The organism is Clostridium mobile (assembly GCF_018918285.1).
GTDB classification, from domain to species: Bacteria; Bacillota; Clostridia; order Clostridiales; family Clostridiaceae; genus Clostridium_AW; species Clostridium_AW mobile.
This window is the reverse complement of record NZ_JAHLQF010000001.1, coordinates 692056-749726: the sequence shown is the minus strand read 5'-3', so window position 1 is coordinate 749726 and position 57671 is coordinate 692056. Positions and strand designations below refer to the sequence as shown.

Sequence of the window (57671 nt, the reverse complement as noted above, 5' to 3'; positions counted from 1 at the left end):
ATGTAAAATAGTGGTGGTTACTGATAGCCATAGTTCACCTGTTGCAGTAAAAGGAAATTGCGTTTTAATTCTAAAAAATAGTTCATCTACTTATTCTTATGTGGCTGCTATGACTGCTTTAAATGCTCTTGTTACTGCAGTGGGAGCAAAGAATCAAGAGAAAACCTTAGCTAAAATGGATGAAAAAGAGAAGAATTGCTTTGAAAATGATATATATGTTTAAAATTTAATTTTATATAAATTTTAGATTATAAATTATAACAAAGGAGGATTTATTATGATATTTGGACTACCTAAAATTCTAGGACTATTACCATTAATTTTCTACATTATAGTTTCCTTTAAAGGAAAGGACATGCTATGGGTTGTACTTTTGAGCGTAGTATTAGGAGGGGTTTTAACTGGACAAACTCCTATAGACTTTGGTAATGCAATTGCTCAAGGATTAGGTTCTTTTTTAGGCTTAATAGGTTTTGTAATCCTTTTAGGTGCTGGACTAGGAGAACTATTAACTCAAACTGGAGTAGCGCAAAACTTAGTTCATTTTGTAATGACAAAAACTGGAGTTAAGAGTAAAAAGCAGGTTATTATTGCTAGTATGGTATCATCATTTTTAGTAGTTGCCTTACTTGGTTCCATGGCAGGAGGAAATGCCATACTGGCTCCTATTATCATTCCTATAGTTGCAAGCTTTGGGATTACACCAAATGCTCTAGGGGTTTTATTGCACGGTGCTGGTGCAGCTGGGCTATTTATTGGACCTTTTGCTCCACCTGTAGTTACTACAATGGGATTAGCAGGATTAAGTTATGGTAAATATATGTTATACGCAGGTATTCCACTAGCAATAATTGTTTTAGTAACAACTTATTTTGTATCCTTAAAAACACAGGCAAAATATGAAGGCATTGAAAGCTATGGTAAAGAAGATATTGTGGATGAAAGTAATTTTGTTCAAAATGAAAAGTCTAAAAAGGCTACAATTACTTTTTTAGTAGTTATGTTGATTTCTATGGTATATGGAATTATAAATAAAGCTGGCGCTTCCTATGTTATTGTAGTTATTACCTTAACATCCCTTATAGTTGGACATGTAGCAGGATTTAAGCCAGAGGATAGTTTAAAAGCTATTATTAAAGGTAGTTCAAAGATGTACTGGATATTTATACTATTTGTACTTTATGATCCATTCTTAAACTTTGTAACTAAGTCAGGGGCTTTTGATGCTATAGCAGAACTTATAAAGCCACTTATAAATGCAGGTGGACCAGGAATGTTTATGATAGTAAGTACTTTAATTGGAATATTTGGAGTTTCAGGTGCTGCTGTTGCTCAAGAAACAGTTATGCATGAGATGTTTTTACCAATACTACAACAATTCAATTTCCCAATGACTCTTTGGGCTATAGTATTATTAGTAGGTTCTCAAATAACATCCTTTGCATACCCAACTGGTGACATGGTAGGACAAATGGGACTTGCTAGATCTAAGGATTTAAAATCTTTAGTGAAAAATGGAATAATAATAACTATAATAAGTTTATTGTATGTAGCAGCCTTTGCTTTCTTCTATAAATTTTAGGATAATCTCATAGAGGAGGGGTTACTGTGAGTAGTTTTAATGAAATGACAGATAAAATTAAAAATGAAATAGAAAAATTTAAAGGTACTTGTGGAGTAATAATCAAAAATAAAAATACAGGAGAATACTTTGAATATAATGAAGAAGAAGTGTTTCCTTCAGCAAGTATTATAAAGCTTTCAATTTTATTGGAATTATTCAAAAGAGTTGAAAGAGGGGAAATTAATCTTAAGGATAGAGTGGCTATAAGAGATGAAGATAAAGTAGGGGGCTTTGGAATATTAAAAGATTTAGATTCAGAACTCAATGTAACCATAAAGGACTTAGCCACATTGATGATTATATTAAGTGATAATGTAGCCACAAACATGCTCATTGATATTTTAAATATGGATTCAATAAATAATACTGTGAAAGATTTAGGAATGAAGGATACAGTACTTGGAAGAAAAATGATGGATGGGGAAGCTAAAAAGAGGGGAATAGATAATTATACATCAGCTAAAGATACTTTAATAATATTAGAGTCTTATTTAAATTCCTCAAAGGTAGCAGAACTATCTTCTAATACTCAAGATATTATATTGGACATACTAATAAAACAACAATGTAATAATAAACTTCCTCTTTTAATGCCAAAGGGAATTATTTTTGGACATAAAACAGGGGACCTTCCAGGAGTTGAACATGATACGGGAATACTTTTTTCAAAAGAAGGGGACATTGTGATTGTAGTTTTAACTAAGGATTTGATAGATAACAGTGATGGAATAGAGTTTAATAATATTGTTGGAAAAATAGTTACAGAATATTATAGATAGTATATTATTGATGAAAATTAATTTATTATAAACTAATGCACTGTAGACAAATGTGCTATATATCTAAAATGGACAAGCATTATACACTCTCTTAGCTTGAGAGTGTATAATGCTTGTTTTTCCATATAGAACTTATATAAGCTTTGAAACAGATTTTACTTGGGATAATTCCTGCTCATTATCTACTAGTTCTAAACATTCGTTTCCGTCTTGCATGCTAAATTTATACACTTCTAAATTAGAAATGTTATTTTCAGGGGACATTACTACATAGTCTTTTTTATTTACTGAAAGAAATTCCTTTACATTGTATTTTACTAAATTACCATCTTCATCTCTAAAAGAATAGGATTTAACACTCATATATAACACTCCTTTAAATTTAAAAATTCTAAAGTTATGTTATGTAATTATGAAGAATTTTATTAATTTTATTTAATAATAATATATAAGAATATAAATGCTATGGTATAATTAGGAAATTAATGTTATTAAGATATTTAAGATATAAAGTTAGAGTGATTTATCCGATGACTACCATCCGTAATACTCCCATCGCACTCTGTGAAAGCGATTCACATAAAATCAAAGATTTTAGTTCTCTGCTTGCACTCTGTGAAAGCGATTCACGTAAAATCAAAGATTTTGGTTCTCTGCTTTTCTACAAGTGAGAGATATTAGAACTCTTGAGCTTCACCGATTTAGAGTTCTTATGCTGTGCATAACGGATGGTACGTTCCTGGATAAGTTCTTCTAAGCTTCAGTTGGAGTAAGTATTCATTTTAAGTAAACTCCACCTGAAGCTAAGAATCACTTGATACAATCTTAGATTAGAGAAGTGGAGGGTTAGAAAAATGAAGTATAGGATTTATATAGAAAAGTTTACATCTCACGATTTTGAAAAATATTATAGTTTGGTTAGTGACGAAGGAGTAATGGCTATGATTACAGAAAGAGCAATTCCCATAGAAGAAGCAAAAATATACTATGATTTGTTGCTAAAAAATAATGAACAACATAAATCTTTTGGTAACTTTAAGGTTTTTCATTATGAAACAGGGGATTTTATAGGATTGGCGAAACTTGCAATTGAAGATAATAATTTAGAAGAAGCTGAGTTAGGCTATATGTTGCTACCTGAATATTGCGGAAAAGGATATGGAAGTGAAATTGCAAAACTTATGCTTGAAAAAGCAATCAATGAGAAGTCCTTAAAAAAGATAGTTGCAATTATAGATCCAAATAATAAGGCTTCAAGAAAAATACTATTAAACAATGAATTTGTTTCAGAAAAGGTTTGTGAAATCGATGGTCTACCTGGTGAAATATTAAGTAAGAAATTATAAAACTTATAAAAAAAATTAACTATTGATATGAGAGGATCTTTATTATAGCATTATTAGGAAGGATTTCATAAAAATAAATATATAATAACTTTACAAATTTAATAAAGATAAATTTAACATCAGTACAGGGAGTGAAATACATGCTAAAGAAATTAACAAATAGAATATATTATATGCCAAATGAGGAAAGAACAGATAGACCATTGCTAGGTTTAGTTATAGGGGATAAATATTCAATGGTTATAGATTCGGGGAACTCAGAAAAACATGCTAAGGAGTTTTTAAAAGAAGTTAATAAAATGGATATTCCACCTCTTAAATATCTTTTTATAACTCATTGGCATTGGGACCATGTATTTGGAATAGCTTTTATGAATTTAATTACTATATGTCATGAAAAAACAAAAGAAAAAATAGTAGAAATGAAGACTTTAGATTGGAGAGATGAGGCGCTAAATAAAAGGGTGGAAGATGGTGAAGAGATAGAGTTTTGTAGTAGTATGATAAAACTTGAATTGCCAACACCACTTAGAGATGAATTGATAATAGGTGATGTGGATATAACCTTTAAAGATGAAATTACAATAGACCTAGGAGGGATAAGCTGTGTCATTGAAAACATTAAAGGAGATCATTCAGAAGATTCCTCTATAGCCTATATTCCAGAAGAAAAAGTTATGTTTTTAGGTGATGCCATATATGAAGATTTATATAGCGGTGAATGGAGTTATTCTACGGAAAAACTTTTCCCTATGATCCATAAAATAAAAGATAAAAAAACAGAATATTATCTGCCTTCTCACGGACCAGTGGAGAGTAAAGAGGAGACCTTGAAATTATTTGATGAACTTATTACTATTGGAGAATTTACCGGAGATGAAATACTGTTTAATAAAGTCATAGAAAAATATATAGAGAATTTTAAAAAAGAACCAGACGAGGAAACAGCTTATTATATCAATAGTTTTGTCAATGGTAATAAGAAAAGGAATAATATATAGAGTATAAGATATAAAACATGAAATATAACATACAGTATATTACATACAGTATATTACATACAGCGTATAACATATAAATATAATAAAAACACTTCCTAAAGTTACTTAGTAAGTGTTTTTTAATATGTTTTAAACCTATTTAATCTTATTTGATTTAATTTAATTCTATTTAATTCATCTTGCAGATATTTATTTTAATATTTCATTTTTTAATCTAAGACCTGTTGGGGTGGTAGCTAATCCGCCTTCTGCTGTTTCTCTAAGTTCAGGAGGAAGTTGCTTACCTATTTTATACATAGCTGAAACAGTTTCATCAAAAGGAATTACACTTTTAACTCCAGCCATAGCCATATCTGCAAAAGCCAATGCACTAACCACACCAGCTACATTCCTTTTGGCGCAAGGAACTTCTACAAGTCCAGCTACAGGGTCGCATACTAAACCTAGTATATTTTTAATTACTATAGCAGCAGCATTTAAGGATTGTTCCACATCTCCACCCATGAGTTCAACTACAGCTGCAGCAGCCATAGCAGCCCCTGAACCACATTCTGCTTGGCATCCACCTTCAGCTCCAGCTAAGGTAGCATTTTTTGCAATAATTACACCTATGGCAGAAGCTGTAAATAATGCTCTAACCATTTCATCTTCAGATTTATTTAACCTTTCGCCGGCAGAGATTACAGCTGCAGGTAATATTCCACAAGAACCTGCTGTAGGACAAGCAACTATTCTTCCCATAGCGGCATTTACCTCTGAAGAGGATAATGCTCTTGCCATTGCCTTTACAAGAAAGTCTCCAGTGAGGGTATTACCGCTTTCTGCGTATTTATTTAATTTATATGCATCTCCGCCAATCAATCCGCTGACAGATTTAACTGCATTCTCTAAGGCATGAGTTGCAGAGTCATACATCACTTTTAAAGTTTTTTTCATTCTTTCAAATATTATTTCTTCACTTTCACCGCTATTTTCCGCTTCGCTTTCTAGGGCGTATTTCCATATAGGTATATTTTTTTCTTTACATATATCAATTAATTCCAAACCACTGCTAACAAACATACTAAAGCTCTCCTTCCTTAATAGGATTGATTATCTTAATATTTATTATTTCAGGGATAGATTTTATTTTTTTTATAATTGGTTGAGAAAGTATTTCATCTGTTTCAAGAGCCATTGTAGCTTCTAAGCCTTTACTATTTCTATATAGTTTTATGGTTCCTATATTAATATTTTCTTCATATAATAAAGTGGTTATTTTAGAAACAATCCCCGGTATATCTTTGTGCTTGGTCACTAGGGTAGGATAATCCCCCCTAAATTCAACCTGTTGTCCATCTAAATCAAAGATAATGATATTCCCGCCACCAATCGAGGAACCTATTATTGAGGATATGGTTCCATCTTCTTTTGTAATTAAAAATTTAACTGTATTTGGGTGAACATCATCTAAATCTATTTCGTGAAAATTAATTTCTATTCCTTTATCTTTAGCTATTTTAAAGGAGTCTTTCAAATTTTCGTCCCAAGGCTCCATACCTAAAATACCTGCCACTAGAGCTTTATCCGTTCCATGACCTTTATAAGTTTTAGCAAAAGAACCATGCAAATAAAAATCCACTTTTTTAACTTTACCCCCAGATATAGCCGCTGCAACCTTTGCTAGTCTTGCAGCTCCAGCAGTATGTGAACTAGATGGACCTATCATAATTGGCCCTATAATATCAAATACGCTATAATTTTTCATTAACTATCCCCCTCAATATAGTGTGAATATACACAAAATTCTTATTTTTATCTTTATTATATTATAAACTTGAAAAAATTACTATGTCAAATAACCTTAGCTAAGGTTTGTGGATCTTAAGTTTTTGTATTCTTTTGTCTTTAAATTCTTCTACTTTAAAGACAATATTGTTGTATTCTATCACACTTTCTTCTTCATCTTCTTTTGGTATGGAACCTAAAAGGTTTATTACAAACCCTCCAATGGTGTCTGTATGATCATCGGGAAGGTTTATATGAAGCATTTCATTAATCTCATCAATTGATAGCATTCCGTCTACTATATAGGTATTGGTATCTATCTTTTTTATGTATTCACTGATTTCATCATATTCATCGAATATATTTCCTACAATTTCCTCAAGTAAATCTTCCATTGTAACTATTCCAGAAAAACCACCATATTCATCAATTAAAATCGCTATATAATTTTTGCTCAGTTGTAATTCTTTAAATAGGGTATCTATGGTTTTTGTTTCTGGCACAAAATAAGCAGGTCTTATTAACTCTTTAAATTTTTCTTCGGTCAAAGAATCATGTCTAATAAAACGATAAAGATCTTTACCGTATAGCACTCCTACTATATTGTCTATATCTTCTTCGTACACTGGTATTCTAGAGTATTTTTCTTCTAGTATTTCATCGATTAACTCATTTAAGGGAGTATTTATATCTATGGCAAAGACATGGTTTCTAGGTGTCATAATTTCTTTTGCTAAGGTATCATCAAAATCGAAAATGCTATCTATCATTTCCCTTTCCGTTTGATTTATAACACCTGTTTCTTCGCCTACTTCAATCATCATTTTTATTTCTTCTTCAGAAATATCCTCCTCTATTTTATCTGTGTTTATACCAAATAATCTCATTAATAAATTAGTAGACCAAGTTAGTATTTTAACAAATGGTATAGTAATTTTAGAAAATAAGAGTATCGGTTTTATCACAAATAGGGCTATCCTTTCAGCGTGTTGAAGGGCTAGTCGTTTTGGCAGTAGTTCCCCAAACACTAAAGTTACATAGGACAAAATTATTGTAACAATTATTAAAGACAACTGGTTGCTCCAAGGAACATTCATATCTCGCAATAATTTAGCAAGGGGTTGAGATAGACTAGTAGCAGCAGAAGCACTAGCTAGAAATCCAGCTAAGGTTATGCCTACTTGTATTGTGGCTAAAAATTTACTAGTTTCCTCTAATAATCCTAATAAGAGTTTGGCTTTTTCGTTGTCTTCTTCTTCCGCCATATGTGACAATTTTGCTTTGTTAATAGAGACTATAGCCATTTCAGAAGCAGCAAAAAAAGCATTTATAACTATAAGAACTAGAATAAATAAAATTTCCATAAGTTAACTTAAACCCCTTCCGCAAGAAAGTACTAATAGTATTATACCAAATATATGTTGTCTTTATTATATAGAATTTATTAAGCTTATGTTGTAAAATAAAATTAGTGAAAAAGTTAACAAATAAATTTTAAATAATGAAGAGTTAAGAGTGATTAATTTTAACTTTTCACTGGAAAAAAGAAAGGGGATATTATGTTAGTTATAAATGTGTGTGTAGGAAGTGCTTGTCATCTAAAGGGAGCATATAAAGTTGTAGATGCATTAGAAAAACTTATTGATAGATACCGAGTAAAAGAAAAGGTTGTACTTAAAGGGGATTTTTGTCAAGGATTTTGCACTGAAGCAGTTTCAGTGAAGATTGAAAATAAAGTTTTTTCTGTAAGTGAAGAAAATGTAGAGAAATTTTTTAATACAGAAATACTTGGGAGGTTACAATTATGAGCCATATGAATTTTTCAAGAGCAAACTGTAAGAATTGTTATAAATGTCTTCGTTCTTGTCCGGTAAAGGCAATTAAATTTGAAAATGAACAAGCTGAAATAGTAGAAAAAAGATGTATAAACTGCGGGCATTGTTTAGTTATATGTCCACAAAATGCTAGGAAAGTAACAAGCAATCTTGAAGAGGCAAAAATGGCAATTCGTTCAGGAAAAAAGGTTATAGGTAGTGTAGCACCATCCTTTCCAGGATATTTTATCGGAAAATCTGAAGGCTTTATACATGCATTGAAAAAATTGGGATTTTATCAAGTAGAGGAAACAGCTATAGGTGCAGAAATGACCACCAAACTTTATAGGGAATATATTAAAAACAATAAAAGAGAAAACTATATTACTACTTGTTGTCCTTCGGTTAACTATTTAATTGAAAAATATTTTCCTAAATTAATTCCATATGCTTTACCATTTGTATCACCAATGATAGCTCACGGCAAAATAATTAAGGAAAATTACGGTAAAGATTGTTTTACAGTATTTATTGGACCTTGTGATACAAAAGTAGTAGAAAAAGAAGAGTATAAGGAAGATAAGCCCATTGATGCAGTTATAACCTTCGAAGAAATAAATCAATGGTTTGAAGAAGAAGGAATTGATATAAATATGCTGGAAGAAGAGCATGGAGAAAACCCTTATATGAATTGGGGAAGAAGCTATCCAATACATGGAGGTATAGCAAAGTCTATAGAGGATGTTAAAGAGATTGAGGATTATGAGACAATAGGAGTTAGCGGAATTGAGGAATGTATTGAATTATTTAAAAGCATAGAAAGAGGAGAACTTAATAATATTCTTATAGAGGCAAGTGCTTGCAAAGGAAGCTGCACTGGTGGACCTTCTAGAATTGTAAAGAATGAGTATTTTAAAAGGTTAAAAGGGGTTAAGGACTACATTAAAAAGAGAAAAGAAATAAAAAATAATATCATTAATCTAAATTTAGAATTCGAAGGAGTAAATTTTGATAAACCACTAAAGGATAAAACTGTTTATAATGAGGATATAGGGGAAGAAGCAATTGAAAATATAATGAAGAGCATGGGAAAATATAATTTAGAAGATGAGCTAAACTGCGGAGTTTGCGGCTATGATACCTGTAGAGAAAAGGCTAAAGCTATATATAATAATATGGCAGAAACTACTATGTGCCTTCATTATATGAGAAATAAAGCAGAAAGCATAAGCAACTTAATATTTGAAAACACAGTAACTTGTATTGTGTTATTGGATGGAGAGTTAAGGATTAAAGAAATAAACCCTGCTGGTGAAAGAATCTTTAGTGTAAAGAGAGAAAATATTAAAGACAAGCCTATATCTGTTCTAATGGGGGATGAAGATTTTAGATTTGTTAGAGAAACAGGAAAAAGCATAATAGGTAAGCGAATTGCCGTACCTCAATACAATGTTGTATTTATTAAAAACATTGTATATCTCCCAGAACAAGATGTTATCATGGCATCCATGATGAATATAATGGAGGAAGAAAAAAATAGAAAAGAACTTATAAAAGTAAAGGAAAACACTTTAAACGCAGCACAAGAAGTTATAGAAAAACAAATGAGAGTAGCACAAGAAATAGCAAGTTTACTAGGTGAAACCACCGCAGAAACTAAAATAATACTTACAAAGCTTAAAAAGGTTGTTGAAGGTGAAGAGGGTGAAATAAGATGAGTTTATTTATAGATTCAGCCTATGAGAGCTTAATAAAACATGGAGAGGAACTTTGCGGAGACAGGGTAGAAGTAGTTAGACTTGCTGATAGTACTATTATTGTTTTGGCAGATGGCTTAGGAAGCGGAGTTAAAGCTAATATACTGGCCACATTAACTACTAAGATTTCAGCCACAATGTTAAAGGAAGGCGCAGACATTTATGAAACATTAGATACTATTATCAACACTTTGCCAGTATGTAAAGTTAGAAAAATAGCCTATTGCACTTTCACTTTAATTAAAATATATGATGATGGAAGAGTATATGTAGCTGAATATGATAACCCTCCTATCTTTATCATTAGAGATGGGGTAGAACTAAAGGTATGTAAAAAAGAACTAAAAATAAACGGAAGAAGTGTATATGAAAGTAAGTTTTATGTACAACCGGGAGATGTATTAACAGTAGTAAGTGATGGAATTGTACATGCAGGGCTAGGAAATATAATGAATTTAGGATGGAAATGGGAAAACGTAATGGATTATTTAAAGAGAAGTACAATAAATAGAAATGATGCAAAGAGTATATCACAGGATTTATCAGAAGTATGTTTTGATCTTTATGGAGGGAGACCAGGAGATGATGCCACTGTAGTAACCATAAAAGTGAAGTCACCACAATATATAGATTTATTTACAGGCCCACCTAAAGATAAGAAAAAGGATAAATATATAATAAGAGACTTTATGAAGGGACGAGGTAAGAAAATTATTTGCGGAGGAACCGCTGCTAACATTGCTCAAAGAGAATTAAGAAGAAATTTAAAAGTAAATCTAGATTATATATGTGAAGAAATTCCACCCACAGCTTCTATGGAAGGTATATATTTGATTACTGAGGGAGTAATTACTTTAAATAAGGTTGTTGAAATTATTAAGGATAATAAATATAATAATCAGTCTGAAGATGGGGCCACAAGGCTTGCTAAAATTTTAATGGATGAATGCACTCATCTTACAATATGGGCAGGAAAAGCTATAAACCCAGCACATCAAAATCCTGAGCTTCCCATGGACTTAAGCATTAAATTAAAACTTGTAAGGGAGCTAGCGGAGCTTTTAGAGAGGTCCGGTAAAAAGGTGAATGTTAGAGAAGTTTAGTTATACAAATTTAATTTTAAACAAGAGTAATTGCGTAGCACGAAATAGGAACTGAGATACATAGTGACGTCGCTTCGAGAAAAGGCGCTCCTACCACTATATACCTCAGTTCCCTTATGTTTTACGGATGGATTTTCAAATTGTAAGTTTCTACGATGATAATCTAGTTTCACAAACAGAGAGCTAAACATATAGTGAAGACGCTCCAGAAAAAGTTGCTGATTAACTACATGCTTAGCTCTTTTGTGGCTTACAAATATATTCTCAGAATTATAAGTTTCTACAAAAATAATTAAATTATCCAAAAGGGAAGCTAAGTACATAATGACGTCGCTTCAAGAAAGGCGCTCCTCCCATTATATACTTAGATCTATTATATTTTACAAACATATTTAATAGATGATGGATTTTTAGATAATAGATAAGTAGGTAATAAATTTAATAGAAGTTCTTTTAAGGGAGTTTCTCATATTGTCCGAAACTCTCATGATTTTAAGGAACTTTATTGTGACCTTTGAATAAAACGCCATGCTATGTATGAATAGTATGGCGTTATTTGTTTATCATGTTACTTCAGTTTAGTATATAAGGGAAAACATAGCCAAGCATTCTATTATAGTTAAATTGACTTTTTATAGACGTAAGTCTTATATGATGCTCAAAGGGGGTGTAAGTTATGAAAATAAAAACAATGGCGGAAGATTTAAAATGCATTTTAGACTTAAATAGGAATATTGTTGGAGTAAAATTCATTTTTACTAAAGAGGAATTTGATTCAATAAATGTTTCACAGGTAAAGGGTAAACTTTCATATTGCAATATGGTAAAATTCGCAACAAGGGGCAGAAGTTTTAAGGCGAATCTTGATAATTTTTTATGCATCGGTTCTGCAAAGGCTTTAGGTTTAAAAGAAGTCGATGAAAGCGCTATAGCTGGTAGAGTATATTATTCATTTGACATGTATGACAGTTTATGCACAGCAAGAAATGTACAGAAGGATGTTACTTTTTTAAACCATAAAATCTATGGAGTGGTCGTTATGCCACTTGAAGAATATCAATTTGACCCTGATGTAGTTCTATTTATTTTAAATCCATACCAGGGCATGAGGATTATTCAGGGGTATACCTACCACTATAGAGCAATTAAAAACATTAAAATAACAGGTAATTCAGGAATATGCTCTGAATGTACGGCAGTACCTTATGATACCAACGACATTAACATATCACTTCTTTGTTCAAATACAAGATTTTCTGCAAAATGGTGTGATGATGAGCTTGGAATCGGTATGCCATTTAATATGTTTGACCGTATTTTTGACGGAATTGTTAAAACAATTGACCCATGCGAACCTGACGAAAGAAAGCTTAAGATAATTGACAGAAGTAAAAGGTTAAGTAAGAATTTTGATATTAATTTAGGAAAAAGTTATTTTAAAAGTTCATTAAAATAATGTTTCCTCCTTTAATTATATTAATCTATCAATATTGATATCTAACAGAGCGAAATTTTTTGACAGAAGCTATAGAGGATGTTGAAGTAAAGGGTTGAACAATAACATGAGATATAATCAATTATTTTATCATTTATAAGTTTTTACAAAGATAATTTAGTTTTACAAACAGAGAGCTAAGCACATAGTGAAGCCGCTTCGGAAAAAGTCGCTTTTTCAATACATGCTTAGCTCTATTGTGGTTTACAAATATATTCTCAGAATTATAAGTTTCTACAAAAATAATTAAATTATCCAAATATATTTAATAGATTTTTAGATAATAGATTTTGTAAAAATAATTAGAGTATCCTAAAATAGGAGCAGGGATGTATAGTAACGTTGCTTTGAAAAAGAGAGAAAAATATGCTACTGTTATGATAGATTAAGCCACTAGGTTAATAATAATCAAGTATTTTTATCTTTATCAGATAAAATTGATTTTACCAGCTAAGATAGAATCATTAGACTACTTTATATTAGGAATCAATGTTCATATAACTTAACAGAATTATAAATTTAATTGGGAGATAAGAATATGAAGCTATGGACAATACAAAATAAAGTTGCATATGAAAAGTTTAAAGATATAGGAGTCCTTCGTGCGGATAAAAATTTTATTCATGATGATATGGTTTTTTATTATAGTTGGATGTCAGATCAGATGAAAAAAAGGATAGAGTTACCTGTTTCAAAAGATATAGAATATCCTATATGGGCTTGGTATCAATGGAAGGATGATAAGCATAAGAGACCAGATTTACGGGTTTCAGGATATTTAGAAAAGGGAACAAAGGGTGTACTTTTAGAATTAGAAGTAGAAGAAGAAAATGTTTTGCTATCAGATTTTTTTGATTTTAATAGTATTCTAAATCATGGTTATATAGCCAATAGCGAAGAAGAGTTTGATAAATTTTATAATGAACTTGAAAGCTATGGATACAATCATCAGGATTTACAATCTACCAATATAAAATCTGATATATTAGACCAATTTAGATTAAAACTATTTCAAAGTTGGGATAAGATATTTGATTTAGAACGTGATGTTGACGAGAGCTGGGGATTAAAAAAAGAGGATAAACCTATACAAGCTACAATATGGGAATTAAAATGGGAACAGGTTGTTTCAGTAAAAAATTTTATATCTAAGTAATGTAGAGTGAAAAATATAAAGAGGAAACATAGTATATTGAACTATTTATTTTAATCAATTAGAATAAAGATATAATATAGAATTAGGATGGTGAACTAATGAAGCCTACACACTATGAGGATTTAATAATGAAAAGGGCAATGGATCTTTTTGCGGAGGAAGGATTAAAGTTCTTTGGAATAAATAAAAAAGTTAAAGAACTTGATCCAACGGAATTAGTAGTTTTGGAAACTAAGAATATGTTCATGGATTATACATTTTTTATGGAAGATGATTCTTTTATACATTTTGAGTTTCAAACAACTAATAAAGGGAAAGCTGATTTAAGAAGATTTAGAGCCTATGAAGCATTATTGAGTCATCAGACAGGTAAAGATGTTACAACTTATGTTGTTTATTCAGGTAATATAAAAAATCCGGGAGATATTTTAAAAACAGGAATAAATGAATATAAAGTAAATTCAATATCTATGGCTGATAAAGACGGAGATAAGATATATAATGATATTGTAGAGAAAATAAAATTAGGTAAAGAAATTACAAAGCAAGATGTAATATCCTTAACATTTTCACCTATAATGGGAGGAAATATAAGTACAGTAGATAAAATACTTAATGCTATAAAAATAGTAAAAGATATAAATAAAGATTATAAGTATGACGTAGAATCAATACTATATGCTTTTGCAAATAAGTTTTTAAATGGAAAAGATTTAGAAAAAGTAAAGGAGGAATTGAGAATGACTGAACTTGGTAAAAGTTTAATACAAGAGGGAATAGAAAAGGGTAGAAAAGAAGGTAGAGAAGAAGGTAGAGAAGAAGGAAAAGCAGAACTTTTAATTAAAATGTTAGTAAAAAAATTTAAAAAAGTACCCAATGAATATAAAGAAAAAATAAAAACACTTCCAGAAGAGACATTAGAAATAATTGCTATAGATATATTTGAAATAAATTCCATTGAAGAATTAGAACAGTATTTCTAGTATGAATTTTTATAAGAATAATTTAGTTTCACAAATATAGAGCTAAGTATGCAGTGAACCCACTTTGAAAAAAGTTGCTATTTCACTACATGCTTAGCTCTATTGTGTTTTACATATATATTTTCAAAATTATAAGTTTCTACAAAAATAATTAAATATACCGAAATAGGAGTGAGGATACATAGTAAGGTTGTTTTTAGGCGGCATTATAACACCTATGAATTCAAGACAAGAACAGTATTTAGAACGGCCATTATACAATTTTAAGCATATAAAAATAAAGAGATTACTATTTAAAAACCTCTTCATTTTTATATACTTTTGCAACTTCTACAAATTCTCGAATTGCTTTTGAGTAGTAACGTTTTTTAATAAAACCAAAGCTAATCATATATTTTGCACGTTCATCTAATTGAAATAAATGTAATGAAGAAATTTGTTTGTTATCAAGGGTCTTGTCAACTAATATTTTAGGGCAAAAGCAGGCTCCAATTCCTTTACAGCACATTTCCAATAATGTCTCAATATTTTTCGATTCTACACTTACTTTTAAATTAAAATTCACCTCTGATAAAAATATACTACTGATTTTTCCTGCAATATCCTCTTTGCTACTTAGTAGAAACGGGCACTCTTTCAATAGAGACAAATTTGGTTTTTGATGCAATATATTTATAATTTCATTCTTTCTTTTCCCATATACATTTTGAAGCAATTCATCGGAAATAAGAAGAATAATTTCTTCTTCATAATAATTGGTAAATTCAATATCAGGATGATTTTGTGAATGATATGCAATCATTAAATCTATTGACCCATCAAGAAGAAGAGATGGCAAATCATCATTCTCACCTTCAATGATCTGTATTCTAATATCAGGATACTCTTTTTTATATTCTGCAACAATATTGGGCATCAAGGCGCGTCCTCTTGTATGTGCAATACCTATTCGTAACAGACCTTTTTTTTCATCACAAATGTCTGAAAATTCCCCTTCTATGGAATTATAAAGAGTATTAAATTCATTGGCATAACGTAGGAATATGTCTCCTGCAAAAGTTGGCTTTAATGGAGTACTGCGAATAAAAAGTTTACAGCCAAGTTCTTTTTCAAGTGAAGCAATATGTGCACTGAGCGTTTGCTGAGTAATATATAGACCTTGAGCTGCTTTTGTAAAGTTCCGTTCTTTATAAACAGCCAGAAAATACTTTATACTTAAGGAATTCAACATTACACCTCTTTTCCTGTTATAATATATACGAATTACAGTGTTTTTACTGTATTATAAATCAAAAACAACAGTTAGACAAGTTTTTTCCAATATTGTATCATTATGAATAGAAAGAATTGTTTTAATAAATGGGGGGAAGTTGTATGTTGGAGTCAGCCGTACTTGGCACGTTTATTATCGGGCTCTTAGTTTCCATAGTATTTAATTTATCACTTCTGTATGCTCTACTATTTGGGTTTATTCTCTTTTTCTCATATGGTTTAGCAAAGAATAATACAGTAAAACATATGATACAGATATCTTTTAAAGGTATAAAAACAGTTAAAAATATATTGATTATATTTTTTATGATTGGCATGCTTACAGCAGTATGGCGCGCATCAGGGACAATATCCTTTATTATTTATTATTCTACAAAATTGATTGTTCCAGAAGTCTTTATTCTCGTAACATTTTTACTTTGCTGCATATTATCTGTACTTACGGGAACTTCATTTGGAACGGCTGCTACCATGGGTGTAATTTGTATGACAATGGCAAATGCCATAGGTGCAAACCCAATATTGGTGGGGGGAGCTGTATTATCTGGAAGCTATTTTGGCGATAGATGTTCTCCAATGTCCACAAGTGCATTACTAATAAGCGAATTAACAGGAACAAATATTTATAAAAACATTCAAATTATGATTAAAACTTCAATTATACCGTTTATATTAACATGTGCAGTTTATTTGATTGCTGGTTTTTTATTGGAGAGTAAAGGTGCTCCACTTGAAATTAGATGCCTGTTTGCAGATAATTTCAACTTGCATTGGCTCACTATTTTACCTGCTATAATAATCATTGTACTATCTATATTTAAGGTAAACGTAAAAATCACCATGGCTTTAAGTATTATACTCAGTAGTATTATTTGTATTTCAATTCAAAAAGTTGAGTTTACCTCACTCTTTAAAGTGTTTATTACAGGGTATCAATCATCTAATGCAGAACTTGGCATCATGCTAAATGGTGGCGGTATTCAATCTATGCTCAAAGTTTCTGCCATTGTATGTTTATCATCTTCTTATGCCAGTATTTTTGAAGAGACAGGCTTATTAGAGGGAATAAAAAAACATATTAATAGTCTTTCAAATATAGTAACTCCATTTGGTAGTGTTGCTATAACTTCATTTTTCACAAGCATGATAAGCTGTAATCAGAGTTTGACTATTATACTAACTCATCAGTTATGCAATAAGATTATATCTGACGATTACCAAATGGCAAATTCATTAGAAAATACAGCCGTTGTTATTGCGCCACTTATACCTTGGTCTATTGCAGGAGCTGTCCCATTAGCTACAATATCAGCACCAACAAGTTCTATTTTAGCAGCTTGTTATTTATATATATTGCCAGTATATAATTTCTTTATCTCATACAAAAAAATTCATCGAAATGACAGAAAACTAAACGCATAGATTCTATTTCAAATCCACAAAGATAATTAGTTCCATAAACAAAGAGCTAAGCATGCAGTGAAGCCGCTACAAAAAAAGTCTCTATTTCACTACATCCTTAGCTTTATTGGTTTGAATGGTGGAAATAACTAAACCAAATAAAGATGTTATTGGAATTGAAAGATTATTTTTAGATAGCGTTATCGAGACTATTGATATAAAAATAAGAATAATATAGGGGAAGGCAACTTACCTTTATCTGATAAATATATGTAAATTATGGTAGTGATTTAAAGATATTAATTATATAATAAAAGAACAGTTAATACTTTATGGTAAAATATTGATTATTAAGTATTTTATGGAGGGATATTATGAAAGTTTTGATACCAACAATGGGGACAAGAGGTGATGTGCAACCATATATTGCACTGGCCACAAGATTAAATGCTTCAGGTTACGAAGTTACAATTGCTACTCACCCTTGTTGGAAAGACCTGATCGAAAACTATAATATAAATTTTGTCCCTATAGGACCAGATGTAGATATAGAGTATGAAACAGCTAAGATAAGAGGAAATTCTAAGAACTGGATGTTAGGTTTTATTAGAACTATGAAATTTGTATTTAAAATAATTGAAGAGTCTACCTTTGAAATAAAGAAACTTTGCTTAAATGCTGATTTAGTTGTAGCATCTCACAGCAACATTGGTGCAACAGAAGCTGAAGCAAGCGGAATCCCATTTATCAGCGTCACATTACAGCCAGATATTATACCAAAGAAACTGGGGAATAAAAGTAAGGTGAAGGCTTTTTTAAACAGTATTGTAGGTACATTTGTTAATCCATTTATGGTACGTCCTTATAATAAACTTCGGAAAGTTCATGGCTTAAAGAAAATAAGTTCCTTTGATGAACTTTTATCACCAATATTAAATATAGTACCAATAAGCCCTTTAGTATATCCTTCTAATGAATTTTGGGAGGGAAAAAATAAGATTGTTGGCTATTGGTTTCTGGATGAAGTTAAAGAATTCTGCCCTTCCGAGGAATTAAGTAATTTTCTTAAAAGTGGTCCAGCCCCTATAATTATCTCTCTTGGTGCTATGGGCTTTGAAAGTGAAGAAGAAAAGGCAAAATTAGATATTTTAGTGAATTCAGTTAATGAAGTTAAGATGAGAGCTATTATTCAAGGATTCAATAAAACTTTAGAGAGCTATAAGTTAGAGGAAAATATACTAGCAGTTGGGAGTATACCTCATACATGGTTATTTAAATATGGATACTGCATCATTCATCACGGAGGCATGAGTACAACAGCAACTGCTATTTTATCAGGGGTTCCAGCAATAGTTATCCCTCATATAACAGACCAATTTTACTGGGCAAAGAGGGTATATGAGCTAAACTTAGGTCCTAAACCAATACCCAGTAAAGACTTAAGTAAGGATATATTAGTTAATGCAATAAATAGTGTTAAGAATAATTATGAACAATTTAGTAATTCATCTATACAATTAGCAAATAAGCTCCAAACTGAAAATGGTTTGGATAAGACTGTCGAACTAATAAGTAATATATTAGGCATACAAGACATTTAGTTCACATTTTTCTTATCTTTCATAATTAACAGGTTCCCAGTGAATTGTTGAAAATAATATTTGCGGAAAGTTTTGAGTAAATTACAGTGTACAATACAAATCAACTTTTAAAGAGCTGGGTGCGAGAAATCGGGAGTAATTATCCCGATTTCTTCTTACTGTGAGTTAAAAAAGCGTGCAGTAGTTATATGAAATTAGGAGATACCTTCTGGATTAAAGTTTATATTTAATTCTTTAATTTTTCTATATAGCGTACTTAGCCCGATACCTAAATATTCAGCAGCTTTTTTCTTACCTTTAGTTGAATATCCATATATAGAAAGTGCATTAATAATTTGTTGCCTTTCAGATTCATTGATTGCTATTTTTAAAGAACTATCTAAAATTGGTACAGGTTCTTCATGTGAAACGTCTTTTGATTCATTATTTACATGTGATTGAGAAGATAATATCAATTCGGGTAAATTAAACGGTGAAATAAAGTGACCTGTTTCTATGTTAACAGCATATTCTATAGCATTTTCTAATTCTCTTACATTACCTGGCCAATGATAATTTATTAATTTTATGATAGTATCCTGTTCAAAATCACTAATATCCTTTGATAATAAATTAGCATATTTTTTTAAAAAATATCTGGATAGAGGTATAATATCTTCTTCTCTTTGTCTTAATGGAGGTAAGTTTATAGGAATAACATTAATTCTATAATATAAGTCCTGTCTAAATAGATTTTTCTTAATAAGTTCTGGTAAATTTCTGTGTGTAGCTGCAATAATTCTTACATCTATAGGTATAGATGAAGTACCTCCAACTCTTTCAATAACTTTCTCCTGAAGTACTCTAAGAATTTTGGGCTGTAAGCTTAAAGGCATATCACCTATTTCATCTAAAAAAAGTGTACCTTTATGTGCTAATTCGAATTTTCCAGGTTTACCATTTTTATTTGCTCCTGTAAAAGAGCCACCTTCATATCCAAATAGTTCACTCTCTAACAAAGTATCAGGTATTGCGCTGCAATTAATGGTTACAAAAGGCATATGGCTTCTTTTGCTTGATGAGTGAATTGCCCTTGCAAATAATTCTTTGCCAGTACCACTTTCGCCCAATAGAAGTACAGTTGAATCAGATGGAGATATTGTTTTAGCTAAGTCTTTTACTTTTTGAATTGAATAACTGTCGCCTTTTATATAATCAAAGGTGTACCTTGTATTAGCTAATGTAAAAGATTCAAATTTTTTTCTTGTTGTATTCAATTCCTGAAAAAAACATACAATGCCTTGAGTTATATGGTTATATTTAATTGGTTGTATGGTTAATATTACTGGAATTTTACGATCAATAGTTTTAAAAATGGAATGAACTGAATCTAAGGGCACTCCAGTTTCTAATGCTTTTGTAATAGAATCGCAGGTTACTTTGTCCTCATAGTTTTTGTTTAATATTGAGTCTGCTCTTATTCCTAAAATAATTTCAGCATGTCGATTAAAATGTGTTACTACTCTATTGGAGTTAATTGAGATTATACCATCAGTATAAGCTTCGGTTATTGCACTAAGATTTTGGGCTAGCAATAAGATTTGTTTAATCATTATTTCGTTTTTTATCTTTGCAGCTAATAAGTCAGACATTTTTTCCATGTAATTTAAATATTTTTCATAGTTATTTAAGACTTTATTTGCATGTTCAGCTGTAAGAGCAAGTAAGCCTATTGCAGCTACTGTCTCTCCATCAACTGTTACAGGGATAAGCATTGTGGCCTTTTCTTGGCAGATGTCTTTTTTAATACAATTTTTACAGGTTTCTGAATTACCAGGGTTTGATATAAAGCACTTTTTGCCACTGCTTAAAACTTTTTGAAATGTATAACTTTCAGGTAATATAGTGTTAACATCCTTATAATATGCTCCGGTACCAGCAATTCTTGTCATATCGGTATCTACAATTGTAATATCGATATCTAAAACTGAGCTAATAGCTTCTGCAACCTGTTGGGCAAAACTTTGGATTTCTTCATTTTTTAAAATAGGCAATATACTCACCTCTTATATAATGTTTTATTAAAAGATTATACAAAATTTCATAAATTCCTCTAAAAACATTCTTGATAATAAGAAATATATTCCCGAACACGAGAAATATTTCCCGAAAGTGAGAAAAATATTTAAAACTAAGAAAGGAAAGCTGATAAGCAATAGATGTAATTTGTTAATTTTTTTGTCTATAAATTACAGATTTACTTTATGTATTTATAGCTAATGTTATTGTAATAAGTGAATTGCGTTTAAAAGCCGCCTATAGAATATACATGAATGGGAATTTCTAATTTTAAATATTTAATGTCAATTGGCATAAAAGTTGCTGATAAAAATATATGTAATTGTAATTAGATAAAAATATTAGAGTAAGGAGGTAGTTAGTTAAATGAGAACGTCATTTGTTGCAAACAATATTTCTCCATCTATGACTTTAGCAATTGGAGAAAAGGCAAAAAAGCTTACCAAAGAAGGAGTTGATATTGTTTCATTTGCTCAGGGGGAGCCGGATTTTAATACTCCAGAAACAATAAGGCAAGCTGCTATAAAAGCTATTGAAGAAAATTTTACAAGATACACTCCTGTGTCAGGTATTAAAGAACTTAAAGATGCAATTTGTTTAAAACTGAAAAATGAAAATGGAATAGAATATAGTCCTGAAGAGATTGTGGTATCCACTGGTGGGAAACAGATAATTTACAATGTATTACTAGCTTTATGTTGTCCTGGAGATGAAGTGATCATTCCTACACCTTACTGGGTAAGCTACACAGAACAGGTTAAGATGGTTGGAGCTATTCCTGTTTTGGTAGAGACATCTGAAGCGAATAATTTTGAACTTGAACCACAGGCTATAGCAGAGAAGATAACTTCAAAGACTAAAGTTATTATATTAAACACCCCAAACAATCCTACAGGTGCAATTTATGGAAGAGATGTTTTAGAGGGAATTGCTGAATTAGCAGTGAAAAACCAAATATTTATTATTGCAGATGAAATTTATGAAAAGTTGATTTATGATAGCGAAAAGCATGTAAGCATAGCAAGTCTTGGTCCGGAAATTAGAGAACTTACAATAACTATCAACGGTTGGTCAAAAGCTTATGCAATGACTGGGTGGAGACTTGGTTTTGGAGCAGGACCAGTTGATATTATGAAGGCAATTAACAACCTTCAGGGACATATAACAGGAAATGCTAATTCTATTACACAGAAGGCTGGATTATATGCATTACTATATAACAAAGATTATAATTCAATGGTTACTGAATATGATAAGAGACGTAAATATATTTTAGATAGGCTTAATTCACTTAATGATATTAACTGTAATATGCCTAAAGGTGCATTTTATGTTTTCCCAAATGTTAAGGGATTGTATGGAAAGAAGGTAGGGAATAAGATAATAAACAATGCAATGGATGTAGCTAATTTTTTGCTCGATGAAGCTCATGTTGCGGTAGTTCCTGGAGAAGCCTTTGCTGCTGAAGGATATATTAGACTATCATATGCTACTTCTATTGAAGATATTGAAAAGGGATTAAATCTAATAGAAAAAGCGTTAGAAAAACTTGATAATTTTTAATGAAAATTGCTTTGTAGAGAATTAAACTAGGTAAAACTAAAATTACAATATGTTAGATAGTTTTCAAGTATAAGGGAGGAATATAATATGAGATTATCAACAATAAAATTATATGGCTTGGAAGTATCGGGTATTATAACTTCCAAGGGTGTTGTACCTGTAGGTTCAGTAAATGAAAAATTCAACAAGAATTGGAATACTGATACCCTTGAAATTATTAAATCTGGCCAACTTGAAGAGATAAACAATTGGTATCGTGCTGGTGGTAAAGAAGAATTAGAGAAGTTGAAGGAAGAGGTTATTCCTTTTGAGAAAGCTAAATTTGCTCCATTATATCGTCAGCCAAGAAAAATTTTCGGTATAGGACTTAATTATGTAGAACATGCATCTGATTTAGCTGAGAAAGCCCCTAATACAGAACCTGCTAGCTTTTTTAAACCTGATACAACTATTATTGGACATGAAGATAAAATAAAAATACCTCTTCAATCTGAAAAAACCACTGGAGAAGCAGAATTGGCAGTGATTTTTGGTAAGGAATGTGAAAACGTTGAGAGAGAAGATTGGACTAGCGTTATTGCAGGTTTTACAACAATAATTGATATGACAGCAGAAGATATTTTAAGAAAAAATCCTAGATATTTGACACGTTCTAAAAGCTTTGAAACCTTCTTTAGTTTTGGACCACAATTGATTACTCCTGATGAGGTTGAAGACGTTTTAAAACTAAAAGTAGCTACTGTATTAAATGGAAAAATGATAGCACAAAATACTGTAAGCAATATGACTTTCCCACCAGATTATTTAGTTTCATTTCACTCAAAAGTTATGAAAATGCTCCCAGGTGATATTATTTCAACTGGTACACCTAGAGCTGTTCACATTAATCATGGTGATGTTATTGAGTGTTGGATTGATGGATTTGAGAAATTAGTTAATCCAGTTATTGATAAAAAATTATAAAAACAATGGAGGGGAATGATAATGGACTTAGGATTAAAGAACAAAACAGCAATTGTAATGGCTTCAAGTGCTGGATTAGGTAAAGCCATAGCAATGGAATTTGCTAGAGAGCAAGCTAACGTAATGCTTTTTAGTCCTTTTGAAGATAAGTTAAAAGTTGCTCAAGCAGATATCAAAGCAGCTACTGGAATTGAGCCATCTTATACAGTGGGTGATATTACTAAATATGACGACATTAAAAGATTAACAAAAAATACAATAGACAAATATGGTTCAATATATGCACTTGTAAATAACACAGGAGGTCCTCCAGCAGGAACATTTGATAGTTTTGATGATGAAGCTTGGCAAAATGCTTATGAGTTAACTCTTTTATCATATATCAGAACCATCAGGGAAGTATTGCCATATATGAGGGCTAACAAATGCGGTAGAATTTTAAACTCTACTTCTTCATCTGTGAAAGCGGTATTGGATAATTTGATTTTGTCAAATACATTCCGTATGGGAGTAGTTGGATTATCAAAGACTTTATCGCAGGAACTTGGAAAAGATAACATACTTGTAAATGTAATTGGACCAGGAAGAATAGGTACAGATAGAATTGCTCATTTAGACAAGATTAGATCTGAAAATGCAGGTATTACAATAGAACAACTTCAAGAAAATACAAGTAAAGATATTCCTCTAGGAAGATATGGTACTACTGATGAATATGGAAGACTGGCTGCTTTCCTATGCTCTGAAGCTAACACATATCTAACAGGACAAACTGTATTGTTGGATGGTGGTATGGTTAAAGCATTTTAAAAATTTAATAGTTTCATTCAAGACAGAAGAAGCGGTGGTATATAATATCATCAGCGTCTGTTTTGAATGAAAAACAATCTTAATTTAAAATAGATAATAGATTTGACGTGAACCCCCTTTTAAGGGGGTTTTCGTTATAGGGGAAAGATAACATATATTTATTTGGTAAATATATGAAAACTATGGTAGTGATTTAGAGATATTAATTATATAATAAAAGAACAGTTAATACATTATAGTAAAAAAATACGAAGTAAAGATTATCCTTATCATGGGAATTGGGGGTAAATCTAATAAGTTACTATTATGTTTGAAAGGGGTGGTGAGAAATGAAATTATTCATACATGATTTAGAAATTAGTGATTTTCAAAAATTACTTCCTAATTCATTAGATGAAGCTATGATTATTTCAGACGACGGAACCATACAGCATTGCATAGGATGCTTTGGATGTTGGGTAAAGACACCTGCAACTTGTGTAATACAGGACCAATATAGGGATATGGGAGAATATGCATCAAAATGTAAGGAGCTTATTATTATAAGCAAATGTTGTTATGGAGGATTTAGCCCATTTGTGAAAAATGTGTTAGATAGAAGTATTTCCTATATACATCCTTATTTTACAATAAGAAATGGAGAAATGCATCACCGGAGGCGATACGAAAATCATATAGACATGCAGGTATGGTTTTACGGTGAAAATATAACAGAAAAAGAAAAACAAACTGCTGAAAAGTTGGTAAAGGCAAATTCTATTAATTTCGATTGCAATGTTCGTAGAGTTGCATTTATTCATAGTATTGAGGAAATGGAGGGCCAGGTATTATGAAAATAGCTTTTATCAACGGAAGTCCTAAAATTAAAGATAGTGCTTCTGGATGTATCTTGCAAGAATTAAAAGCTTTTTTAGATCAGGATAGTAATATAATTTCAGAATATTGCTTTAGAAAACCGCAATTGAGTACAAAAGAAATGGAGAAACTGACGGAATACAATGCTTTGGTATTTGCATTTCCTCTGTATGTAGACGGGATCCCATCTCATTTGCTAAATTGCCTAATTCAATTAGAAATGATTTTTGCAAACATGAAGGAAAAAGATGTTATAGTCTATTCTTTGGTGAATTGTGGATTTCATGAAGGTCATCAGAATAAATTGGCAATTGAAATGATGGAGAATTGGTGTGCAAAATCAGGGCTTAAGCGGGGACAAGGTATTGGAATTGGGGCAGGCGGAATGCTCCCATCGTTGAAAAGTGTTGCAATTGGTCATGGGCCTAAGAAGAACTTAGAGAAAGCATTGAAACAACTTGCAAATAATATATTAAAAGGTGCTTCAGAAGAAAGTATATTTATTACAGCAAATTTCCCAAGAGTTTTGTATAAACTTGTCGTCGAAATGGGATGGAGACAGTCTATTAAAGCAAATGGGTTAAAGAGAAAAGATTTGTTTATGAGCAAGTAAGTGCGCCAAATGAGCCTTTTTTATTTGCTGTAACCATAAATTAGTGTCACAATTATAAATTTTTACAAGGATAATTAGGTACTCAAAAGAGGAACTGAGCTATATAGTGACGTCGCTTCGAAAAAAGGCGCTCCTCCCACTACATAGCTCAGTTCCTTTATGTTTTACAAATGTATTTTCAAATTATAAGTTTTTACAAACTCTTTTTTCTTCTATAAATATAAATCAAGAATATTATACTTGATAAAATCCCAATCAAGCTTACAAATTGAGCCATTCTAATAGGGCCAAACATTAAGCTATCTGTCCTTAACCCCTCTATAAAGAATCTGCCTAGAGAATAAAGTCCTATATATGCAAACAGAACTGTGCCTGGTTGTTTACTTCTTTTCAATAAAATTATTAGAGTAACACAGACTAATACATTCCAAATTGATTCATATAGGAAGGTAGGATGATAGTAAGTTCCCTCTATATACATACCTCTTTGAATGAATTCAGGAAATTTACTTATAAATTCTAATGTAACTTCTCCCCCGTGAGCTTCTCTATTAAAAAAGTTCCCCCATCTTCCAATGGCCTGGGCTAATATAATTCCAGGAACAGATACGTCTGCATATTCAAGAAAGTTCTGTTTCTTTTTTCTTAGATAAAAGAATGCAGTAGTGAGTCCGAAGATTAAACCCCCATGTATAGCTAATCCTCCCCCTCGAGTGTTAAAAATACTCCAAAGATTATCTGCATAATCTTCAAAACTAAATATGACATAGTATAACCTTGCCCCTATAATTGCCATAGGGAAGGATATAAAAAATGTATCAAATAAAATATCAAAATTTAAATTTTTCATCTTACATGTATAGTTACTTAACAATAATGCTGATAGCACACCAAGTGAAATTAAAACACCATACCACATAATAGGCAGTCCAAATATAGTAAATGCTATTGGATTCAAAAGAATCATCTCCTTTGTATAAATAAATTCGTAAATTATAGTAATGGGACCAATTATATTATATTACTATAATAGTTGATTATGAAGTATAATAAAAGAGTAAATTTTATATTCAATATATTTCAGAAATTTTAAAAGTTTTTTAAAAATGTGTTTATTTTATTGTGTAGTTTCTGTTATAATGGTTTTAGGTTCTCTGTTATACTATAATTAGTTAAAATTATAACAATATCGAAGGAGGTCTTTTTTAGTGTGCTGCAAGAATGAAGTTTGGAACGCAAAAATAAATGAGTTGAATAGTTTTATCGATGGTTTAAGAAATAAGGAAGATGCTTTAATAGCTGTATTACACAGAGCTCAAAAGATTTTTGGATATCTTCCAAGAGAGGTTCAAAATTTTATCGCTGAAAAGTTAAATGTACCTGTTTCTAAGGTTTATGGGGTTGTTACATTCTATTCTTATTTCAACACAGAACCAAAGGGTAAGTATGTAATTAGTGTATGTATGGGCACAGCTTGTTTCGTTAGGGGAGCAGGAGATGTTTTACATGAATTTGAAAATAAACTTGAATTAAAAACTGGAGAAACTACAGCAGACGGAATGTTTACTTTAGATGCTTTAAGATGTGTAGGTGCATGTGGACTAGCTCCTGTAGTAACAATAAATGATAAAGTATATGGGCATGTAACTAAAGATCAAGTAGGAAAATTATTAGAAGATTATAAGGAATAAGGGGGAGTAACCATTGGCTAAAATTAAATCCTTTGAAGAACTTAGAGCTCTTAATAAAGAATTAAAAAAACTTGTTACATTAAGAGAAGTATCTCATGAAGCTGAATTGGCAGCAGAAAATAAAAGATGTAAACGTCAATTGTTAGTTTGCGGTGGTACCGGATGTAAGTCTGCCGAAAGTTATGAAATTGTAAATAAGTTAAAGGCAAAAGTAGAGGAAGTTGGATTAAAAGATGAAGTAGAAGTGCTTATTACTGGTTGCTTTGGCTTCTGTGAACAAGGTCCAATCATCAATGTTTGCCCTGACAATGCTTTCTACGTAAGAGTAAAAACAGATGATGTAGATGAAATAGTAGAAAGTCATTTATTAAAGGGAAAAATAGTTGAAAGACTTTTATATATAGAACCGACTCTTCAAATGAGAGTTAAGAGACAAGATGAAATGGGTTTTTATAAAAAACAAGAAAGAATAGCATTGAGAAACTGCGGTTTGATAAACCCAGAGGATCTTAAAGAAGCTATAGCTGAAGATGCATATATGGCTTTAGGAAAATGTCTATCTGGATTAACTTCTGAGGAAGTTATTAATTTAATTAGTGAATCAGGACTTAGAGGTAGAGGAGGCGGTGGATTCCCTACAGGAAGAAAGTGGGCATTTGCTAAACAATATGAAAGTGATAAAAAATATATAATTTGTAATGCTGACGAAGGAGATCCAGGTGCTTTCATGGATCGTTCAATACTTGAAGGAGATCCACATAGTGTTTTAGAAGCTATGGCAATTGCAGGATATGCAATTGGTGCGGATGAAGGAAATATCTATATTAGAGCTGAATACCCTTTAGCTATAGATAGACTTTATAAGGCTATAGAAGAAGCGCATGAATATGGATTACTTGGTGAAGATATATTAGGAACAGGCTTTAATTTTGATATCCATATTAAATACGGTGCTGGAGCGTTTGTATGTGGTGAAGAAACTGCTCTAATCCAATCAATAGAAGGAGAGCGTGGAGAGCCTACAAATAAACCACCATTCCCAGCTGAATGTGGATTATGGAATAAACCAACCTCTGTAAACAACGTTGAAACTTTAGCTATGGTTCCTGCTATTATAAACAAAGGTGCTGATTGGTTTAAGTCTATAGGAACAGAGACTTCAAGAGGAACAAAGGTATTTGCTCTTGCGGGAAAGGTTAATAATGTTGGTCTTGTGGAAGTTCCTATGGGTACGACTTTAAGAGAAATAATCTATGATATTGGCGGTGGAATAAAGAATGGCCGTAAATTTAAAGCTGTTCAAACTGGTGGACCATCAGGGGGATGTATTCCAACTCAATATCTAGATACTAAAATAGATTATGAATCATTAAATTCTATAGGATCAATGATGGGTTCTGGTGGTATGATTGTTATGGATGAAGACAACTGTATGGTTGACATAGCAAAATTCTATCTTGAATTCACTGTAGATGAATCCTGCGGTAAATGTACTCCATGTAGAATTGGTAACAAGCGTTTACTAGAAATTTTAACAAGAATAACAGAAGGTAATGGTACAGAAGAGGACTTAGTTAAGCTTGAGGAATTAGGTGAGTTAATAAAAGAAACTTCCCTATGTGGTCTTGGTCAAACTGCACCAAATCCTATTCTAAGCACTATGAAATATTTTAAGGATGAATATATTGCTCATGTTAGAGAGAAGCGCTGTCCAGCAGGTGTATGTAATGGATTATTACGTTATGAGATTTTAGACAAATGTATAGGTTGTACAAAGTGTGCTAGAGTATGTCCTGTTTCCTGTATTACTGGAAAGGTAAAAGAAAAACATTTCATCCTACAAGATAAATGTATAAAATGTGGAAGCTGTTATACTGCTTGTCCTGTAGGAGCTATAATAAAGAAATAATATATATAGAAAGAGGTGTACACTTTGAGTTTAGTAACTCTTACAATAAATAACAAAACAATTCAAGTAGAGGAAGGTTCAACTATATTAGATGCTGCTAAAAAGTTAAACATAAATATACCTACTCTTTGTCACTTAAAACTTCATGATAGAAAAACTGAAAACAAACCAGGTTCATGTAGAGTTTGTGTTGTAGAAGTTGAGGGAAGAAAAAATCTTGCTCCAGCGTGTTGTACTCCTGTAACTGATCACATGGAGGTTAAGACAAACTCTATAAAGGCAATTAAGGCCCGTAGAATGATGGTGGAACTGTTATTATCAGATCATCCACAAGAATGCTTACTATGTGAGAAAAATACAGAGTGTGATCTTCAAAGACTTACTGCTGACCTAGGTATAAAGTCTATAAAATATAGCGGGGAAATGTCAAAATTCCCTAAAGATAGTTCATCCTATTCTATTATTAGAGATTTAGACAAATGTATCCTTTGTAGAAGATGTGTAACTATGTGTAATGATGTTCAAACTGTTGGAGTATTATCTGCTGTAGGAAGGGGATTTGAAACAGTAATAGCTCCTGCCTTCGCTGACCCAATGTTAGAAACTAGTTGTACTTTCTGCGGACAATGTGTTGCAGTATGTCCAACTGGAGCATTAACTGAAGTTAATAATGTTTCTAAAGTTTGGGATGCTTTAAATGATGATGACAAAATAGTTATTGTTCAAACAGCTCCAGCTATAAGGGCAGCTCTTGGAGAAGAGTTTGGGCTAGAACCTGGAACTGTTGTTACAGGTAAAATGGTTGCAGCTCTTCGTGCATTAGGATTTCAAAGGATTTTTGATACAGACTTTGCAGCAGACTTAACAATAATTGAAGAAGCAAGTGAGTTATTACACAGAATTGAACATGGTGGAAAATTACCTATACTTACAAGTTGTTGTCCAGGATGGATTAAGTTCTTTGAGCATCAGTTCAATGACCTTTTAGATATACCATCAACCTGTAAGTCACCACAACAGATGTTTGGTGCCGTAGCTAAAACTTATTTAGCTGAAAAAATGGGAGTAGATCCTAAAAATCTTGTTGTTGTTTCAATAATGCCTTGCCTTGCTAAGAAATATGAAGCGGCAAGACCTGAAATGAGCAATAATGGAGTTCCAGATGTTGATATAGTAATAAGTACAAGAGAATTAGCTAAAATGATAAAAGAAGCAGGAATTGACTTTACATCATTAGAGGATGAGGGATTTGACAATCCATTAGGAGAATCAACAGGTGCTGGAATTATCTTTGGTACCACAGGTGGAGTTTTGGAAGCTGCATTACGTACTACTTATGAATGGATGACAAATGAAGAATTAAAAGACGTTAACTTTAATCAGGTACGTGGACTAAAGGGAATAAAAGAAGCAAGCATAAAAATAAATGATATGGACATAAATGTTGCTGTAGCAAGTGGTCTTGGAAATGCTCGTAAATTATTAGAAGATATAAGAGCTGGAAAAGCTTCTTATCATATGATAGAAATTATGGCATGTCCAGGTGGATGTATAGATGGTGGCGGTCAACCATATCTACACGAAAATAACGGTATAATTGAAAAAAGAATGGAAGCTTTATATGAGGAAGATTCTAATAAAGTTTTAAGAAAATCCCATGAAAATCCATTTATAAAACAATTATATGATGAATACCTTGGAAAGCCTTATGGTGAAAAAGCCCATGAATTACTTCATACAACTTATGTGAAGAGATAATAAAAAACCCCGAGAAATCGGGGTTTTTATATATCAAGTATCTCTTTTAGGCATCTTACATTTTTTCTGCTTATAGGAATCTCAGATTTTTCATCGTCATCCATGACTAATTTATAAGTACCATTAAACCAAGAATATAATTCTTTTACATTATTTAAATTAACCAAATAGCTTCTATGAGCTCTAAAAAGCTTTGTTTTTTTCTGCAACCTATTCATGGTATAGTTAGTTAAATAGGTAGTATTTTTGCTTTTAATATATACTTTTTCATTTTCAGCATAACAAAAATAAATATCATCAATATTTAACAAAACTATTTTCCCGGATTTTTCACAAGGGAGTTTTTCGGTTATTTGAGTTTTTTTTATTTCAATTCTTTTCATAACTTCATTTACTACATTAGGTATTTGTTCATTTATACTTTTATTGATAAAGGACTTATGTAATCTATTTACTGTAGATATTATTCTCTTGTCATCATAAGGTTTTAAAATATAATCCAATGCAGCTACTTCAAAAGCATTTAAAGCATATTCTTCATAGGCAGTGACAAAGATTATTTCTATGTTTTTATTAAAATTTTTAATTTCTTTTGCCAAGTCCATACCATTTTTAAGGGGGATATTTATATCTAAAAACACCACATCAGGATTTTTAGACTTTATTAATTGGAGTCCTTTTTCACCATCATGACCCATTCCTATTACATGAATAAAATCAAAATTTCCTAATATATGTTTCAGTTCGTCAGCCGCAGGTATTTCATCTTCAATTATTATACAATTCATGCTCAATTTAATCGTACCTCCTTAGGAATTACAAAGCTTACCTCTGTTCCTTCGCTTATAGCACTTTTAATATTAAGACAATAATTTTCTCCATATAAGAGTTTAAGCCTTTCATTTACATTATATAATCCTATTCTGGAATTATTAAAAATATTTTTTAAAATACTTTCTTCAATACCTATACCATCATCTTTTATTAAAAATCGTAGCTTGTCCTCTTTACATACTACTCTAACATCTATATTACCACCAGAAGGCTTAGGCAGAATTCCATGTTTTATAGAATTTTCTATAAGGGGCTGAAGTATAAAAACTGGTATTTTATATTCTAAAAGATTAGCAGGTATATCTATATTAACTTTTAGTCTATCTCCAAAACGCGCGTTTTCTATAGAAAGATAGGAATTTAAAAATTCAATCTCTTCTTTTAGTGTTAGAAATTCCTCATCTCGATTTAAAGTACTTCTAAAATAATTTGATAGATCCAGTATCAATTCTCTAGCCTTATTAGGATTAGTTCTACAAAAGGAAGATATAGTATTTAGTGCATTAAATAAGAAATGGGGATGAATTTGAGCTCTTAGAGCTTTGTATTCAGCTCGATAGGCTTCTTCAACAGCTTTATTTAAATTATAAATATTTAATTGTGTAGATAATAGCCTTCCTAATTGCTTTGTAAACTGTATAAAATACTCATCAGCATATTTTGATGATTTTAAATATAAACCTATTATGGCTTCTAGTTTATTTTGATAAAAAATTGGTATAAAAAATAGAGTTTTTTCCATATCATCTTCTTTTAAGACAATAAGCTTATAATCAGGATATTTATAATAGTTTTCTAATGAACTATCTAGGTTATCCAAATTTAATTCTTCTCCATGATAACTTAATATTTCGGAAGAATTTGCTACGAAAACTCCTTCATAATTGCTACTATCATAAATTATTTTACATACTTTTTCTGATGTTTCTTTATTAACTCCCTTCTTTAAATAATTTAAGGTTTTTTCAGCGATAAGAAGGGCTTTTTCTGCTTGATAGGCACCTATTCTATTGTATTGTTCTACAGCATTGTTGGTTATATTAATAAAAATTACTACACCAATAGAGTTAATCAATATCATTGGTAAGGCAATTACTTTTTCTAATTCTAATGCTTCTTTAAAGGGCCTAGATAAAATTAAGATTATAATCATTTGTAAAACTTCAGCTATAACTCCGACTATAAAACCTAGCTTAGGATCTAACTCTTTCTTCTTAGATAGCCTATGAGCTATGCCACCACACAAACCTTCTACTACAGTAGCTACACCACAGGCAAGAGCGGTAAAACCACCAATATAATATCTTTGAAGCCCCGCAATAGTTCCAACAATCATTCCAACCAAAGGGCCTCCTATGTATCCAGCAGTAATGGCACCTATAGGTCTAGTATTTGCTAATGCATAGGGATATTTTGAAGCAAAATTTAGGCTTGGAGTATTTATTTTTGGATTAACATCTATACCTGTGTAAGTTCCTAAAATTGATAATATACTAAAAAAAATAATAATTATAATTTTATTTAATTTGGAATCTTTTATTAAAAGTTTTTTACTTAAAGCAATTTGATTAAATATATAAGAAGATAGAGCAATTAAAGACATATTTTGTAACAGTTGAATATATAACATATGATACACCTCTTAAATTCAATTCACTTAACATTATTACATAGAATTGAATTAATATAAATAACCTTTAATGGGATAAATAGGTTATTCACCCTTAAGATATAGCTATTCACAGAAAATTCGTATAATATAGAAAGATGTTTTAGTATAATTTTCCATAAGTAATGTATTGAAAAGCTTTACTTAATAAAATTTGGGGAGGATGGTTTTATGGTATCATTTATAATTTCTGTTATTGCTCTTATTTTAGGTTATTTTATTTATGGAAAAATTGTTGAAAAAATCTTTGGGGCAGATGAAAATATAAAAACTCCAGCAGTAAGATTAGAGGATGGAGTTGACTTTGTGCCGCTACCAGCATGGAAGATATTTTTAATCCAATTTTTAAACATAGCAGGACTCGGTCCTATTTTTGGAGCCATACTTGGAGCTATGTTTGGTCCAGCAGCATTTCTATGGATAGTATTTGGATCTATATTTGCTGGAGGAGTTCATGATTATTTCTCTGGAATGTTATCTATAAGACATGATGGTGCTAGTATACCAGAAATTGTTGGAAAATACTTAGGAAATGGATTTAGACAGTTTATGAGAGTTTTCTCAGTTGTTCTATTAATATTAGTTGGTGTGGTTTTTGTAACTGGACCAGCAGGATTACTTGCAGGTTTAACACCTGAAAAATTAAATGTTACCTTTTGGCTTTATGTTATCTTTGCATATTATATATTAGCTACTTTACTTCCTATAGATAAATTAATAGGTAAAATATATCCACTATTTGGTATATGCCTATTAATAATGGCCCTAGGTGTTGGAGGAATGCTTATTATAAAAGGATATCCTATACCAGAAATAACACCAACTAACCTAAGAAACATGCATGTTAATGGGGCTACCACACCACTGTTCCCTGTACTTTTCGTTACCATAGCTTGTGGTGCAATATCAGGATTTCACTCAACTCAGTCACCATTAATGGCTAGATGTGTAACTAGTGAAAAGCAAGGTAGATCAATATTTTATGGTTCTATGATTGCGGAAGGCATAGTGGCTTTAATATGGGCAGCAGCAGCTATGAGTTTCTTTGCAGGACCAGGGGGAACAGACGGGGTAGCAAAGTTAAATGAAGCCATGGTTGCAAACAAAAGTAATACAGCTTGGGTAGTGAGCATCGTATGCAATTCTTTATTAGGAAAAGTAGGGGGAGCATTGGCGATACTAGGTGTAGTAGCTTGTCCTGTAACCTCAGGAGATACTGCCTTTAGAAGTGCAAGGCTTACTATAGCAGATTCTATAAATTATAAGCAAGACAAGATAAAAAATAGATTAATTATAAGTATACCGTTATTTGTAATTGGATTTATATTAACTAAAGTTGACTTCACTATAATCTGGAGATACTTTGCATGGTCAAATCAATCATTGGCCACAGTTGTTTTATGGGCTTCCGCAGTGTATCTTAATCACATTAAAAAACCTCATTTTCTGGCATCAATTCCAGCAGCTTTCATGACCGTAGTAAGTATATCTTATATTATAGTTGCACCAGAAGGATTTGGTATCACTTCTTCTATAGGTAGTATACCTATAGGGAATATAGCTGGAGTGATTGCAACAATAATAATATATGGATTATTCTTAATGAAAATAAGTAATAATAAATCAATTAATGAAACTAAAAAAGCATAATGTTAATAAACCTTTCCCCAAAAGTAGACTAGTTCTGCTTTTGGGATTTTTTTATCCGATGACTACCATCCGTAATACGCTAATCTTCTACGTATGCTACGTCTCTGGATAAGTTCTTCCCCTAAAGGATAAGAATTTCTAAGAAGCAAAGCTTCTAAGAACTCTCTTAATAAGCTTCAGTTGGAGTAAGTATTCCTTTTAAGCAAACTCCATCTGAAGCTAAGAATCACTTGATGTGCGCCAGCAATTAGTTTAAAACAAGGATGTTCATCGTCAGGTGGAATTTTTGGTGAATAATAAATTTCCCAAATGAGAACCCTAGGATTAAAATGCTAAATCTTTAGGGGGAGATATTATGCCAGGAGCATGGACACATGTATTAGGAGCTAGTAAAGTCTCTAGTGATATAGAAGATGTAAAATATAAAAATATAATTAAACAAAATAATAAGATGTATCAGTACGGAGCTCAAGGTCCAGATATATTTTTATATTACTGCATATTTATACCTAGCAAACACAATAGAGTTAAGAAACTAGGACAGAGAATGCATACAGATAAAACTAGAGAGTTTATAATGTACTTTGTAGATAAAGCAAAAGAAACTAAAACAAAAGAAGATTTTGAGTGTTTATTATCTTATACATTAGGATTTGTGACCCATTATGCCTTGGATACTACTATGCACCCATTTATATATTACTTCGGGGGAATATATCACCCAGATACTGTAGGTACAAGAAAGTATGATTTCTATCACAGAGAATTAGAGAATATAATTGGCATGCTAGAATTAGAGGATATCAGAGGTAAAAATAAAAGCAAAGGAACCATACATAATGAAATAGATATAGGGAAAAAAGTTCCAAGAGTTCTTGAGGAAACTTACTCTTCTGCCTTATATGAAGTGTATAGTTTGAAAATAAAAGACTACTTATTACAATATTGCTACAAGGATATGAAAAGTAGCTTTAAATTTGTAATGGACACAAATTTAGGAAAAAATATATTACTATCATTATTAGAGATAGTTATTAACAAGAAAAATAAGGCTAAAATACTTCTAAATCCTGAGAAGATTATACATGAATATGATTACTTAAATAAAAACCATGTTCAGTGGAATCACCCTTGTAATCTAAAAGAAAAAACTAAAAAAAGTGCCGAAGATCTTTATGAAGAGGGGGTTAAAAAGGGAAGTGACATGGTAGAAGCTATTATAAATTATTTAGAAGATAAAATAGATAAGAGTGAACTAGAGAAACTTATACCTAACTTATCTTATGAATCGGGCAAACCTCTAGAAGAATATAAAAAAATGATATATTTTGATTGTATTTTTGAGAAGGATAAGAGTGAAATACATCCAAAGGATAAAAATAATAGTTAAGGATAAATTAAAATTTTTATCCTTAACTTAGAGTTGAAATTACTAAATTTATTTAAAATAAACCTATTGAAGTTCACAATATTTAATAATTAAATCTAAAGTTGCTAAAATTCCTTCCATATGAGTTCTTTCATAACCATGGGAAGCGAAAACTCCTGTACCAATAAGTCCAGTTTTAATATCCCATCCAGCTCTAAGAGCAGCAGAGGCGTCTGAACCATAATGAGGGTATATATCCACCTTGTATGGGATGTCATTATCATTGCATAGCTTCACTAGTTTTTTACGAATATCTAAGTCATAAGGACCGGAGGAGTCCTTTGCACAAATACATACTGCATATTCAGAGGAGTTTTGATCGAGTCCTGGAGCTCCCATATCTACAGCTATGAACTCTTTAGTGTTGGCAGGAATAGCAGCAGAGGCACCATGGCCAACCTCTTCATAGTTTGTTATAAAAAAGCTTGTTGTATATGGAAGTTCTATTTTATTTTCAACCAAGTATTTTATAGTATATAATAATATGGCAGCACTGGCTTTATCGTCTAAATGTCTGCTTTTTACAAAACCATTAGGTGTAAATACAGTTCTTGTATCGAAAAATATAAAGTCTCCTACTTCTATACCTAATTTTTTAGTATCTTCTTTAGAAAACACCTTTTCATCTAATATAACTTCCATGTTTTCTGGAATTCTTTTAAGCTCACGAGCATCACCACTTATATGAACAGAAGGTTTAATGCTTTGAATTGTTCCAGTATATTGTTTTTCCTCTAATGTTTCTACTATACAATTTTCTCCCTCCACGGAATTCATCATGTATCCACCAACGGTACTGAAGGATAGAGAGCCATTAGATTTTATACTCTTTACCATAGCACCTAAAGTATCTATATGAGCAGAAAAAACTTTTCCATATTCATTGTTTTTTCCTTGAATAGTAATTAAAAGACAACCTTTGTTAGTTAGACTATAAGGCACTCCAATAATGTCTAGCTCTTTTTTTATGTAATCTATTACTTTCTCAGTACATCCACTAGGGCTTGGTGTGGTTAAAATATTATTTAAATAATATTTTATCGTCTCTTCGTTATATTTCATATATGAAACACCCCTTTATAAGTATTAAATTCATTTTACCATAATTTTATATATAGTTAAAATTTAAGAAGTAACAATGAAATGTTTTACATAAAACTGCAAAGTTAATTTAAATTAATATAAAATTTAATTTTACATTAAAAATATGGACAAACTTGTAAAAAATTCATATAATAGAAACTGTTGACGAAAGAGACATGCAAAGAGGAGGATTTTTAAATGAAAAAATCGAGCTTTATGAAGGCCTATAAAAAAAGATGGGCTTATAGAATTATGGCACTAGCACTTTGTGCAGTAGCTGCTTTAGTATCCATGGGCATTAGTATATATACATATTATGACAACACAAACAATCCAACGGTGGTCAAAAATAAAGAGGAGTATGATGAAGCTCTTAATAATGATAGTTATATACAAATTTCAGCAGATGAGCTTTATGATCTAGACGTTGTAATAACAGAAACAACAAGTAAATTGGGAGTGAAAGTATCAGAGGATGTAAAATCAAGATTTGTAGCTATGAAGTTAGATACTTATGTATTAACAATAGCCATTCCAAATAAGCAATATGAAAAGTTTGTAGAACAAGAGAATGGGCCTTTTATATTAAAAGGAACATTAATTGAATTTGAAGATATGGAATTAGAAACTATACAAGAAGCTATTATAGATAATAACTCTCTTTCAGATGGGCTTCCATTAGCGCCATATTTTCAATATTTACAATATGAAAGTCCAATGAATTCAGCTTCATTCTTTTTCATGATTGCGGCTTGTTTCATAGTTTATATTTTAATTATGTATATGGTTTATATGAGGAAAAATACTGTAGCATTAAAGAGTCTTAAGAATTTTTCTGATGGAAATCTTGAAGTTGCCTGTCAGAAGATTGATAATGAACTTAATTCAGACAATGCATATAAAAATGGCCCTATTACTATAACTGAAAACTATATAGTTGTGGAAACTCAGCAAATTACATTCGCACTTCCTCTTAAAGAGTTAATGTGGGTGTATAAACAAACTATAAAGAAAAAAGTATACGGTATTATTCCAGCTGGTAGGACAAATGGATTAGTATGTGTCTTTTCAGATAAACATGAGTATAAGGTTGATTTATTTAAAGGTGAGAAAATAATCGATGAAGTCATTGAATATATTTCTAATAACTGCAAAGCATCCTTCGTGGGGCATTCAGAAGAACTTGAAAATTTGTTAAAAAAAGATTCTGATGAATTCATATTTAAGTGGAGAGTTAATAAGGAAAGTTCTAAAAATATGGATATATAAAACTATCATAAAAGATCAAGTGATTCTTAGCTTCAGATGGAGTTTGCTTAAAAGGAATACTTACTCCAACTGAAGCTAAAAGTTATTTAATAACACTTTTCACTTAAAATGATACTTTTTCATTTAAATAGATGTAAAGCCACCATCGATAAATAATGTTTGGCCAGTAGTATAGCTGGAGGCGTCAGAGGCAAAATAAATAACAGCACCGTCTAATTCACCAGCATTACCAGGTCTTCCAGCAGGACAAATTTCATTGTAGATTTTTAAACTACTTTCTTCAAAAAGCTCTGGGGAAGTCATTTCTGTTTCAAAAAGACTAGGTCCAATTCCATTTACAGTTATTCCGTATCGAGCTAATGAAGCTGCCATACCCTTAGTTAAGCTTATTACAGCACCTTTTGAAGCATTATAAGCATGAAGAGGTTCATATTTGCCACCAATAACACCACAAACGGAAGTGGTATTTATAATTTTTCCATAATTTCTTTTCTTCATATGTTTTACAACGTGTTTTGACATCAAAAATACACCTTTCAAATTTGTATCTATAACTCTATTCCACTCAGCTTCCTCAATTAAATCAATAGAACCTACGGAATCCACTCCGGCATTATTCATTAATATATCTATTTTTCCAAAGGTATTTAAAATAGTATTTACAGCAGTAATTACTTGCTTTTCTATTGTAACGTCACATTTTACAGGAAGGGCTTCTCTGCCAAGGGCTTCTATTTCCTTAGCTACTTTTGTTAACTTATCATATCTCCTCGCAAGTATAGCTACATTGGCTCCTTGCCTGGCAAATGCTTTAGCAATTTGAACACCTATGCCACTTGAAGCACCAGTGACAATTGCAACTTTACCTGTTAAATCAAATAGATTACTCATGAAATTCTCTCCTTTAAATATTAGGTATGCATATATATTATATAGCATATTATGGAAAAGAGCTTTTGGTTAATATGGAAAAAAGAAGTATTATATGATATTATTGATAATGAGTTTCAATATCGTTTATTTAAAATGAAAATATCTATATTTGTTATATGTAGTATATATGAATATCAAAGGAGGGGAAATTTATGAAGATTTTAGTTTATGGGGCAGGTGTTCTTGGCAGTTATTTGGCATATGAATTTAGCAAAGTTGGACATGATGTTTATATTTTAGCTAGAAGGAAACGCTACGATGCCCTTAAGAATGAAGGATTGATAATAGAACATCATATTCAAAAGCAAATTACAGTAACCAATGTTAATGTGGTAAATAGCTTTGATAAAATGGATGAGTATGATGCTGTTTTTGTGGTAATGCAAAGAATACAGATAGATGATGTACTGCCTATTTTAGCTAAGAATGAAAAGTGTAAGCTATATGTATTGGTTGGAAATAACGGTGAAGCGGAAAAGACCTATTCTAAATTTATTAACATGTCTCATGGGGAAAAAACATTACTTTTTGGATTCCAAGGAAGTGGAGGTAGGCGTGAAAATAATAGGGTTATAAGTGTACACAAAGGTAAGGTAGATTTTGCTATTGGAAATATTATAAAAGACACAGAATATAAAAAGATTATAGACAAAATTTTTGACGGCACAAAGATAAAGTTGTGGTACTGTGACAATATTGATTCATGGTTAAAATACCATTTGGCTGTAATTATGCCCATTGCTTATGCTGTACATTGGGCAAAAGGAGATATGAAAAAAATATCTAAATCCAAAGATATTTTATATTTAACTTTACAGGCCATGCAAGAAGGAATTGAGGTATTAATCAATCTTGGTTATCCACCAGAACCTAAATCTATTTTAAAGATACTGAAATGGCCAAATTGGGTATGGTATTTACCATTTAAAATAGTGACAGGAACGAAAATAGGAAGTCTTGCGGCAGGGGATCATGCCATGGCTGCTATTAATGAAATGAATTTATTGTTCTTGGAATTTCTAGAAATTAAAAGAAAATCTAATATAAAAACACCTTCACTAGATAAGCTTGAATCCTATTTAATAAAAAATTCTTAATAAAAATCTATATAATATCTGATTAATATAAAACAAAAATATTTATATTAACAAATTAAATATCAATTCTCCAATATTAACCTTGTATATTGTATGGATACATTTGATAAAATGTTTTTAATTCATATAATAATAGATAGAGTTACATAAACAAAGCTGTAAAATAAACTTGGGGAAATAGAGGGGGAATTGGTATGCAAAATGGAGTAACAACAAAAACAAAGACCTATGAGATGGTTCAAATTGCCTTAATGATAGCTTTAACCTGTTTGATTACAATGTTCGTTAAAATACCAAGTAAAGTTGGGTACACTCATGCGGGAGATAGTATGATATTTTTAGCGGCTATATTATTTGGCAAGAAACGAGGAGCTTTCATAGGAGCCACTGGAATGGTTTTAGCAGATGTATTATCAGGATATGCAATTTGGGCACCAGCTACGCTAATAATTAAAGCGGTTATGGCATATATAGCAGCATCCATAGCTTATAGAGGGGACTATAACGGGGAAAACTTTAAGAATAATTTAATTGCATTTATAATGGCAGGAGTTTGGATGGTAGTGGGATATTATTTAGCAAATGTTATGCTGACAAAATATTTTTTTGTGCCAACAGCAACTATTAAAGAAAGCTTTATAATTGGATTAATAGAGATACCTGGTTATATTGTGCAAGCTGTTCTAGGAATATTCATAGCACTACCTTTAATGAAAAAACTTAAAAAAATAATGTAATAACCTATTGAATAATTTTTCATAAAGTTGTATAATGATATAAAATTTCAATTTAAAAATTAATATGGTTCGGATGATGGTAGCAGGAGAGTGGCGAAAGCCCACCGAAGATGCAAATCTTTCAGGTATCCCAATTAGGGTGAGGACTGTTATCGGACGAAACTCTGGAGAGACTCTTTTAAGAGCACCGAAGGAGCAAGTTGGAGAAATCCAATGAAACTCTCAGGTAAAAGGACAGAGAATAGATAGTTATCCAGAGGTCTTTCATTTTTTGAAGGTACCTCTATTTATTTGCGATGCTTCTGTTCATCCGCTGTCCTCAATAATCAAAATATTGGGAGGATGGAAAATGGAAAATTTAATTCAAATCTTTAAAAAAATCGATTCAATAGTATGGGGAGCACCTTTACTAATCTTATTAGTAGGTACAGGTGTATATCTTACGCTTCGTTTGAAATGTATTCAAATCACAAAACTTCCTTTAGCATTTAAGTACATGTTTTCTAAAGAAGATGATGATAGTAAAGGCGAAGGTGATGTTACAAGTTTCCAAGCTTTGTGTACGGCACTAGCTGCCACAATAGGTACAGGAAATATAGTGGGAGTTGCAACAGCAGTAAAGGCTGGTGGACCAGGTGCTATATTTTGGATGTGGATAGCAGCATTTTTTGGTATGGCTACTAAATATGCTGAAGGTTTATTAGCAGTTAAATATAGAGTAACTGATAAGAATGGACAAATGGCCGGTGGTCCTATGTATTATATAGAAAGAGGACTAGGAAATAAATTTTTGGCAAAAATGTTTGCTATATTTGGAATTGGGGTAGCTTTCTTTGGTATAGGTACTTTTGCTCAAATAAATGCTATTTCTGATTCACTAAAGGATTCCTATGGGGTTCCAGTGATTTTAACAGGAATTATAATTACAATATTAGTTGCTATGGTAACACTAGGTGGTATAAAAAATATCGCTAAGGTTGCAGAAAAAATAGTTCCTTTCATGGCAGTTTTATATATAGTAGCATCATTAACTATATTAGGATTAAACGTTAAAGTTTTGCCAGAGGCTATAAAATTAATAATTGTTAGTGCTTTTACTCCTACAGCTGCTATTGGAGGATTCTTAGGTACCACAGTGAAAAATGCTATACAAAATGGTATAGCAAGAGGGGTGTTTTCAAACGAGTCTGGATTAGGAAGTGCACCTATTGCAGCGGCAGCGGCTAAAACTAAGTCCTGTGTAAGACAAGGTCTTATATCTATGACAGGCACCTTTGTTGATACTATAGTAATCTGTACTATGACAGGTTTAACATTAGTATTGACTGGTGCATGGAAGTCAGATTTAGAAGGAGCGGCAATGACTAACTGGGCTTTTACAAATGGAATATCCATACCTTACTTAGGAAAATTTATTATTACAATAGGATTAATGTTCTTTGCTTTTACAACAATATTAGGTTGGAATTACTATGGTGAAAGATGCACAGAATATCTCTTTGGGGTAAAAGGTATAAAACCTTATAGATATATATTTATTGGTATTGTGGCTATAGGAGGATTATCTATATTAAAATTAGATCTTATATGGATTATCGCTGATATAGTAAATGGTTTAATGGCAATCCCTAATCTCATAGCTCTTATAGGATTAAGTGGAATAGTGGCTAGTGAAACGAGGGAATATTTTAATAAACTGTATAATAATGAAAAAAATGAAGATAATGAAGAGTATGTAGAATTGAAAAAAGTAGCAAGATTTTAATTGATTTAGTCTTTTATAATAGCATTTAATGTGAGTTATATCTTTAGAAATCCACAAGGAGTAAATTTACTAAAGATATTTCGGGCAATAAATGCTATTTTGCTATAATACACGAACAATGATAATTGTGAGCTGATGTTATTACTGGTATATACGAATGATAATTTTAAAATCATATATAATATATTGACTTTGTCCAAAAATCATGGTAACATTTATATGTAATTATAATGATAATGTTCGTATTTATTATTTTAGGAGGTAACAAAATGCAGCAGAAAGCAAAAGACAAAAGTAGCTCACCAGTGAAAACTTCTTTTTTAGATTCATATTTTAAACTATCAGAAAATAATACAAATGTAAAAACAGAAATAATAGCAGGTATTACTACTTTTATTACTATGGCTTATATTATATTTGTTAATCCAGGGATTTTAATGCAAGCTGGTATGAATTCCCAAGGACTTTTAGGAGCGGATGCTGTCAATGCTGGAATAAATGCATTAAATGATCCAGTGGTAGCTTCAGTATTTGCAGCAACTTGTATTTCAGCAGCAATTGGTACGTTTATAATGGGATTATATGCAAAGGTTCCTTTTGCACAAGCGCCAGGAATGGGATTAAATGCATTCTTTACTTTTTCAGTTTGTTTGACTTTAGGATATACTTGGCAACAAGCTTTAGCGGCAGTGTTCATTTCAGGACTATTATTTATATTAATGACATTAACTTCAATTAGAGAGAAAATAGTAGATGCTATACCACAAAATTTAAAATTAGCTATTTCTGGAGGTATAGGATTATTTATAGCTTTAATAGGATTGAAAAGCGGAAATATAGTTGTATCAGATCCAGCTACTTTAGTAGCTTTTGGAGATTTTACTAACCCAGGTACAATACTAACATTAATAGGTATAGCAATTACTGCAATATTAATGGCTAGAGGAGTTAAAGGTTCTATACTAATAGGTATTTTATTGACTACAATAATAGGTGTGCCATTAGGTGTGACTAAATTAGCACCTATGAGCCAATTAGTTAGTGCACCACCATCACTAGCACCAACTTTATTTCAGTTAGATTTAAAAGGATTATTGAACGTTGGTGGCGTGGGAGTAGCCAGTGCATTATTAAATGTATTCATGGTTGTAATATCCTTTAGCTTAGTTGATATGTTTGATACTATCGGAACATTGGTAGGTACAGCTCAAAAGGCTAATATGTTAGATGAAAATGGTAAGATGAAAAACATGAATAAAGCTTTAATGGCTGATGCTGTTGCTACTACTTGCGGTGCGTTTCTTGGTACAAGTACTGTAACAACTTTTGTTGAATCCACAGCAGGAATTTCAGAAGGTGGTAGAACTGGTTTAACATCAGTGGTAACTGGCTTTATGTTCTTACTTGCTATGTTCTTTACAGGACTAGTTGGAATAGTTCCAGCAGAAGCTACGGCTCCAGCTCTAGTTATAGTTGGAGTGCTGATGATAGGAGCTGTTACAAAAATCAACTTTGATGACTTTACAGAAGCATTACCAGCATTCTTCACAATGGCTATAATGCCATTTACTTACAGTATAGCAAATGGTATAGCAGCAGGAATAATATTCTACCCGATCGTAAAAGTAACTACAGGAAAGGGTAAAGAAGTTCATCCAGTTGTATATATACTTGCCGCTCTATTTATATTGAGATTTACGATCCTACCTAAATAATATATATTAAATATAACTCGGAAAAGTAAAAGGGGCTATCTCATAATTGTATTTTGAGATAGCTCCTTTTATTTACTTATAAAATATTATATTTTAAATCACTTTCAAGGGAGGCTTTTATATTAAATTATACTTCCATCTGTTGAAATAGTCACTTCTCTGTAAGGAACTATTTCTCCTGATTTTAACATTGCGTTTTTAACAGCATTTACTATTCCACCACAGCAAGGAACTTCCATTCTAACTACAGTAATACTTTTAATACTGTTAAGTTTTAAGATTTCAGCTAATTTTTCTTCATAATATTTATTATCATCAAGCTTAGGACATCCTATAACTGTGATATGATCTTTTATGAAATCATTATGGAAATTAGCATAAGCATATGCAGTACAATCTGCAGCTACTAAAAGATTGGCATTATTTAAATAAGGTGCTCTTGTATTTATTAAATTCAACTGAACAGGCCACTGTCTTAATTGAGATTCAGAGCTAAAGCAAACCTCATCTTTTTTAGCCATAGTAACTTTAGCTACTAGTTTTCTTTCGATTAATTTAGCTGCATGTCCAGGACATCCACAAGGCAAAGGTTTTTCTGTAGTTTTTTGTTCCATAGCCTTTCTCTCATCAATCTTTTTTAAAACTAGTTCTTCATTATATTCTTCTGCGTCCCTTTCTATCATTGATATAGCTCCTGTAGGGCATTCTGGTAAACAATCACCTAATCCGTCACAGTATTCATCACTGATTAGTGTAGCTTTTCCATTTACCATTTCTATTGCTCCTTCATGGCAAGCATTTACACATAGACCACAGCCGTTACATTTCTCTTCTTCTATATGAATAATCTTTCTTATCATTTCAATTCCTCCTAAAATAGTATACATTGATTTTATATGTTTATTATAATAAAATTAATTATATAAAGCGGTAACAAAAGTTACCTTTACAATATTGATTTAGAAAAGGAAGTTTTTATATGAAAATTAGTGAAGATAATATTATCACGGCTCTTAAGAACTCCATTGTATTTAAGGAATTAGGAGAAAATGAAATAAAAGATATGTTGAATTTTATAAATTACAGAATACAAGAATATGATAAAGGGGAAACAGTGGCCATTGAAGAAGATGATTGCAATTCATTAGGAATTGTGATAAATGGTAAAATAGAACCACAAAAGATATTTCCTTCAGGTAAAGCTATTACAATAGACAGACTTGAAATGGGAAATGCCTTTGGTGAGGCTATTATTTTTTCTAATGTCCATAAATATCCTGCTACTATTGTTTGTATAGAAAAAGCTGCTGTAATGATGATTTCTAAAAATGAAATGTTAAAATTATTTTCTCACAATAATAAAATACTAAATAATTTTATTGCAGTTTTATCAAATAAAATATTAATGCTAAACAGAAGAGTTAAAACCCTTTCATATCAGAGCATAAGACAAAAGATATGTAGTTACTTATTATATATTTATCAAAATCAAAAAACAAAAGTAATAAAATTACCGATATCAAGAAAAGAAATGGCTGAATATCTTGGAATTCCTAGACCATCCCTTTCAAGAGAAATGATAAATATGCAAGATGAGGGATTAATAGAATTTGATAAGAATATTATTAAAATAATAGACGTTGAAAGTTTAAGTGATATATTGTCAGAATAGTGTAATTGTTATTTTCATAACTATTATTGACATTAAATTCCACGGGTGATATATTTAATATATAATTAGTTAATCGTATTAACAAACTAAAAATTCTGGAAATTAGGAGGGAAAATTAACGATTAAATTATTTTGGGGGTGTATTATTAAATGAAAAAGTTCTCAAAAAGAAAAGGGTTACAGCTAATTGCAACAACATTACTTGCAGTATTTGTTTTTGCAGGATGTGGAAGTACAGATACAGCTAATGACAAGGCAGCAAAAGAACCAAAAGAAAAGCAAAATTTAGTTATTTATACTGCACGTGATAAGAACGTTGTAGAATACGTAGTACCAAAATTTAAAGAAAAATATCCAGAATATGAAGTTCAAGTAAATACAATGGGAGCACAGCAGATATTAGAGAGAGTTAGAGGAGAAAAAGAAAATGCACAAGCTGACTTTTGGTGGGGAGGTACACAAGCTTCTTTTGAATTAGCTTCTAAAGAAGGGTTATTAAGTCCATATAAGCCAAGCTTTTCAGATAAAATACCAGAGCTTTATAAAGATAAAGAAGATAGATGGTATGGGGAAATATTATTGCCAGAGGTTATAATGTACAACACAGAAGCTCTTAAAGAAGGAGATCTACCGAAGGATTGGGATGATCTATTAGATGCTAAATATAAAGATAAGATAATAATAAGAGGGGTTTTACCTTCAGGAACAATGAGAACAATATATAGTTCTTTAATTTATAAACAAGATTCTAAAGACCCAACTAAGGGATATGAATGGTTAAAGAAATTAGATGCTAATACTAAACTATATGCTCAAGATCCAACAGCCTTATACCTAAAACTTGCTAGACAAGAAGGAACTATATCATTATGGAACTTACAAGATATTATGATTCAAAAAGAACAGCACAATCAACCTTTTGGATATATAATCCCTGAAAGTGGAATTCCAATTCTTGTAGATGCTGTTGGTATAGTTAAAGGAGCTAAAAATGAAGAAGGTGCTAAGAAGTTTTATGAGTTCTTATTTGAAGAAAATATAAAACTTGAATTGGCAGAAAAAATGTATCAAATACCAGTTCAAACTGGAATTGAAAAGGACAAGTTGCCATCTTGGTTAAAGAGCGTTGATCTAAAACCGATGACAATCGATTGGCAAGTAATTGCTGAAAAAGAGCAGGAATGGATGAAATACTGGGATGCAAATATTAAAGGACAATATAATAAAAAATAAAATTATGCGGTGTTAATCACCGCATAATCTATATAGTAGGGAGGTTAATGTTTTGGAAAATGTTTTGCTTAAAGATGTGAGAAAAATTTTCAAAGATTTCGTAGCGGTAAACAATGTAAATATAGACATACAGCCTGGTGAATTTTTTACTTTTTTAGGCCCTAGTGGATGCGGTAAAACTACTACCTTAAGAATGATTGCAGGGTTCAGCTTTCCTACACAAGGTGAAATATACTTTGGAGATAGAAATGTAACTTATTTAGATCCCAATAAGCGAAATATTGGTATGGTGTTTCAAAACTATGCATTATTTCCTCATATGACCGTGGCAGAAAATGTAGCCTTTGGTTTGAAAATAAGAAAGTTCTCCAAAAAAGAAATAGATTTTAAAGTGGAGAACGCTTTAGAGAAGGTAAATCTACCGGGACTCGGCAAAAGAAAAATTAATGAACTATCAGGAGGACAACAACAAAGGGTTGCTCTTGCAAGGGCTTTAGTTATAGAACCTGAAATACTTTTATTAGATGAGCCATTATCAAATTTAGATGCTAAGTTAAGGGAAGAGACTAGAAAGGAAATAAAAAAATTACAGCTTGATATGGGGATAACTACAATATATGTTACTCACGATCAAGGAGAAGCTATGGCAGTATCAGATAGAATAATGATAATGAAAAAGGGGGAAATACAGCAAATTGGCACCCCACTAGAAATATACAATACGCCAAACAACTCCTTTGTAGCTTCTTTTATAGGTGAAAATAACATCATTGAAGGTACTCTAGCAGAGTTAGAGGGTAAAGATGTAAAAATAAAAATAAGTGAAAACAATTCACTGATAGGAAACATTGATAATAAAGGGGAAAATTTAAACTTAAAGGTTGGAGATAAGGTAAAATTCTGTGTAAGACCTGAAGGCATTAAAGATGGGACAGAAAAAGATTATGGGTTTAATGTACTTACAGGTAAAGTTCAGCTTACAGAATATACAGGGATGAATATACAATACATGGCTCAGTTTGAGGGGGATTTATGGAAGATAATATTTATATCTACTGGCCATTCAATAATCAACAGGGGAGAAGAGATTAAAATACATGTTCCAAAGGATAATATATTCTTTGTAGAAAAGGTACATTAAAGGAGGGGTGAAAGATGATGAAAAAGATACAAGGTGAAAAAAGGAGCATAAAATCTTCGCCCTATTTTGTTTATATACCATTAATCCCAGTACTGCTCGTTTTATTTGGGTATGTAGTGTATCCATTATTTAAAACCTTTTTAAATAGTGTAATGATAGATGGAAATATTAATTTTGCAAACTATAAGGATTTCTTTAATGTAGAAAATGTTACCTATATTCAATCTTTGAAAAATAGCGTATATATATCCTTAATTAGTGTAATAACCTGCGGAATAGTTGGTATAGGACTAGCTCTTTTAATGGAAAGATTCGACTTTCCAGGTAGAAGAGTTTTAACAGTTATAGCAATACTACCTATGGCATTACCGTCACTAATAGGGACTATATCTTTTGATTTTTTATATGGGGAAAGCGGTATAATACCTAGGTTTTTACAACATTTATTTTCCCTTAATAAAGTTCCTTTTTATCTAAATGGAATAGCTGGGGTAATAATGGTACACACCTTTACAATGTACACCTATTTTTTCTTACCTGTTTCATCGGCTATAAGAAATTTTGATACTTCTATGGAGGAGGCTGCATATAATTTAGGTGCAAGTAAATGGACTGTGTTTACTAGAGTGATTATACCTATGCTAACACCGTCTATAGTGGCCTCATCTCTTTTGGTGTTTATGATGTCCATGGCCTCTTATACTGCTCCTCTAATTTACGGTATAGATAATACATTGACAATGCAGATATATTTATCTAGAACAAATGGAAACTTAGATATGGCTGCCACTCAATCCACCATACTATCCTTGGTATCTATTATGTTCTTAATACTTATCAGATGGTATGAAAACAAAAGAAACTACAAAAATGTAAATAAGGGCGTGGGAGTTCATAGAACTGAGGTTAAAAATAAATGGGGAAAATATGTAGCAGCAATAGCTTCATTTATCTTAGTTATATTCTTAATGCTGCCTATTATAGTGATTATATTGATATCCTTCTCTCAGGACGGCACATGGACAACTCAAATACTGCCACCTAAATATACATTAGATCATTATAAAGATTTATTTACTAATGCAAAGACATGGATACCTATAAAAAATAGTGTGGTTATGAGTTCAATTGCTACCCTAGGAAATGCTGTATTTGGACTTGGTGCAGCATATCTACTCAGTAGATTTAAATTTAGAGGAAATTACTTTGTAGATTCTATCATAATGATACCTTGGTCATTACCTGGTACTGTTGTAGCTATAAATTTAATAGCGGCTTTCAATAAACCATCATTCTTTAGTTTTGGAAAGATTTTAGTTGGAACCTATTGGATTTTACCTCTTGCATACTTTGTAAGGCATTTGCCTTTAGTATATAGATCTACATCAGCAAGTTTTGCTCAAATGGACGGCTCTGCAGAAGAAGCAGCTAGAAATTTGGGAGCAGGGTGGTTTTATAGTTTTAGAAAGGTTGTAATACCTATGGTCTTCTCAGGTATGGCTGCGGGAATGCTATTAGGATTTGTGCAAGGAATTGGGGAGTTCGTAGCTTCAATTTTATTATACACTGTAAACACTACTCCAATTTCTGTTGAAATATTCCAAAGAATGTATTCCTTTGAATTTGGTACAGCTTGTGCTTATGGGGTTCTACAAATAATACTTTTAGTAATAGTATTATTTGCTTCTGAAAGACTTAAAGGGGAAAGTGCATCAGCTATCTAAAGGAAGGTGATTTAATTGGACTATGTAAAAATTAAAGGAAGAGAAATAAAAGAGGAAATATCAAAAAGTATTTTTACTGTGGTGCCAATAGGTAGTTTAGAATATCATGGTGAGCACTCACCTCAAGGAACGGACTCATTACTGGCAGAACATTTTTCAAAATATATAGAAAAAGAGTATGGTTGCATTTTAATGCCTCTTATTGCGTATACAGCGTGCCCTGGTAAAACTTATAACTATTCTGGAACCATAAGTATAAAGCCGGAAACTATGATAAGCTACTTAAATGATATATTTGAATCCTTAGTGAAAAATGGAATAAAAGATATATTGGTTTTAAATGCTCATGATGGAAATATGTCTACAGTTAGAAGTAGCGGAGAATATATAACAGGCAAGTATGAAGATGTAAGCTTATTGATTGTAAACTGGTGGCAGCTTGTATCCGATGAGTTTATAAAAGAAAAGAATCTCTTTGATGGTGACATAGGAAAAGGACATGGTGGCCCCTATGAAATGTCAGCGGTAAAAGCTATAGATGAAAGTAGTGTGGAAGTTATTAAAGAGGATGTGGATTTACACACCATAAAGATAAACTCAAAGATTCCACATGTGTGCATAGAATCAACACCAAAAGGGTGGAACGGATACACGGGGTTAATTTCTAGAATATCTAGTGAAAGTGGAAAGTTAATAATTGAAGAAGGGGAAAAGAATTTAAAAGCCCTCATAGATCAATGGATTAAATACAGGGAGGAGATTTAATTTATGGAAAAAAATTATTTAAATTTAAGTCAAATCAAAGAACAAGTAGAAGAGTTTGAGGGAACTAAATTCCCTGTAAAATCCTATTCGAGAATAGAGTTAGAGCCTGCCTATAATGAAGCTAAGAAAAATTTATTAGATTACATGATGTTAGTAAACAAAGCTCATTTAATAATGTTAAAAGAGCAGGAAATAGTTGAAGATAAAGATGCAGGAAAGATTATGAAAGGTATATTGGAAGTGGATAAGGATAAATTCAGAAACAATGAATATACTGGTGAATTTGAAGACCTATACTTTGAGGTGGAAGACCAGATCATAAAAAATACTGGAGATATAGGTGGAAATATTCACATAGCCAGAAGTAGAAATGACATGGGAGTTGCTTTATATAGGCTTGCTATCAGAGACAGATTATTATCTCTTTATAAATCTGCCTGTGAGCTTCAAAAGGTGATTATAGAGTTTTCAGAAGAGCATAAAGAAACCATAATGATAGCTCATACCCATACTCAACAGGCTCAGCCAACTTATTTAGGCCATTATACCATTGGATTTCAATGGGTTCTCAATAGAGATATAATAAGGTTAAAAAGTGCCTTTAATACATGTAATAGAAGTACTTTAGGTGCTGCGGCCATCACCACCAGTGGGTTTAATGTAAATAGAGACAGAATGAGGGAGCTTTTAGGGTTCAATGATGTAATTGAAAATTCCTATGACTGTATAGGAGGAGGAGATTACTTAGGAGAGGTGGCTACTTCAATACAATTAGCTGCAATTAATTTAGGAAGGTTTGTATCTGATTTACTATTGTGGGCTACTCAAGAATTTAATATTTTAAAAGTGTCAAAAGGATATGTTCAAATAAGCTCCATAATGCCACAAAAAAGAAATCCTGTATCTATTGAGCACATTAGAGCGTTACTTTCATCGGTTATAGGAAATTGCTCTACTATATTAACTATGCTTCATAATACTCCTTATGGAGATATTGTAGATACAGAGGATGATGCTCAACCTTATATTTGGAAGGCTATGGACACCATGAAGGATATATATAATTTATTATATAGCATAATGGCAACTTTAGAAATCAACAAAGAAGTATTAAAAGATAGAGCAGAGAAAAGTTTTGCTATGGTAACAGAGCTTGCAGATACTTTGTTAAGAGAATACAAAATACCTTTTAGATTAGCTCATAGTATTGTAAGTGCATCAGTGGATAAATGTATGAAAGAAGGACTTTTACCAAAGGATATAGATAGAAAAATGTTAGAAACCCTATATGAAGAAAAGTGTGGGAGAAAAATAAAATTTCATGAAGAAATAATCAAGAAAGCATTAGATCCATATAATTTTGTAAACATAAGAAGCGTAGAAGGTGGACCAGCTCCAAAATCCATGAAAGATATGATTTCCAAGGGAAGAAAGGCAAATGTAAGCAATATAAACTGGCATGATGAAAAGTTTGCCTATATATCAAATAGCATCAATAGTATAGAGAATTTATCAAAAGAAATGGTGAGGGAGTATGAAAGATAAAGTGAGTTTACCCGTTCTTTCTATAGATGGTGGAGGCACGAAGTGCTTATCAGTTTTATTAGATTATGAAAGTAATATAGTTGGAGTAGGGGAAAGTGGTTCCTGCAATTATCAAAGTATCGGCGAAGAAAAATCAAAAGAAAGCATAAAAAATTCTATTTTCAATGCTATAGAGACGTATCAAAAGAAACATTCTTATGACATAAGTAAAATAGAGTGTGTCATAGCAGGAATTGCTGGTAACGATACAGGAAAAGATAAAAAAGTAATGGAGAGAATATTTAAAACTATATTTGATGAATTAAATATAACTGTAGATAAATATGCACTAGAAAATGATGCTTATATAACTTTAAATGGTGCTCTAGAAGAAAGAGAAGGGGTTTTAATAATATCTGGTACTGGTTCTATATGTTATGGTAAAAATAATAAAAATCAATACTATAGAGCTGGTGGATGGGGATATATACTAGGAGATGAGGGAAGCGGCTTTTGGATAGGAAGTCAGGCAATAAAATTTATTTTTCACAGTGAAGATGGGAGAAAAGAAAATACCCTATTAAAGGAAAGTGTACTGAATAGCTTAAAGTTAGAAAATGTAGAGGAATTAATGGGGTGGGTATATAGCGAGAACTATTCTATAAAAAAAGTAGCAGCATTAACCAAAGATGTTTTCAAATCTGCTTCTTATGGGGATAAAGTAGCTCTTAAAATACTAGATATGGCTGCAGAGGAGTTGTTAAGTCATTTAAATGTAGTAGTGAATAAATTACATTTAAAAGAAGATTTCACTCTAGCATTGCTTGGAGGGGTATTAGAGAATAGCGCATTATTAAAAGATATCCTTGTTAAAAAAGTTATGGAAAACTATAATGAATGTAATATAGTTCATATAGATGTTAAGCCGATTTTTGGAGCAATAATTTTAGGATTAAAACATTCGAATTTACTAACTCCATTAAATATGCAGAAAGTAAAAGAGCAAGTGGTGATTTTATGACAAAAAAAGAATTAGGTAACATGAAATTAATGAAAAAAATTAATAAAAATATTATATTGGATATATTAAAAAGTAATGAGGGGCTTTCTAGAGCAGATATATCGAAGATTACTAAATTGTCTAAGCCTAGTATAAGTTCACTTATAAATGAACTTATTAATGAAGGATGGGTTTTCGAAGAAGGAAGAGAAAAGACTCAAGTTGGGAGAAGACCTATGAGACTTAAGTTTAATTCTAGGAAATATGTAATCATTGGAGCTATGTTTACAAATATAGGAATTGATTTAGCTTTAGGAAATCTTTTAGGTGAGATTATGTCCACAGAGTTTATTCCTGTAGAGGATTCTAGAGAGGAGGAGGCAGTAGCCAAGGATTTTAGAGCTGCTGTTTCTAAACTCTTAGAAGACAATAATTTAGACAAGGATAACCTAATGGGAATATCCATAGGAATTCCAGGTATAATCAAAGATGGGCATGAAGAGATAATGTTTGCTCCAGAAATAAAATATAAAGGAATACTTCTTAAAAACAAAATTGAAAGCTGGATCGATGTACCCATATTTATAGATAATGACGTTAATTTAATGTGCCTTGGAGAGTATTATAATAGCTGTGATAATAAAAGAAAAGATACTAATATGGCTTATATATACTTTGGAAACGGTATAGGGGCAGGGCTTATGATAAATGGAGAACTCTATAGAGGAGCAGATCAAGCTGCTGGAGAAATAGGGTACATGGTAGTTGGAAATTTCAAAAAAAGGGATAATCATGAGCAAGGTGTCTTTGAATGCAATTACTCTTCCACAGCATTAAGGGATTTTATTAAAGATAAAGGAGATTTACTTAAAGGAGAATATAGCATAATAAAATACATTGTAGAAAAAAGTAGTGAGGATGAATCATATAAAAACCTACTTAATGAAATCTACCTTCATTGGAGTTATGCTATTGCAAATCTAATATCTGTAATAAACCCAGAGGTTGTTATATTAGGTGGAGAAGCTTTAAATATCGGAAAAGAAGGAATAAAAACCATAGAAGAAACCTTAAAAAATTTAGTTCCTTTTCTACCTAAAGTTAAGTTCGGAAATTTAGGAAACAGGGCAGGAATCATAGGTTCCATATATAAAGTGCTAAGTAAAAATGAAATGTTGATAAATTCATAAGATATTCATCATGATATAATTTTTCGCTGCTTTCTTAAAGTTTGTTGCTTTATAAATATATGACCTATGGATTAGTCCAAACAATGACAAAGTGGAACTCGTAATAGACAGTGAAAGTAAATATGTTCAATTAGACAAGAATAAGTCAGCAAAGCTATTTGAAATACTTACTGGCGAAAAATTATCTGACTCAAAATAATAATTTGCTCCATACATCCTTTCAAACGATTGTGAGAATTATTAACCTGTTGGATAGTAAAGTAATTTCTTTAAATGGATTTCCATCAAATTTATTATCTATTAGCCTATTGAATACATTTGTAAAACATAAAGGAACTAAGTATATAGTGGGAGGAACGCCTTTTTCAGAAGTGACATCATTATGTACTTAGGTCCTCTTTCTGATATATAAATATGTTTGTGAGAATTTATAATTGTAAACTAATCTTATATAATTTAATTTAGAAAGTATCTTTGTAAACTATAAAAGAGATAAGTATGTATTTAAAAAGCGACCTTTTATTGGAGCGGCTTCAATACGTGCTTAGTTCTATGATTTGGAAAATTAATTATATTTGTAGAAATTTATAAATATGAAAAGAATTTTTATCAGATACTTAGATGTTTAGTTTTTTTAGATTTTTAGATAATAGAGAAACCCTATTAAAGGATTTCCACCGTATCTATTTATCTATTAATCTAACTATCTTTAGAAGTTTCTAGATTTTGCTCAAATGTATAGAGCGCACTACATAGCATTTTTAAGTTTTGCACTATGAATAAGTGTTTACTATTACTCGGGAAAAGATCTGTAAAACATAATAGAACTTAAATACCATCTATTGATTTGATTATCTAAACATCTTTAAGCACATCTTATCTTAAGGTTCAAGCTCTTACTTCAACATACACTATAGCTTCTATTAAAAAATTTTACTCTGTTATATATATAATTGATAGAGTAATATAAAAATGTGTGAAATCTAATTAAATAATTATTGACACACAAAAGTAGTATTTATAATACATTTACCATTACTTTTTCTCCATTAATGTCTAACTCTCCATTAAAGTGAAAGCCGAATTTTTGATATAAATGGAGAGCTCGCTGATTGTCTTCATAAAGACTTAAATAAATTTTATTACAATTATATATTTTAATAAGGTGTGTAATTAATTCCTCTAACATAATACTTCCAAGTCCTTTTCCTTGAAAACGCTCATCAATTAAATATCTGTCCAACCACACCCGACCATTTCCATCCTCATCAGGAAAAAATCCATACATTGCAAATCCAACCATAATCCCATCCTGATAAAGACCTGTAGGTCGATAACAATTACATTCTGTAGCATCTTTTAAACATTGTTTTGTAGATTCCACATATGATTTTTGGGTTTCACTTACATGTAGAGATAAAACTTCTTTTAAGTTTTCAGATGTAATCTCTCTAATTTCGATATTCATCATTTATCTTTAGTAAGAGAGTGTATAATAAGTACCAAACTCTCACTAAAGTACACCTTCCTTCTATACTATTTTCTATGTATAACATGTTGATAATTCGTAATATATAACTATAGTGTATTAACTGTTATTTTATTATATAATAAACATCTTTGCTATAATCATTTTGTAGAATTTTATAAATAAGAAAATAATTTTAGTTAGATATTTATCTATTTATCTATTAATCTAACTATCTTTAAAAGTCTCTAGATCTTGCTCAAATGCATAAGCCCCATTACATAGCATTTTTAAGTTTTTCACAATAAAATTTAAAAGATAAATATTTGAGAAAAAAATTGATTGGATCTCATGTTAAGGTTCAACCTCTTACTTCAGCGTCCGCTATAGTTTCTATTAAAAAATTTCCCTCATTTTATGAATATACTTTGTTTATTTAATTCCAGTTTGTTTG

At 31.3% G+C, this 57671-nt stretch carries 49 protein-coding genes, 1 pseudogene and 1 riboswitch (2 of these 51 only partly in view); of the genes and pseudogenes, 36 read left to right on the top strand and 14 right to left on the bottom strand.

Annotated elements, in window-relative coordinates; translation table 11 throughout:
* The 3 genes in view from KQI86_RS03685 to KQI86_RS03675 are tightly spaced (at most 54 nt apart) and all read left to right on the top strand, a layout consistent with a single transcriptional unit that may run on beyond the window.
* Positions 1–223, top strand: partial view of a MurR/RpiR family transcriptional regulator gene (locus tag KQI86_RS03685; RefSeq protein ID WP_216437797.1) — the final stretch only. 623 nt of this gene lie to the left of the window's left edge; the window shows 223 of its 846 coding nt (coding positions 624–846); its start codon lies off the left edge, out of view; its stop codon occupies positions 221–223.
* A 54-nt stretch (positions 224–277) separates the two neighbouring features.
* The gene (locus tag KQI86_RS03680; protein ID WP_216437796.1) at positions 278–1582 is read left to right on the top strand and encodes a GntT/GntP/DsdX family permease; all 1305 of its coding nucleotides are present in this window, start codon (positions 278–280) and stop codon (positions 1580–1582) included.
* A gap of 26 nt (positions 1583–1608) precedes the next feature.
* Complete coding sequence (locus KQI86_RS03675) at positions 1609–2403, top strand: serine hydrolase (RefSeq protein WP_343216133.1); 795 nt, start codon at positions 1609–1611, stop codon at positions 2401–2403.
* 132 nt (positions 2404–2535) lie between these two features.
* Here KQI86_RS03675 and KQI86_RS03670 read toward each other — a convergent pair whose 3' ends face one another.
* Positions 2536–2766 carry a DUF1292 domain-containing protein gene (locus KQI86_RS03670; protein WP_216437795.1) on the bottom strand — a complete coding sequence of 77 codons (231 nt, stop codon included), beginning with the start codon at positions 2764–2766 and terminating at the stop codon, positions 2536–2538.
* A gap of 491 nt (positions 2767–3257) precedes the next feature.
* On the opposite strand from KQI86_RS03670, the gene KQI86_RS03665 reads away from it, so the two are divergent.
* Both KQI86_RS03665 and KQI86_RS03660 read left to right on the top strand, forming a co-directional pair.
* A complete protein-coding gene (locus KQI86_RS03665) occupies positions 3258–3749 on the top strand; it encodes a GNAT family N-acetyltransferase (protein ID WP_216437794.1) in 492 nt (163 codons plus the stop codon).
* A 140-nt stretch (positions 3750–3889) separates the two neighbouring features.
* Positions 3890–4750, top strand: coding sequence for an MBL fold metallo-hydrolase (locus KQI86_RS03660; protein ID WP_216437793.1), 861 nt, complete (start codon positions 3890–3892; stop codon positions 4748–4750).
* A gap of 189 nt (positions 4751–4939) precedes the next feature.
* On the opposite strand, the gene sdaAA is transcribed toward KQI86_RS03660, so the two are convergent.
* The 3 genes from sdaAA to KQI86_RS03645 form a co-directional block, all read right to left on the bottom strand.
* A complete protein-coding gene (gene sdaAA, locus KQI86_RS03655; RefSeq protein ID WP_216437792.1) occupies positions 4940–5812 on the bottom strand; it encodes an L-serine ammonia-lyase, iron-sulfur-dependent, subunit alpha in 873 nt (290 codons plus the stop codon).
* A gap of 1 nt (position 5813) precedes the next feature.
* The gene (sdaAB, locus tag KQI86_RS03650) at positions 5814–6497 is read right to left on the bottom strand and encodes an L-serine ammonia-lyase, iron-sulfur-dependent subunit beta (RefSeq protein ID WP_216437791.1); all 684 of its coding nucleotides are present in this window, start codon (positions 6495–6497) and stop codon (positions 5814–5816) included.
* Between the two features lie 100 nt (positions 6498–6597).
* The gene (locus KQI86_RS03645; RefSeq protein WP_216437790.1) at positions 6598–7881 is read right to left on the bottom strand and encodes a hemolysin family protein; all 1284 of its coding nucleotides are present in this window, start codon (positions 7879–7881) and stop codon (positions 6598–6600) included.
* Positions 7882–8061: 180 nt separating this feature from the next.
* Between KQI86_RS03645 and KQI86_RS03640 the strand changes: the two are divergent.
* The 6 genes and pseudogenes from KQI86_RS03640 to KQI86_RS03615 all read left to right on the top strand — a co-directional run.
* Positions 8062–8325 (top strand): annotated as a pseudogene (locus KQI86_RS03640) ((2Fe-2S) ferredoxin domain-containing protein); the annotation flags it as partial.
* A complete protein-coding gene (locus KQI86_RS03635) occupies positions 8322–10049 on the top strand; it encodes a [Fe-Fe] hydrogenase large subunit C-terminal domain-containing protein (protein WP_216437788.1) in 1728 nt (575 codons plus the stop codon). The pseudogene KQI86_RS03640 and the gene KQI86_RS03635, both read left to right, overlap by 4 nt.
* On the top strand, positions 10046–11191 hold the full coding sequence (locus tag KQI86_RS03630) for a SpoIIE family protein phosphatase (RefSeq protein ID WP_216437787.1): 1146 nt from the start codon (positions 10046–10048) through the stop codon (positions 11189–11191). The genes KQI86_RS03635 and KQI86_RS03630 overlap by 4 nt, the downstream gene beginning before the upstream one ends.
* A 676-nt stretch (positions 11192–11867) precedes the next feature.
* The gene (locus KQI86_RS03625) at positions 11868–12647 is read left to right on the top strand and encodes a DUF169 domain-containing protein (protein WP_216437786.1); all 780 of its coding nucleotides are present in this window, start codon (positions 11868–11870) and stop codon (positions 12645–12647) included.
* Positions 12648–13224: 577 nt separating this feature from the next.
* On the top strand, positions 13225–13842 hold the full coding sequence (locus tag KQI86_RS03620; protein ID WP_216437785.1) for a DUF3841 domain-containing protein: 618 nt from the start codon (positions 13225–13227) through the stop codon (positions 13840–13842).
* Positions 13843–13940: 98 nt separating this feature from the next.
* Positions 13941–14825, top strand: a complete 885-nt coding sequence (locus tag KQI86_RS03615; protein ID WP_216437784.1) for a DUF4351 domain-containing protein — start codon at positions 13941–13943, stop codon at positions 14823–14825.
* Between the two features lie 289 nt (positions 14826–15114).
* Here the strand turns inward: KQI86_RS03615 and KQI86_RS03610 are convergent, their stop codons facing one another.
* Entirely contained in the window at positions 15115–16056 is a 942-nt protein-coding gene (locus KQI86_RS03610; RefSeq protein ID WP_216437783.1) for a LysR family transcriptional regulator, read from the bottom strand.
* Positions 16057–16199: 143 nt separating this feature from the next.
* On the opposite strand from KQI86_RS03610, the gene KQI86_RS03605 reads away from it, so the two are divergent.
* A complete protein-coding gene (locus tag KQI86_RS03605) occupies positions 16200–17519 on the top strand; it encodes a Na+/H+ antiporter NhaC family protein (protein ID WP_216437782.1) in 1320 nt (439 codons plus the stop codon).
* Positions 17520–17872: 353 nt separating this feature from the next.
* Positions 17873–19099 carry a glycosyltransferase gene (locus tag KQI86_RS03600; RefSeq protein ID WP_216437781.1) on the top strand — a complete coding sequence of 409 codons (1227 nt, stop codon included), beginning with the start codon at positions 17873–17875 and terminating at the stop codon, positions 19097–19099.
* 194 nt (positions 19100–19293) lie between these two features.
* Here the strand turns inward: KQI86_RS03600 and KQI86_RS03595 are convergent, their stop codons facing one another.
* The gene (locus tag KQI86_RS03595; protein WP_216437780.1) at positions 19294–21132 is read right to left on the bottom strand and encodes a sigma 54-interacting transcriptional regulator; all 1839 of its coding nucleotides are present in this window, start codon (positions 21130–21132) and stop codon (positions 19294–19296) included.
* Between the two features lie 391 nt (positions 21133–21523).
* Between KQI86_RS03595 and KQI86_RS03590 the strand changes: the two genes are divergently transcribed.
* From KQI86_RS03590 to KQI86_RS03570, 5 genes are all read left to right on the top strand, one after another.
* Positions 21524–22720 carry a pyridoxal phosphate-dependent aminotransferase gene (locus tag KQI86_RS03590; RefSeq protein WP_216437779.1) on the top strand — a complete coding sequence of 399 codons (1197 nt, stop codon included), beginning with the start codon at positions 21524–21526 and terminating at the stop codon, positions 22718–22720.
* 87 nt (positions 22721–22807) lie between these two features.
* On the top strand, positions 22808–23683 hold the full coding sequence (locus KQI86_RS03585) for a fumarylacetoacetate hydrolase family protein (protein ID WP_216437778.1): 876 nt from the start codon (positions 22808–22810) through the stop codon (positions 23681–23683).
* A gap of 21 nt (positions 23684–23704) precedes the next feature.
* Positions 23705–24493, top strand: a complete 789-nt coding sequence (locus tag KQI86_RS03580; RefSeq protein ID WP_216437777.1) for an SDR family oxidoreductase — start codon at positions 23705–23707, stop codon at positions 24491–24493.
* Between the two features lie 329 nt (positions 24494–24822).
* Positions 24823–25326: a flavodoxin family protein gene (locus tag KQI86_RS03575; protein WP_216437776.1), complete on the top strand. Its 504-nt coding sequence runs from the start codon at positions 24823–24825 to the stop codon at positions 25324–25326.
* Positions 25323–25961 (top strand): NAD(P)H-dependent oxidoreductase, encoded by a 639-nt coding sequence (locus KQI86_RS03570; protein WP_216437775.1) that lies wholly within the window; start codon positions 25323–25325, stop codon positions 25959–25961. Before KQI86_RS03575 ends, KQI86_RS03570 begins: the two co-directional genes overlap by 4 nt.
* Positions 25962–26154: 193 nt before the next feature.
* Here the strand turns inward: KQI86_RS03570 and lgt are convergent, their stop codons facing one another.
* Positions 26155–26919: a prolipoprotein diacylglyceryl transferase gene (lgt, locus tag KQI86_RS03565; protein WP_216437774.1), complete on the bottom strand. Its 765-nt coding sequence runs from the start codon at positions 26917–26919 to the stop codon at positions 26155–26157.
* Positions 26920–27169: 250 nt separating this feature from the next.
* On the opposite strand from lgt, the gene nuoE reads away from it, so the two are divergent.
* The 3 genes from nuoE to KQI86_RS03550 are packed head-to-tail and all read left to right on the top strand — an operon-like array spanning position 27170 to position 31319.
* Positions 27170–27652, top strand: a complete 483-nt coding sequence (gene nuoE / locus KQI86_RS03560; protein WP_216437773.1) for an NADH-quinone oxidoreductase subunit NuoE — start codon at positions 27170–27172, stop codon at positions 27650–27652.
* A gap of 13 nt (positions 27653–27665) precedes the next feature.
* Positions 27666–29561 (top strand): NADH-quinone oxidoreductase subunit NuoF, encoded by a 1896-nt coding sequence (gene nuoF, locus KQI86_RS03555; protein WP_216437772.1) that lies wholly within the window; start codon positions 27666–27668, stop codon positions 29559–29561.
* A gap of 24 nt (positions 29562–29585) precedes the next feature.
* The gene (locus KQI86_RS03550; RefSeq protein WP_216437771.1) at positions 29586–31319 is read left to right on the top strand and encodes an NADH-dependent [FeFe] hydrogenase, group A6; all 1734 of its coding nucleotides are present in this window, start codon (positions 29586–29588) and stop codon (positions 31317–31319) included.
* A gap of 26 nt (positions 31320–31345) precedes the next feature.
* Here KQI86_RS03550 and KQI86_RS03545 read toward each other — a convergent pair whose 3' ends face one another.
* Together KQI86_RS03545 and KQI86_RS03540 are read right to left on the bottom strand one after the other, a co-directional pair.
* The gene (locus KQI86_RS03545; protein WP_216438319.1) at positions 31346–32107 is read right to left on the bottom strand and encodes a LytR/AlgR family response regulator transcription factor; all 762 of its coding nucleotides are present in this window, start codon (positions 32105–32107) and stop codon (positions 31346–31348) included.
* A gap of 2 nt (positions 32108–32109) precedes the next feature.
* Positions 32110–33783 carry a LytS/YhcK type 5TM receptor domain-containing protein gene (locus KQI86_RS03540; protein ID WP_216437770.1) on the bottom strand — a complete coding sequence of 558 codons (1674 nt, stop codon included), beginning with the start codon at positions 33781–33783 and terminating at the stop codon, positions 32110–32112.
* A gap of 210 nt (positions 33784–33993) precedes the next feature.
* On the opposite strand from KQI86_RS03540, the gene KQI86_RS03535 reads away from it, so the two are divergent.
* Positions 33994–35472 carry a carbon starvation CstA family protein gene (locus tag KQI86_RS03535; RefSeq protein ID WP_216437769.1) on the top strand — a complete coding sequence of 493 codons (1479 nt, stop codon included), beginning with the start codon at positions 33994–33996 and terminating at the stop codon, positions 35470–35472.
* Positions 35473–35827: 355 nt separating this feature from the next.
* Positions 35828–36862, top strand: a complete 1035-nt coding sequence (locus KQI86_RS03530; RefSeq protein ID WP_216437768.1) for a zinc dependent phospholipase C family protein — start codon at positions 35828–35830, stop codon at positions 36860–36862.
* Between the two features lie 63 nt (positions 36863–36925).
* Here the strand turns inward: KQI86_RS03530 and KQI86_RS03525 are convergent, their stop codons facing one another.
* Complete coding sequence (locus KQI86_RS03525) at positions 36926–37963, bottom strand: M42 family metallopeptidase (RefSeq protein WP_216437767.1); 1038 nt, start codon at positions 37961–37963, stop codon at positions 36926–36928.
* A 219-nt stretch (positions 37964–38182) separates the two neighbouring features.
* On the opposite strand from KQI86_RS03525, the gene KQI86_RS03520 reads away from it, so the two are divergent.
* A complete protein-coding gene (locus KQI86_RS03520) occupies positions 38183–39253 on the top strand; it encodes a DUF6709 family protein (RefSeq protein ID WP_216437766.1) in 1071 nt (356 codons plus the stop codon).
* Between the two features lie 123 nt (positions 39254–39376).
* On the opposite strand, the gene KQI86_RS03515 is transcribed toward KQI86_RS03520, so the two are convergent.
* Positions 39377–40144: an SDR family NAD(P)-dependent oxidoreductase gene (locus KQI86_RS03515; RefSeq protein ID WP_216437765.1), complete on the bottom strand. Its 768-nt coding sequence runs from the start codon at positions 40142–40144 to the stop codon at positions 39377–39379.
* Between the two features lie 194 nt (positions 40145–40338).
* Here KQI86_RS03515 and KQI86_RS03510 point away from each other — a divergent pair, with 194 nt between their 5' ends.
* From KQI86_RS03510 to KQI86_RS03495, 4 genes are all read left to right on the top strand, one after another.
* Positions 40339–41283 (top strand): ketopantoate reductase family protein, encoded by a 945-nt coding sequence (locus KQI86_RS03510; protein ID WP_216437764.1) that lies wholly within the window; start codon positions 40339–40341, stop codon positions 41281–41283.
* 194 nt (positions 41284–41477) lie between these two features.
* Positions 41478–42020: an ECF transporter S component gene (locus tag KQI86_RS03505; RefSeq protein ID WP_216437763.1), complete on the top strand. Its 543-nt coding sequence runs from the start codon at positions 41478–41480 to the stop codon at positions 42018–42020.
* A 154-nt stretch (positions 42021–42174) separates the two neighbouring features.
* Positions 42175–42268, top strand: a riboswitch (glycine riboswitch).
* A gap of 101 nt (positions 42269–42369) precedes the next feature.
* Positions 42370–43785, top strand: a complete 1416-nt coding sequence (locus KQI86_RS03500; RefSeq protein ID WP_216437762.1) for an alanine/glycine:cation symporter family protein — start codon at positions 42370–42372, stop codon at positions 43783–43785.
* Between the two features lie 269 nt (positions 43786–44054).
* A complete protein-coding gene (locus KQI86_RS03495; RefSeq protein ID WP_216437761.1) occupies positions 44055–45500 on the top strand; it encodes an NCS2 family permease in 1446 nt (481 codons plus the stop codon).
* A gap of 122 nt (positions 45501–45622) precedes the next feature.
* Here KQI86_RS03495 and KQI86_RS03490 read toward each other — a convergent pair whose 3' ends face one another.
* Positions 45623–46360, bottom strand: a complete 738-nt coding sequence (locus tag KQI86_RS03490; protein WP_216437760.1) for an ATP-binding protein — start codon at positions 46358–46360, stop codon at positions 45623–45625.
* Positions 46361–46479: 119 nt separating this feature from the next.
* Between KQI86_RS03490 and KQI86_RS03485 the strand changes: the two genes are divergently transcribed.
* The 8 genes from KQI86_RS03485 (at position 46480) to KQI86_RS03450 (ending at position 55749) form a co-directional block, all read left to right on the top strand.
* Positions 46480–47172 carry a Crp/Fnr family transcriptional regulator gene (locus KQI86_RS03485; protein ID WP_216437759.1) on the top strand — a complete coding sequence of 231 codons (693 nt, stop codon included), beginning with the start codon at positions 46480–46482 and terminating at the stop codon, positions 47170–47172.
* A gap of 150 nt (positions 47173–47322) precedes the next feature.
* On the top strand, positions 47323–48405 hold the full coding sequence (locus KQI86_RS03480; RefSeq protein WP_216437758.1) for an extracellular solute-binding protein: 1083 nt from the start codon (positions 47323–47325) through the stop codon (positions 48403–48405).
* Between the two features lie 52 nt (positions 48406–48457).
* Complete coding sequence (locus tag KQI86_RS03475; protein WP_216437757.1) at positions 48458–49546, top strand: ABC transporter ATP-binding protein; 1089 nt, start codon at positions 48458–48460, stop codon at positions 49544–49546.
* A 14-nt stretch (positions 49547–49560) separates the two neighbouring features.
* Positions 49561–51270: an ABC transporter permease gene (locus KQI86_RS03470; RefSeq protein WP_216437756.1), complete on the top strand. Its 1710-nt coding sequence runs from the start codon at positions 49561–49563 to the stop codon at positions 51268–51270.
* Between the two features lie 15 nt (positions 51271–51285).
* Positions 51286–52035, top strand: a complete 750-nt coding sequence (locus KQI86_RS03465) for a creatininase family protein (RefSeq protein ID WP_216437755.1) — start codon at positions 51286–51288, stop codon at positions 52033–52035.
* A gap of 3 nt (positions 52036–52038) precedes the next feature.
* Entirely contained in the window at positions 52039–53580 is a 1542-nt protein-coding gene (gene argH, locus KQI86_RS03460; protein ID WP_216437754.1) for an argininosuccinate lyase, read from the top strand.
* On the top strand, positions 53570–54580 hold the full coding sequence (locus tag KQI86_RS03455) for an N-acetylglucosamine kinase (protein ID WP_216437753.1): 1011 nt from the start codon (positions 53570–53572) through the stop codon (positions 54578–54580). Before argH ends, KQI86_RS03455 begins: the two co-directional genes overlap by 11 nt.
* Positions 54577–55749: an ROK family transcriptional regulator gene (locus KQI86_RS03450; protein ID WP_216437752.1), complete on the top strand. Its 1173-nt coding sequence runs from the start codon at positions 54577–54579 to the stop codon at positions 55747–55749. Before KQI86_RS03455 ends, KQI86_RS03450 begins: the two co-directional genes overlap by 4 nt.
* 1018 nt (positions 55750–56767) lie before the next feature.
* On the opposite strand, the gene KQI86_RS03445 is transcribed toward KQI86_RS03450, so the two are convergent.
* Together KQI86_RS03445 and KQI86_RS03440 are read right to left on the bottom strand one after the other, a co-directional pair.
* A complete protein-coding gene (locus tag KQI86_RS03445; RefSeq protein WP_343216132.1) occupies positions 56768–57220 on the bottom strand; it encodes a GNAT family N-acetyltransferase in 453 nt (150 codons plus the stop codon).
* A 407-nt stretch (positions 57221–57627) separates the two neighbouring features.
* Positions 57628–57671, bottom strand: partial view of a CDP-alcohol phosphatidyltransferase family protein gene (locus KQI86_RS03440; protein ID WP_216437751.1) — the end only. 487 nt of this gene lie beyond the right edge of the window; 44 of the gene's 531 nt are visible here — the last part of the coding sequence; its start codon lies beyond the right edge, outside the window; it ends in the stop codon at positions 57628–57630.

Bases quoted from the DNA above. Each gene is read 5' to 3' on its own strand.
- KQI86_RS03680 (WP_216437796.1), top strand. From the start codon at position 278: ATGATATTTGGACTACCTAAAATTCTAGGACTATTACCATTAATTTTC.
- KQI86_RS03670 (WP_216437795.1), bottom strand. From the start codon at position 2,766: ATGAGTGTTAAATCCTATTCTTTTAGAGATGAAGATGGTAATTTAGTA.
- KQI86_RS03665 (WP_216437794.1), top strand. From the start codon at position 3,258: ATGAAGTATAGGATTTATATAGAAAAGTTTACATCTCACGATTTTGAA.
- KQI86_RS03660 (WP_216437793.1), top strand. From the start codon at position 3,890: ATGCTAAAGAAATTAACAAATAGAATATATTATATGCCAAATGAGGAA.
- sdaAA (WP_216437792.1), bottom strand. From the start codon at position 5,812: ATGTTTGTTAGCAGTGGTTTGGAATTAATTGATATATGTAAAGAAAAA.
- sdaAB (WP_216437791.1), bottom strand. From the start codon at position 6,497: ATGAAAAATTATAGCGTATTTGATATTATAGGGCCAATTATGATAGGT.
- KQI86_RS03645 (WP_216437790.1), bottom strand. From the start codon at position 7,881: ATGGAAATTTTATTTATTCTAGTTCTTATAGTTATAAATGCTTTTTTT.
- KQI86_RS03635 (WP_216437788.1), top strand. From the start codon at position 8,322: ATGAGCCATATGAATTTTTCAAGAGCAAACTGTAAGAATTGTTATAAA.
- KQI86_RS03630 (WP_216437787.1), top strand. From the start codon at position 10,046: ATGAGTTTATTTATAGATTCAGCCTATGAGAGCTTAATAAAACATGGA.
- KQI86_RS03625 (WP_216437786.1), top strand. From the start codon at position 11,868: ATGAAAATAAAAACAATGGCGGAAGATTTAAAATGCATTTTAGACTTA.
- KQI86_RS03620 (WP_216437785.1), top strand. From the start codon at position 13,225: ATGAAGCTATGGACAATACAAAATAAAGTTGCATATGAAAAGTTTAAA.
- KQI86_RS03615 (WP_216437784.1), top strand. From the start codon at position 13,941: ATGAAGCCTACACACTATGAGGATTTAATAATGAAAAGGGCAATGGAT.
- KQI86_RS03610 (WP_216437783.1), bottom strand. From the start codon at position 16,056: ATGTTGAATTCCTTAAGTATAAAGTATTTTCTGGCTGTTTATAAAGAA.
- KQI86_RS03605 (WP_216437782.1), top strand. From the start codon at position 16,200: ATGTTGGAGTCAGCCGTACTTGGCACGTTTATTATCGGGCTCTTAGTT.
- KQI86_RS03600 (WP_216437781.1), top strand. From the start codon at position 17,873: ATGAAAGTTTTGATACCAACAATGGGGACAAGAGGTGATGTGCAACCA.
- KQI86_RS03590 (WP_216437779.1), top strand. From the start codon at position 21,524: ATGAGAACGTCATTTGTTGCAAACAATATTTCTCCATCTATGACTTTA.
- KQI86_RS03585 (WP_216437778.1), top strand. From the start codon at position 22,808: ATGAGATTATCAACAATAAAATTATATGGCTTGGAAGTATCGGGTATT.
- KQI86_RS03580 (WP_216437777.1), top strand. From the start codon at position 23,705: ATGGACTTAGGATTAAAGAACAAAACAGCAATTGTAATGGCTTCAAGT.
- KQI86_RS03575 (WP_216437776.1), top strand. From the start codon at position 24,823: ATGAAATTATTCATACATGATTTAGAAATTAGTGATTTTCAAAAATTA.
- KQI86_RS03570 (WP_216437775.1), top strand. From the start codon at position 25,323: ATGAAAATAGCTTTTATCAACGGAAGTCCTAAAATTAAAGATAGTGCT.
- KQI86_RS03545 (WP_216438319.1), bottom strand. From the start codon at position 32,107: ATGAATTGTATAATAATTGAAGATGAAATACCTGCGGCTGACGAACTG.
- KQI86_RS03540 (WP_216437770.1), bottom strand. From the start codon at position 33,783: ATGTTATATATTCAACTGTTACAAAATATGTCTTTAATTGCTCTATCT.
- KQI86_RS03535 (WP_216437769.1), top strand. From the start codon at position 33,994: ATGGTATCATTTATAATTTCTGTTATTGCTCTTATTTTAGGTTATTTT.
- KQI86_RS03530 (WP_216437768.1), top strand. From the start codon at position 35,828: ATGCCAGGAGCATGGACACATGTATTAGGAGCTAGTAAAGTCTCTAGT.
- KQI86_RS03525 (WP_216437767.1), bottom strand. From the start codon at position 37,963: ATGAAATATAACGAAGAGACGATAAAATATTATTTAAATAATATTTTA.
- KQI86_RS03520 (WP_216437766.1), top strand. From the start codon at position 38,183: ATGAAAAAATCGAGCTTTATGAAGGCCTATAAAAAAAGATGGGCTTAT.
- KQI86_RS03515 (WP_216437765.1), bottom strand. From the start codon at position 40,144: ATGAGTAATCTATTTGATTTAACAGGTAAAGTTGCAATTGTCACTGGT.
- KQI86_RS03510 (WP_216437764.1), top strand. From the start codon at position 40,339: ATGAAGATTTTAGTTTATGGGGCAGGTGTTCTTGGCAGTTATTTGGCA.
- KQI86_RS03505 (WP_216437763.1), top strand. From the start codon at position 41,478: ATGCAAAATGGAGTAACAACAAAAACAAAGACCTATGAGATGGTTCAA.
- KQI86_RS03500 (WP_216437762.1), top strand. From the start codon at position 42,370: ATGGAAAATTTAATTCAAATCTTTAAAAAAATCGATTCAATAGTATGG.
- KQI86_RS03495 (WP_216437761.1), top strand. From the start codon at position 44,055: ATGCAGCAGAAAGCAAAAGACAAAAGTAGCTCACCAGTGAAAACTTCT.
- KQI86_RS03490 (WP_216437760.1), bottom strand. From the start codon at position 46,360: ATGATAAGAAAGATTATTCATATAGAAGAAGAGAAATGTAACGGCTGT.
- KQI86_RS03485 (WP_216437759.1), top strand. From the start codon at position 46,480: ATGAAAATTAGTGAAGATAATATTATCACGGCTCTTAAGAACTCCATT.
- KQI86_RS03480 (WP_216437758.1), top strand. From the start codon at position 47,323: ATGAAAAAGTTCTCAAAAAGAAAAGGGTTACAGCTAATTGCAACAACA.
- KQI86_RS03470 (WP_216437756.1), top strand. From the start codon at position 49,561: ATGATGAAAAAGATACAAGGTGAAAAAAGGAGCATAAAATCTTCGCCC.
- argH (WP_216437754.1), top strand. From the start codon at position 52,039: ATGGAAAAAAATTATTTAAATTTAAGTCAAATCAAAGAACAAGTAGAA.
- KQI86_RS03455 (WP_216437753.1), top strand. From the start codon at position 53,570: ATGAAAGATAAAGTGAGTTTACCCGTTCTTTCTATAGATGGTGGAGGC.
- KQI86_RS03450 (WP_216437752.1), top strand. From the start codon at position 54,577: ATGACAAAAAAAGAATTAGGTAACATGAAATTAATGAAAAAAATTAAT.
- KQI86_RS03445 (WP_343216132.1), bottom strand. From the start codon at position 57,220: ATGATGAATATCGAAATTAGAGAGATTACATCTGAAAACTTAAAAGAA.